This is a genomic window from Streptomyces roseus, assembly GCF_001044425.1.
Lineage (GTDB): Bacteria > Actinomycetota > Actinomycetes > Streptomycetales > Streptomycetaceae > Streptomyces > Streptomyces roseus.
In genome coordinates this window covers 1-54,908 of sequence record NZ_LFML01000051.1, presented here as the reverse complement: position 1 = coordinate 54,908, position 54,908 = coordinate 1, and the positions used below count along the sequence as shown (strand labels likewise).

Annotated in this window: 56 protein-coding genes (1 of these 56 running past the window's edge); 23 read left to right on the top strand and 33 right to left on the bottom strand. The window is 72.6% G+C overall.

The features are described from left to right. The 5 genes from mug to ACS04_RS13625 all read right to left on the bottom strand — a co-directional run. Nucleotides 1-64, bottom strand: the beginning of a protein-coding gene (gene mug, locus ACS04_RS13645; protein WP_048476847.1) for a G/U mismatch-specific DNA glycosylase. 485 nt of this gene lie to the left of the window's left edge; the window shows 64 of its 549 coding nt (coding positions 1-64); its start codon is at nucleotides 62-64; the stop codon falls past the left edge of the window. Beyond that, nucleotides 61-1,494 carry an adenylosuccinate lyase gene (purB, locus tag ACS04_RS13640; RefSeq protein WP_048476846.1) on the bottom strand — a complete coding sequence of 478 codons (1,434 nt, stop codon included), beginning with the start codon at nucleotides 1,492-1,494 and terminating at the stop codon, nucleotides 61-63. Before purB ends, mug begins: the two co-directional genes overlap by 4 nt. A 71-nt stretch (nucleotides 1,495-1,565) precedes the next feature. Beyond that, a complete protein-coding gene (locus ACS04_RS13635; RefSeq protein ID WP_048476845.1) occupies nucleotides 1,566-2,357 on the bottom strand; it encodes an SGNH/GDSL hydrolase family protein in 792 nt (263 codons plus the stop codon). 69 nt (nucleotides 2,358-2,426) lie between these two features. Next, the gene (locus ACS04_RS13630; protein ID WP_048476844.1) at nucleotides 2,427-3,452 is read right to left on the bottom strand and encodes a hemolysin family protein; all 1,026 of its coding nucleotides are present in this window, start codon (nucleotides 3,450-3,452) and stop codon (nucleotides 2,427-2,429) included. Beyond that, entirely contained in the window at nucleotides 3,449-4,798 is a 1,350-nt protein-coding gene (locus ACS04_RS13625) for a hemolysin family protein (protein ID WP_048476843.1), read from the bottom strand. The genes ACS04_RS13630 and ACS04_RS13625 overlap by 4 nt, the downstream gene beginning before the upstream one ends. A gap of 205 nt (nucleotides 4,799-5,003) precedes the next feature. On the opposite strand from ACS04_RS13625, the gene ACS04_RS13620 reads away from it, so the two are divergent. After that, complete coding sequence (locus ACS04_RS13620; RefSeq protein ID WP_048476842.1) at nucleotides 5,004-5,426, top strand: GNAT family N-acetyltransferase; 423 nt, start codon at nucleotides 5,004-5,006, stop codon at nucleotides 5,424-5,426. 44 nt (nucleotides 5,427-5,470) lie between these two features. On the opposite strand, the gene ACS04_RS13615 is transcribed toward ACS04_RS13620, so the two are convergent. Further along, nucleotides 5,471-6,136, bottom strand: coding sequence for a class I SAM-dependent methyltransferase (locus ACS04_RS13615; RefSeq protein WP_048476841.1), 666 nt, complete (start codon nucleotides 6,134-6,136; stop codon nucleotides 5,471-5,473). Nucleotides 6,137-6,346: 210 nt separating this feature from the next. Between ACS04_RS13615 and ACS04_RS13610 the strand changes: the two genes are divergently transcribed. Next, complete coding sequence (locus ACS04_RS13610; protein WP_048476840.1) at nucleotides 6,347-6,964, top strand: hypothetical protein; 618 nt, start codon at nucleotides 6,347-6,349, stop codon at nucleotides 6,962-6,964. A gap of 41 nt (nucleotides 6,965-7,005) precedes the next feature. Here the strand turns inward: ACS04_RS13610 and bioD are convergent, their stop codons facing one another. From bioD to bioB, 3 genes are read right to left on the bottom strand one after another with little or no spacing between them, the layout of a single operon-like run. Next, nucleotides 7,006-7,725 (bottom strand): dethiobiotin synthase, encoded by a 720-nt coding sequence (gene bioD, locus ACS04_RS13605; protein WP_048476839.1) that lies wholly within the window; start codon nucleotides 7,723-7,725, stop codon nucleotides 7,006-7,008. Nucleotide 7,726: 1 nt separating this feature from the next. Further along, on the bottom strand, nucleotides 7,727-9,040 hold the full coding sequence (locus ACS04_RS13600) for an adenosylmethionine--8-amino-7-oxononanoate transaminase (RefSeq protein WP_048476838.1): 1,314 nt from the start codon (nucleotides 9,038-9,040) through the stop codon (nucleotides 7,727-7,729). Continuing rightward, nucleotides 9,033-10,286, bottom strand: a complete 1,254-nt coding sequence (bioB, locus tag ACS04_RS13595) for a biotin synthase BioB (RefSeq protein ID WP_048476837.1) — start codon at nucleotides 10,284-10,286, stop codon at nucleotides 9,033-9,035. The genes ACS04_RS13600 and bioB overlap by 8 nt, the downstream gene beginning before the upstream one ends. A 156-nt stretch (nucleotides 10,287-10,442) precedes the next feature. On the opposite strand from bioB, the gene ACS04_RS13590 reads away from it, so the two are divergent. Beyond that, nucleotides 10,443-11,615 carry an 8-amino-7-oxononanoate synthase gene (locus tag ACS04_RS13590; RefSeq protein ID WP_048476836.1) on the top strand — a complete coding sequence of 391 codons (1,173 nt, stop codon included), beginning with the start codon at nucleotides 10,443-10,445 and terminating at the stop codon, nucleotides 11,613-11,615. Here the strand turns inward: ACS04_RS13590 and ACS04_RS13585 are convergent. Together ACS04_RS13585 and ACS04_RS13580 are read right to left on the bottom strand one after the other, a co-directional pair. Further along, complete coding sequence (locus tag ACS04_RS13585) at nucleotides 11,612-11,848, bottom strand: DUF397 domain-containing protein (protein ID WP_048476835.1); 237 nt, start codon at nucleotides 11,846-11,848, stop codon at nucleotides 11,612-11,614. The genes ACS04_RS13590 and ACS04_RS13585 overlap by 4 nt on opposite strands. Nucleotides 11,849-11,860: 12 nt before the next feature. Further along, nucleotides 11,861-12,748 (bottom strand): helix-turn-helix domain-containing protein, encoded by an 888-nt coding sequence (locus ACS04_RS13580; protein WP_048476834.1) that lies wholly within the window; start codon nucleotides 12,746-12,748, stop codon nucleotides 11,861-11,863. A gap of 196 nt (nucleotides 12,749-12,944) precedes the next feature. On the opposite strand from ACS04_RS13580, the gene ACS04_RS13575 reads away from it, so the two are divergent. The 8 genes from ACS04_RS13575 (at nucleotide 12,945) to ACS04_RS13540 (ending at nucleotide 20,206) form a co-directional block, all read left to right on the top strand. Then, nucleotides 12,945-13,394, top strand: a complete 450-nt coding sequence (locus ACS04_RS13575; protein ID WP_048476833.1) for an ATP-binding protein — start codon at nucleotides 12,945-12,947, stop codon at nucleotides 13,392-13,394. A gap of 320 nt (nucleotides 13,395-13,714) precedes the next feature. Then, nucleotides 13,715-14,017: an urease subunit gamma gene (locus tag ACS04_RS13570; RefSeq protein WP_048476832.1), complete on the top strand. Its 303-nt coding sequence runs from the start codon at nucleotides 13,715-13,717 to the stop codon at nucleotides 14,015-14,017. Nucleotides 14,018-14,031: 14 nt separating this feature from the next. Next, nucleotides 14,032-14,343 carry an urease subunit beta gene (locus ACS04_RS13565; RefSeq protein ID WP_048476831.1) on the top strand — a complete coding sequence of 104 codons (312 nt, stop codon included), beginning with the start codon at nucleotides 14,032-14,034 and terminating at the stop codon, nucleotides 14,341-14,343. After that, entirely contained in the window at nucleotides 14,336-16,057 is a 1,722-nt protein-coding gene (locus ACS04_RS13560) for an urease subunit alpha (protein ID WP_048476830.1), read from the top strand. Before ACS04_RS13565 ends, ACS04_RS13560 begins: the two co-directional genes overlap by 8 nt. A 30-nt stretch (nucleotides 16,058-16,087) precedes the next feature. Then, a complete protein-coding gene (locus tag ACS04_RS13555) occupies nucleotides 16,088-16,762 on the top strand; it encodes an urease accessory protein UreF (protein WP_048476829.1) in 675 nt (224 codons plus the stop codon). 49 nt (nucleotides 16,763-16,811) lie between these two features. Beyond that, on the top strand, nucleotides 16,812-17,498 hold the full coding sequence (gene ureG / locus ACS04_RS13550; RefSeq protein ID WP_048476828.1) for an urease accessory protein UreG: 687 nt from the start codon (nucleotides 16,812-16,814) through the stop codon (nucleotides 17,496-17,498). Nucleotides 17,499-17,530: 32 nt separating this feature from the next. Continuing rightward, a complete protein-coding gene (locus ACS04_RS13545; protein ID WP_078864741.1) occupies nucleotides 17,531-18,346 on the top strand; it encodes an urease accessory protein UreD in 816 nt (271 codons plus the stop codon). Nucleotides 18,347-18,541: 195 nt separating this feature from the next. Further along, nucleotides 18,542-20,206: an alpha/beta hydrolase gene (locus ACS04_RS13540; RefSeq protein ID WP_078864739.1), complete on the top strand. Its 1,665-nt coding sequence runs from the start codon at nucleotides 18,542-18,544 to the stop codon at nucleotides 20,204-20,206. 80 nt (nucleotides 20,207-20,286) lie between these two features. Here ACS04_RS13540 and ACS04_RS13535 read toward each other — a convergent pair whose 3' ends face one another. The 7 genes from ACS04_RS13535 to ACS04_RS13510 form a co-directional block, all read right to left on the bottom strand. Next, nucleotides 20,287-20,997 carry a lysophospholipid acyltransferase family protein gene (locus tag ACS04_RS13535; protein ID WP_048476827.1) on the bottom strand — a complete coding sequence of 237 codons (711 nt, stop codon included), beginning with the start codon at nucleotides 20,995-20,997 and terminating at the stop codon, nucleotides 20,287-20,289. A gap of 15 nt (nucleotides 20,998-21,012) precedes the next feature. Further along, entirely contained in the window at nucleotides 21,013-21,174 is a 162-nt protein-coding gene (locus tag ACS04_RS38150) for a hypothetical protein (protein WP_158977254.1), read from the bottom strand. 165 nt (nucleotides 21,175-21,339) lie between these two features. Next, nucleotides 21,340-21,498 (bottom strand): hypothetical protein, encoded by a 159-nt coding sequence (locus ACS04_RS38635; RefSeq protein ID WP_030158247.1) that lies wholly within the window; start codon nucleotides 21,496-21,498, stop codon nucleotides 21,340-21,342. Between the two features lie 32 nt (nucleotides 21,499-21,530). Next, nucleotides 21,531-22,487, bottom strand: a complete 957-nt coding sequence (locus ACS04_RS13525) for a cytochrome c oxidase assembly protein (protein ID WP_048476826.1) — start codon at nucleotides 22,485-22,487, stop codon at nucleotides 21,531-21,533. A 108-nt stretch (nucleotides 22,488-22,595) separates the two neighbouring features. Beyond that, entirely contained in the window at nucleotides 22,596-23,621 is a 1,026-nt protein-coding gene (locus ACS04_RS13520; RefSeq protein WP_048476825.1) for a 6-phosphofructokinase, read from the bottom strand. Between the two features lie 213 nt (nucleotides 23,622-23,834). Beyond that, the gene (locus ACS04_RS13515; RefSeq protein WP_030158241.1) at nucleotides 23,835-24,563 is read right to left on the bottom strand and encodes a type 1 glutamine amidotransferase; all 729 of its coding nucleotides are present in this window, start codon (nucleotides 24,561-24,563) and stop codon (nucleotides 23,835-23,837) included. A 21-nt stretch (nucleotides 24,564-24,584) separates the two neighbouring features. Further along, nucleotides 24,585-25,823: a MurT ligase domain-containing protein gene (locus ACS04_RS13510; RefSeq protein ID WP_048476824.1), complete on the bottom strand. Its 1,239-nt coding sequence runs from the start codon at nucleotides 25,821-25,823 to the stop codon at nucleotides 24,585-24,587. Between the two features lie 122 nt (nucleotides 25,824-25,945). Between ACS04_RS13510 and def the strand changes: the two genes are divergently transcribed. Beyond that, nucleotides 25,946-26,509 carry a peptide deformylase gene (def, locus tag ACS04_RS13505; RefSeq protein ID WP_048476823.1) on the top strand — a complete coding sequence of 188 codons (564 nt, stop codon included), beginning with the start codon at nucleotides 25,946-25,948 and terminating at the stop codon, nucleotides 26,507-26,509. 27 nt (nucleotides 26,510-26,536) lie between these two features. Here the strand turns inward: def and ACS04_RS13500 are convergent, their stop codons facing one another. Further along, entirely contained in the window at nucleotides 26,537-27,181 is a 645-nt protein-coding gene (locus ACS04_RS13500) for a TetR/AcrR family transcriptional regulator (protein ID WP_048476822.1), read from the bottom strand. A 192-nt stretch (nucleotides 27,182-27,373) separates the two neighbouring features. Between ACS04_RS13500 and ACS04_RS13495 the strand changes: the two genes are divergently transcribed. After that, the gene (locus tag ACS04_RS13495) at nucleotides 27,374-28,606 is read left to right on the top strand and encodes an acyl-CoA dehydrogenase family protein (RefSeq protein ID WP_048476821.1); all 1,233 of its coding nucleotides are present in this window, start codon (nucleotides 27,374-27,376) and stop codon (nucleotides 28,604-28,606) included. A 44-nt stretch (nucleotides 28,607-28,650) separates the two neighbouring features. On the opposite strand, the gene ACS04_RS13490 is transcribed toward ACS04_RS13495, so the two are convergent. Then, nucleotides 28,651-29,424 (bottom strand): hypothetical protein, encoded by a 774-nt coding sequence (locus tag ACS04_RS13490; RefSeq protein WP_048476869.1) that lies wholly within the window; start codon nucleotides 29,422-29,424, stop codon nucleotides 28,651-28,653. 68 nt (nucleotides 29,425-29,492) lie between these two features. Continuing rightward, nucleotides 29,493-29,930 carry an SRPBCC family protein gene (locus ACS04_RS13485; protein WP_048476868.1) on the bottom strand — a complete coding sequence of 146 codons (438 nt, stop codon included), beginning with the start codon at nucleotides 29,928-29,930 and terminating at the stop codon, nucleotides 29,493-29,495. A gap of 155 nt (nucleotides 29,931-30,085) precedes the next feature. On the opposite strand from ACS04_RS13485, the gene ACS04_RS13480 reads away from it, so the two are divergent. After that, nucleotides 30,086-30,271 carry a DUF5999 family protein gene (locus ACS04_RS13480; protein WP_030158228.1) on the top strand — a complete coding sequence of 62 codons (186 nt, stop codon included), beginning with the start codon at nucleotides 30,086-30,088 and terminating at the stop codon, nucleotides 30,269-30,271. Between the two features lie 143 nt (nucleotides 30,272-30,414). Here the strand turns inward: ACS04_RS13480 and ACS04_RS40030 are convergent, their stop codons facing one another. After that, nucleotides 30,415-32,517: an ATP-binding protein gene (locus tag ACS04_RS40030; RefSeq protein WP_078864737.1), complete on the bottom strand. Its 2,103-nt coding sequence runs from the start codon at nucleotides 32,515-32,517 to the stop codon at nucleotides 30,415-30,417. Nucleotides 32,518-32,600: 83 nt separating this feature from the next. After that, on the bottom strand, nucleotides 32,601-33,557 hold the full coding sequence (locus tag ACS04_RS13470; protein WP_053080764.1) for a fibronectin type III domain-containing protein: 957 nt from the start codon (nucleotides 33,555-33,557) through the stop codon (nucleotides 32,601-32,603). A gap of 261 nt (nucleotides 33,558-33,818) precedes the next feature. Here ACS04_RS13470 and ACS04_RS13465 point away from each other — a divergent pair, with 261 nt between their 5' ends. Both ACS04_RS13465 and ACS04_RS13460 read left to right on the top strand, forming a co-directional pair. Further along, a complete protein-coding gene (locus ACS04_RS13465; protein ID WP_048476820.1) occupies nucleotides 33,819-34,013 on the top strand; it encodes a hypothetical protein in 195 nt (64 codons plus the stop codon). A 178-nt stretch (nucleotides 34,014-34,191) separates the two neighbouring features. Further along, a complete protein-coding gene (locus ACS04_RS13460) occupies nucleotides 34,192-35,760 on the top strand; it encodes a hypothetical protein (protein WP_398023616.1) in 1,569 nt (522 codons plus the stop codon). 48 nt (nucleotides 35,761-35,808) lie between these two features. On the opposite strand, the gene ACS04_RS13455 is transcribed toward ACS04_RS13460, so the two are convergent. Further along, a complete protein-coding gene (locus tag ACS04_RS13455; RefSeq protein WP_078864736.1) occupies nucleotides 35,809-36,474 on the bottom strand; it encodes a cytochrome b/b6 domain-containing protein in 666 nt (221 codons plus the stop codon). After that, on the bottom strand, nucleotides 36,458-37,237 hold the full coding sequence (locus ACS04_RS13450) for a molybdopterin-dependent oxidoreductase (RefSeq protein WP_063839260.1): 780 nt from the start codon (nucleotides 37,235-37,237) through the stop codon (nucleotides 36,458-36,460). The genes ACS04_RS13455 and ACS04_RS13450 overlap by 17 nt, the downstream gene beginning before the upstream one ends. A 170-nt stretch (nucleotides 37,238-37,407) precedes the next feature. Between ACS04_RS13450 and ACS04_RS13445 the strand changes: the two genes are divergently transcribed. After that, entirely contained in the window at nucleotides 37,408-38,622 is a 1,215-nt protein-coding gene (locus ACS04_RS13445) for an acyltransferase family protein (protein WP_048476817.1), read from the top strand. A 23-nt stretch (nucleotides 38,623-38,645) separates the two neighbouring features. Here the strand turns inward: ACS04_RS13445 and ACS04_RS13440 are convergent, their stop codons facing one another. Continuing rightward, nucleotides 38,646-39,314, bottom strand: a complete 669-nt coding sequence (locus ACS04_RS13440; protein ID WP_048476816.1) for a DUF6445 family protein — start codon at nucleotides 39,312-39,314, stop codon at nucleotides 38,646-38,648. A gap of 143 nt (nucleotides 39,315-39,457) precedes the next feature. Here ACS04_RS13440 and ACS04_RS13435 point away from each other — a divergent pair, with 143 nt between their 5' ends. After that, on the top strand, nucleotides 39,458-40,117 hold the full coding sequence (locus tag ACS04_RS13435) for a DUF2278 family protein (protein WP_048476815.1): 660 nt from the start codon (nucleotides 39,458-39,460) through the stop codon (nucleotides 40,115-40,117). A 28-nt stretch (nucleotides 40,118-40,145) separates the two neighbouring features. Here ACS04_RS13435 and ACS04_RS13430 read toward each other — a convergent pair whose 3' ends face one another. Next, nucleotides 40,146-40,562: an LPXTG cell wall anchor domain-containing protein gene (locus ACS04_RS13430; protein WP_053080763.1), complete on the bottom strand. Its 417-nt coding sequence runs from the start codon at nucleotides 40,560-40,562 to the stop codon at nucleotides 40,146-40,148. Nucleotides 40,563-40,740: 178 nt separating this feature from the next. On the opposite strand from ACS04_RS13430, the gene ACS04_RS13425 reads away from it, so the two are divergent. From ACS04_RS13425 to ACS04_RS13415, 3 genes are read left to right on the top strand one after another with little or no spacing between them, the layout of a single operon-like run. Next, nucleotides 40,741-41,976 carry a sensor histidine kinase gene (locus ACS04_RS13425; RefSeq protein WP_048476814.1) on the top strand — a complete coding sequence of 412 codons (1,236 nt, stop codon included), beginning with the start codon at nucleotides 40,741-40,743 and terminating at the stop codon, nucleotides 41,974-41,976. Beyond that, complete coding sequence (locus ACS04_RS13420; protein WP_048476813.1) at nucleotides 41,964-42,614, top strand: response regulator; 651 nt, start codon at nucleotides 41,964-41,966, stop codon at nucleotides 42,612-42,614. The genes ACS04_RS13425 and ACS04_RS13420 overlap by 13 nt, the downstream gene beginning before the upstream one ends. After that, a complete protein-coding gene (locus ACS04_RS13415; RefSeq protein WP_048476812.1) occupies nucleotides 42,611-43,444 on the top strand; it encodes a DUF4097 family beta strand repeat-containing protein in 834 nt (277 codons plus the stop codon). Before ACS04_RS13420 ends, ACS04_RS13415 begins: the two co-directional genes overlap by 4 nt. Nucleotides 43,445-43,511: 67 nt before the next feature. Here the strand turns inward: ACS04_RS13415 and ACS04_RS13410 are convergent, their stop codons facing one another. Continuing rightward, nucleotides 43,512-44,342, bottom strand: a complete 831-nt coding sequence (locus ACS04_RS13410; RefSeq protein ID WP_048476811.1) for a hypothetical protein — start codon at nucleotides 44,340-44,342, stop codon at nucleotides 43,512-43,514. Continuing rightward, entirely contained in the window at nucleotides 44,342-45,622 is a 1,281-nt protein-coding gene (locus ACS04_RS13405; protein WP_048476810.1) for a VWA domain-containing protein, read from the bottom strand. Before ACS04_RS13405 ends, ACS04_RS13410 begins: the two co-directional genes overlap by 1 nt. 121 nt (nucleotides 45,623-45,743) lie before the next feature. On the opposite strand from ACS04_RS13405, the gene ACS04_RS13400 reads away from it, so the two are divergent. Next, complete coding sequence (locus tag ACS04_RS13400) at nucleotides 45,744-46,022, top strand: hypothetical protein (RefSeq protein ID WP_048476809.1); 279 nt, start codon at nucleotides 45,744-45,746, stop codon at nucleotides 46,020-46,022. 20 nt (nucleotides 46,023-46,042) lie between these two features. On the opposite strand, the gene ACS04_RS13395 is transcribed toward ACS04_RS13400, so the two are convergent. Then, nucleotides 46,043-49,543, bottom strand: coding sequence for a M28 family peptidase (locus ACS04_RS13395; RefSeq protein WP_107438600.1), 3,501 nt, complete (start codon nucleotides 49,541-49,543; stop codon nucleotides 46,043-46,045). A 161-nt stretch (nucleotides 49,544-49,704) separates the two neighbouring features. Here ACS04_RS13395 and ACS04_RS13390 point away from each other — a divergent pair, with 161 nt between their 5' ends. After that, nucleotides 49,705-50,664, top strand: coding sequence for a LysR family transcriptional regulator (locus ACS04_RS13390; RefSeq protein ID WP_048476808.1), 960 nt, complete (start codon nucleotides 49,705-49,707; stop codon nucleotides 50,662-50,664). A gap of 9 nt (nucleotides 50,665-50,673) precedes the next feature. Here the strand turns inward: ACS04_RS13390 and ACS04_RS13385 are convergent, their stop codons facing one another. The 3 genes from ACS04_RS13385 to ACS04_RS13375 all read right to left on the bottom strand — a co-directional run. Then, nucleotides 50,674-51,318, bottom strand: coding sequence for a TetR/AcrR family transcriptional regulator (locus ACS04_RS13385; protein WP_048476807.1), 645 nt, complete (start codon nucleotides 51,316-51,318; stop codon nucleotides 50,674-50,676). 108 nt (nucleotides 51,319-51,426) lie between these two features. Then, nucleotides 51,427-53,496, bottom strand: coding sequence for a galactose-binding domain-containing protein (locus ACS04_RS13380; RefSeq protein ID WP_398023622.1), 2,070 nt, complete (start codon nucleotides 53,494-53,496; stop codon nucleotides 51,427-51,429). Between the two features lie 232 nt (nucleotides 53,497-53,728). After that, the coding region (locus ACS04_RS13375) for an amino acid aminotransferase (protein ID WP_063839259.1) at nucleotides 53,729-54,908 on the bottom strand (1,180 nt) is incomplete at its 5' end.

Genomic DNA, 54,908 nt, shown 5'->3' with positions numbered 1-54,908 from the left:
GACCGCCCGCGACCACGTCCGGGAGGACGCGGTCACGGGCGGCGCTCAGCTCCTCGGGGGTCAGAGGATCGACCCCGGCGCGTACCCGGCGGCCTCCGGGTGCTGCTTGGCGATCGCCTCGATACGGGAGATCACCGTGGCGACCTGGTCACCGGCCGCGCCCGTGAAGGACAGCTTGTCGGCCATCAGGGCGTCGAGCTGCGCCCGGTCCAGCGGCATCCGCTCGTCGGCGGCCAGCTTGTCCAGCAGCTCGTTGCGTTCGGCGCCCTGCTCGCGCATGGCGAGCGCGGAGGCCACCGCGTGCTCCTTGATGACCTCGTGGGCGGCCTCGCGGCCGACGCCCGCCCGCACCGCGCCCATCAGGACCTTGGTGGTCGCGAGGAACGGCAGGTAGCGGTCCAGCTCGCGGGCCACGACGGCCGGGAAGGCGCCGAACTCGTCGAGGACCGTCAGGAAGGTCTCCAGCAGTCCGTCGAACGCGAAGAACGCGTCGGGCAGGGCCACCCGGCGGACCACGGAACAGGACACGTCGCCCTCGTTCCACTGGTCGCCGGCCAGCTCGCCGGTCATCGAGGCGTAGCCGCGCAGGATGACCATCAGGCCGTTGACGCGCTCGCAGGAGCGGGTGTTCATCTTGTGCGGCATCGCGGAGGAGCCGACCTGGCCGGGCTTGAAGCCCTCGGTGACCAGCTCGTGGCCGGCCATCAGGCGGATGGTCTTCGCGATCGACGAGGGGGCGGCCGCCAGCTGCACCAGGGCGGTGACCACGTCGTAGTCGAGCGAGCGGGGGTAGACCTGGCCGACGGAGGTGAAGGCCTGGGCGAAGCCGAGGTGGGCGGCGATCCGCTGCTCCAGGTCGGCCAGCTTCGAGGCGTCCCCGCCCAGCAGGTCGAGCATGTCCTGGGCGGTGCCGACCGGGCCCTTGATCCCGCGCAGCGGGTAGCGGCCGAGCAGGTCCTCCAGGCGGGCGTAGGCGACCAGCAGCTCGTCGGCCGCCGTCGCGAACCGCTTGCCCAGGGTGGTCGCCTGCGCGGCGACGTTGTGGGAGCGGCCTGCCATGACCAGCTCGGCGTGCTCGCCGGCCAGCTTGCCGAGGCGGGCGAGGACGGCGACCGTGCGGTCGCGGGCCAGCTCCAGCGAGAGCCGGATCTGGAGCTGCTCGACGTTCTCGGTGAGGTCGCGCGAGGTCATGCCCTTGTGGACGTGCTCGTGACCGGCGAGGGCGTTGAACTCCTCGATGCGGGCCTTCACGTCGTGCCGGGTGACCTTCTCGCGCTCGGCGATGGAGGCGAGGTCGACCGTCTCCAGGACGCGCTCGTAGTCGGCGAGGGCGGCGTCCGGGACCTCGATGCCGAGGTCCTTCTGGGCGCGGAGCACGGCGAGCCACAGCCGCCGCTCCAGCGTCACCTTGTACTCGGGGGACCACAGGACGGCGAGCTCCGCGGAGGCGTAGCGGCCGGCCAGGACATTGGGGATGCGGGGCTTGGCTGTCACGTGTAGGGATTCTACTTGGGCCGCGGCTGTGTGTTTACGCAGGTAGGGACCCTGCCCCGGATTGTGCCTTGCTACGAGAGCGGCTCGGCCGCCGTGGCCTCGTACGGCAGCAGCTCCGGGCGCTTGGCCGGGCGGCCGTCCCCGGAGGAACGGCCCGTCAGCCGGCGGCCCACCCACGGCAGCAGGTGCCGCCGGGCGAAGCTCAGGTCCTGCGAGCGGCGCGCGGCCCAGCCCGGCGGCGCGGTGGCCGGGAGGTCCGTGCGCCAGTCCTGCTCGGGCGGCAGGCCCAGCGTCTGCCAGACGGCCTCCGCGACCCGGCGGTGGCCCTCGGCCGTCAGGTGCAGCCGGTCCACGTCCCACATGCGGGGGTCGGCGAGCGCCGCGGCCCCGTACAGGTCGACCACCAGGGCCCCGTGGCGGGCGGCGAGCTCCTCGATGATGACGAAGAGCTCCTCCATGCGCGGCCGGAACCGGTCCATCACCGGCCCGTTGCGCCCCGGCGAGCGCATCAGCACCAGCGTCTTGCACGAGGGGGCCAGCAGGCCCACGGCTTCCTCCAGGTGCCCGCGCACCCTGCCCATGTCCACCTTCGGCCGCAGCGCGTCGTTCAGACCGCCGACCAGCGTCACGACGTCCGCGCCCATCGCCGCCGCGACCGGGGCCTGGTCCTCGGCGATCTGCCCGATCAGCTTCCCGCGCACCGCGAGGTTCGCGTAGCGGAACCCGGGCTCGCGCGCCGCGAGGCGGGCGGCCAGCAGGTCGGCCCAGCCGCGGTAGGAGCCGTCGGGCATCAGGTCGGACATGCCCTCCGTGAAGGAGTCGCCGACCGCGACGAAACTGGTGTAAGAGGCATTCATCTCCATGGCGCTGCGATGCTACCGCGCGGTACCCCGGCCGTGCAGGGCCGGGGCACCGCCGCGGTCGCGGCCGCCTCAGGCGGAGGCCGACCTGCCGAACAGCTCGCGCAGCACGTCCTCCATGGTGACCAGGCCCGTCATCGTCCCGCCCGAGCCCATGACCGCCGCGAGGTGGGTCCGACTGCGCCGCATCGCGGTGAGCACGTCGTCCAGCGGGGTCTCCGCCCGCACCTGGGCGATCGGGCGCAGCGCGGACGCCGGGAAGGGCTCGTCCCGCTCGGGCCCGTCCGCGTCCAGCGCGTCCTTGACGTGCAGGTATCCGAGGATCCCGCCCTGCGCGTCGAGGACCGGGAAACGGGAGTACCCGGACTCCGCCGCCAGGCGCTGCAGGGCCGCCGGCGTGACGCCCTCCCGGGCCACGACGACCCGGTCCAGCGGCAGCACCACATCGGTGACCGGCCGCCGGCCCAGCTCCAGGGCGTCGTGCAGCCGCTCGCGCGCACGGTCGTCGATCAGCCCCGCGTTGCTGGAGTCCTTCACGATCCGGGCCAGCTCGTCGTCCGAGAACGTCGCCGCGACCTCGTCCTTCACCTCCACCCGCAGCAGCCGCAGCAGGAGGTTGGCGAAGGCGTTGATCGCGAAGATCACCGGCCTGAGGGCCCGGGTCAGGGTCACCAGCGGCGGCCCGAGCAGGAGCGCGGTGCGTACCGGCTCGGCCAGGGCCACGTTCTTCGGCACCATCTCGCCGAAGAGCATGTGCAGGTACGTCGCCAGGGCCAGCGCCACCACGAAGGAGATGGCGTGGGTGAGCCCGGAAGGCACCCCGACGAGGTCGAACAGCGGGGTCAGCAGGTGCGCGATGGCCGGCTCGGCCACCACGCCCAGCACCAGGGTGCACAGGGTGATGCCCAGCTGGGCCGCCGCCATCAGGGCGGACACGTGCTCCAGCGCCCACAGCACGGCGCGGGCCCGCCGGTCGCCCTGCTCGGCGTACGGTTCGATCTGGCTGCGCCGCACCGAGATCAGCGCGAACTCCGCGCCGACGAAGAAGGCGTTGACGACCAGGGTCGCCAGGCCGATCAGCAGTTGGATGACCGTCATCGGGCCCCCTCCCCGCCCTGGTCCGACGAGTCCTGTGAAGGGTCGGCCGGGGCGCGCAGCAGCACCCGCGCGGCCCGCCGGCCGCTCGCGTCCTGTACGTCGAGCTGCCAGCCGGCCAGCTCCATGCTGTCGCCGACGGCCGGGATCCGGCCCAGCTCCGTCGCCATCAGCCCGGCGAGGGTCTCGTACGGGCCGTCCGGGACGCGCAGTCCGATCCGCTCCAGCTGGTCGGTGCGCACGGAGCCGTCGGCGGAGTACAGGCGGCGCCCGGAGGCGTCCGTACCGGCCGGGGCCAGATCGGAGGTCTCGTGCGGGTCGTGTTCGTCGCGCACCTCGCCGACGACCTCCTCGACGATGTCCTCCAGGGTGACCACGCCGGCCGTGCCGCCGTACTCGTCGATCACCACGGCCATCGTCTGGCGGCCGGACAGCAGGTCCAGCAGCCGGTCCACGGTCAGCGACTCGGGTACCAGCAGCGGATCGCGCAGCAGCCGGGAGACGGGGTGGCGGCGGCGCTCCTCGGCGGGCAGCGCGAGCACGTCCTTGATGTGGACGGTCCCGACGACGGTGTCGAGGCTGCCCCGGTAGACGGGGAAGCGGGACAGGCCGGTCGCGAGCGTCGCGTTCGCCACGTCCTCGGCGGTGGCCTGCACATCGAGGGCCGTGACCTGGACCCGCGGGGTCATGACGTTCTCGGCGGTCAGGTCGGCCAGGTTCAGGGTCCGTACGAACAGCTCGGCGGTGTCCTTCTCCAGCGCGCCCGCCTTCGCGGAGTGCCGGGCCAGCGCCACCAGCTCCTGCGGGCTGCGGGCGGAGGCCAGCTCCTCGGCCGGCTCCATGCCGAGCCGGCGGACCATGTGGTTCGCCGTGGAGTTCAGGTGGCTGATGAACGGCCGGAACGCGCGGGTGAAGACACGCTGCGTGGTGGCCACGCGTTTGGCGATGGCCAGCGGGGAGGAGATCGCCCAGTTCTTGGGCACCAGCTCGCCGACGACCATCAGGACGACGGTCGACAGCACGGTGCCGAGGATCAGGGCGGTGGAGGAGGCGGCGCCGGCCGACAGTCCGATGGCCTCGAAGGGGCCCTGGAGCAGGGCGGCGATCGAGGGCTTGGAGATCATGCCGATGACCAGGCCGGTCACGGTGATGCCGAGCTGGGCTCCGGAGAGCTGGAACGTCAGGCTCCGGACGGCCATGAGGGCGCTCTCGGCCCCGCGCTCACCCCGTTCGGCGGCCTGTTCGAGCTCACTGCGCTCGACGGTGGTCAGCGAGAACTCGGCCGCGACGAAAGCGCCGCAGGCAAGGCAGAGCAGCAGCGCCACGAGGAGCAGGAGCACTTCGGTCATCGGTCGGTCACCTCCGTCCCATGATCAGCCAGGAGGAGGGGTGTCGCGCGATATCGGGTACTGGGGGGCTCGCCCATGGGCGGACGCTCACACCTTTCGTTCGGATCGGCTCGGGGTGGGCCGACTGCCGGTCACCATAGTAAAGGAAAGGCAAAGAAGCTGGATGATTTTTTTGGCGGGTGCCACCGGATGATGGGATCCCGCCATGAGTGATCTTCACATCGGTCCCGCGTCCGTCGCCGACCTCACCACCGTGCTCGACTTCTGGAAGACGGCCGCAGAGGGAACGAGTATCAGTGACGACCTCGCCGGGGTCGAGCGCCTCCACGCCCGCGATCCGCACGCCCTGCTGCTCGCCCGGCGCGAGGGTGAACTGGTCGGCACCGTGATCGCGGGCTTCGACGGCTGGCGCTGCCACCTCTACCGGCTGGCGGTGCACCCGGACCACCGCCGCCGGGGCATCGGATCCGCGCTGCTGGCCGCCGCGGAGGAGCGATTCCGCGAGCTCGGCGGACGGCGCGCGGACGCGATGGTGCTGGACCGCAACGAGCGGGCGCAGGTGGCGTGGGCCGCGGGCGGCTACCACCCCGAGGACCACTGGACGCGCTGGGTCAAGCCGCTGGTCTGAGGACCGGCCCGGAGATCGCGCGCGGATCCTGCGAGGGCCGAGGGCTACGCGGGACCGCGGCGCGCCGTACCGATCACGCAGTACGAGATCGGGAGGGCCGGCCCGTGCTCCGGCAGGCGGAAGGTACGGGACGAGGTGATCCGGAACCCGGCGTCCTCGATCGCGGCGGCAGGGTCCCGGGCGGTGTGGCACCCGCCGAAGAGGCGGGGCCACAGGGTCCGGTCCAGCGTCCGCTGGACGGCGGCCATGCCGGCGCCGGGCGCGCGGCCGTGTTCGAGGAAGCGCAGCTTCGCGTCCGGGCGCAGCACCCGGTGGAGTTCCGAGAGCGCGCGCGGCAGGTCCCGTACGGTGCACAGCACCAGGGAGGCCACGGCGACGTCGAAGGCCTCGCTCTTGACCGGCAGGGCCTCGGCGACCCCCGGCACGAGATCGACCGGGAGTTCGGCGCGCAGGGCGGCGTCGGCGGCGAGCCGGCGAAGGCGGCGCTCCGGCTCGACGGCGACGACCTCGGAGACGGCGCGCGGGTAGTGGGCGAAGTTCAGGCCGTTGCCCGCCCCGACCTCGATGACGCGGCCCGACGCTCCGTGCAGGAGTTCACGACGGAGATCGCGTACGCCGCCGCGGGTGTCGGCGGCGGTGCTGAACCGGGCGTAGAACCGGGCGAAGAGCGGATGGCCGACGGAGTCCGGGTCGCGGCGCGGTGAGGGCATGGCGGACCTCCGGGTGAAGGGCGACGGGCAGGGCGGGGGACGGGGCGATGGGCGGATGGGCCTGCCCGGCGTGTTCCCCGCCGGGACGCCCGTAACCGGTCCCCGCGGGTGACCGGCGCGCGGCCCGCCCTCTGAGTACGCGTACTCATGTGCCCGGCGCGGCGCGGTGACGACAATCGGCTGATCGCAGGATTCGAGAGCGGAGACCCCGTGACGTCCCGTACGACCCCCGCGGGTGCGGTGCTGCTCGCCGCAGGACTGCTGGTCCTGGCCGCCTGCGGCACCAAGGTGCCGGGGAGCGCCGCGGCCCCGTCCCCGCTCCCGTCCCGCAGCCCGGCCCCGGACTACGCCGCCGAGGCGGCGGCCGCGGTGGCCCGCCACGACGCGCTCTTCCCCCAGGTGGCCGCGGCGTGCGCGGGGAAGGCGACCGTCCTCCCGAGCCGGTCGGCCGTGCCGGAGGGCCTGCCCACGGACCCCGAGGCGCGCAAGTACGCGGAGAACCACGGGTACAAGCAGCAGGGCACTCTCACGCCCGCGGCCCGGTGCCGGGGCGATGCGCACGCCGCCCGGATCAGGGCGGCGCTGGACGGCTCCGAGGGCAAGGGCGCACCGCGGACGGCGCAGGAGCTCAGCGCGCTGCTGGCCGGGATGGGTTACGCGCCGCAGGCCGGGGACGTGTACGGGTCGAGCGCGGGCGACGTCTCGTTCGTGCTGTCGATCCCGGAGAGCGGGCCGTGCGTGACGGGGCATCTGACCCCGCCGCTGAGCGTGCAGGCGCACGCCGTCTACGTGGAGGGCGGATGCCGCGAGCCCCGCGGTGGCCACTGACCCACGGGTCAGTGGCCACCGCGGGGCCGTCGACCCACCGCTCAGGGCTGCCAGGCCGTCAGGAAGGACTCCGGCGACCACGAGCCCGAGAGGTCGGGACCGAGCCACGTCGGGGCCGCCGCGCGGAAGTCCTCCGGGGACAGGGATCCCGAGGACTCGGGCACGACGCCCAGCAGCGGGAGCCCCGAGGACGACGGGAGGTCCGCCAGGTTGCAGCGGCAGGCCAGGTCCGGCTCCGCCGGCCAGCTGCCGATGACCACGCCGGGCGACGCCAGGCCGCGCGCCCGGAGGGCTTCCGCCGTCAGCGTCGTGGAGTTGAGGGTGCCGAGGGCCGGCGGGGTGACCACCAGGACGGGGGCGTCGAGCAGGCGGGCGGCGTCGGCCAGGGTGTGGCCGGCCTCGTCGAAGCGGACCAGCAGCCCGCCCGCCCCCTCCACCAGGACCAGGTCGTGGGAGCGCGACAGCTCGCGCGCCGCGTCCGCGATCTCGCGGGGGGAGAGCGTCGGCAGCCCGGCCCGGCGGGCCGCCGTGTCCGGGGCCAACGGTTCCGGATACCGCGCCAGTTCCCTCGCCGTGACCGAGGGGCCCGCGAGGCGGACCACCTCCGCCGCGTCGCCCGGAGCACCCGGTTCCATACCCGTCTGAGCCGGTTTCAGGACCGCCACCGAGCGGCCCGCCGCCACCGCGGAAGCCGCGACCGCCGCCGTGACCACCGTCTTGCCGATCTCCGTGCCCGTGCCCGAGACCATCAATACCGTCATGTCAGCCCTCCTGCGCGGCCGCGCACACCGCGCGGCAGATGCGGGCCACGTCGGCGTCGCCCGTGACGAACGGCGGCATCACGTAGATCAGGTCCCGGAAGGGGCGTATCCACACGCCCTCGCGGACCGCGGCCCGGGTCGCCGCGGCCACGTCGACCTCGTGCGTCAGCTGGACCACGCCGATCGCGCCCAGCACCCGTACGTCCCGCACGCCGGGCAGCTCCCGGGCCGGGGCCAGGCCCTGCGACAGACCCGCCTCGATGCGCTTGACCTCGCGCTGCCAGTCCTGTCCGAGGAGCAGGTCGATCGAGGCCAGAGCCACGGCCGTGGCGAGCGGGTTGCCCATGAAGGTCGGACCGTGGGCCAGGATCGGGACGGCGCCGCGGGAGATCCCGTTCGCCACCCGCTCCGTGCACAAGGTGGCGGCCAGCGTGAGGTAGCCGCCGGTCAGGGACTTGCCGAGGCACATCACGTCCGGAGTGATCCCGGCATGGTCCGCCGCGAACAGGGCGCCGGTGCGGCCGAAGCCCGTCGCGATCTCGTCCAGGACGAGCAGCACGTCGTACTCGTCGCACAGTTCGCGCAGCACCCGCAGGTATCCGGGGTGGTGGAAGCGCATGCCGCCCGCGCCCTGCACCACCGGTTCCACGATCACCGCGGCCAGCTCGTCCGCGTGCGCGGCGAGCAGGGAGCGCAGGTGGTCGGCGTACGCGGGGTCCACGGGCGCGTCGAACCCGCTCGGCGGGACGTCCGCGAAGAGCTGCTGCGGGAGGATCCCCGACCAGAGCTCGTGCATGCCGCCCTCGGGGTCGCAGACGCCCATCGGCGTCCAGGTGTCCCCGTGGTAGCCGCCGCGCCAGGTCAGCAGCCTGGTCTTGCCGGACCGGCCGGTGGAACGCCAGTACTGCAGGCACATCTTCACCGCGACCTCGACCGACACCGATCCCGAGTCGGCGAGGAAGACGTGCTCCAGACCGGGCGGGGTGATCTCGACCAGCCGGGTGGCGAGGCGGACGGCGGGCTCGTGGGTGAGCCCGCCGAACATCACGTGTGACATCCGGCCGAGTTGGTCGGTCACGGCCTCGTTCAGTGCCGGGTGGTTGTACCCGTGGATGGCCGACCACCAGGAGGACATGCCGTCGACCAGCTCGTCCTGCCCCTGCGAGGGCTCGGCCAGCCGCAGCCGGACGCCCGAGGCGGAGGAGATCACCAAGGGCTCCTGCCGCCCGGGCATCGGACCGTACGGGTGCCAGACGTGCTGCCGGTCCAGCGCGAGCAGCTCCGCGGCCGGCAGCGGGTGGTGCTGATCAGGCATTGGGGGCGAGGTCCGTTCCCGCGCCCCGGCGGCGGACCGCCACCAGGTCCGAGCGGACCTCGCCGGCCGGGGCCTGGGCCGGCTGGGGAACCGCGGCCGGCTCGGGTGCCGATGCCTGCGCCGCAACGGCCTCGTGCCCGTGCCCCGAGCAGCCGCCGCACGCCGAACCGCAGCCCGCCTCGGCCGCCGAGGAGCCGCACGGGCCCTGGGCCGCCGCGGACCGGGCCGCGGCGAGCGCGTCCGCGCGGTGCGCCGGCAGGGTCGTCGTACCGGCGCCCTCCACCTCGAAACCGGCGTCCGCGATCATGTCGAGGTCGGCCTGGCCGGCCTGGCCCTCACTGGTGAGGTAGTCGCCGAGGAAGATGGAGTTGGCGATGTTCAGCGCGAGCGGCTGCATCGAGCGCAGGTGCACCTCGCGGCCGCCGGCGATCCGGACCTCCACGTCGGGGCAGACGAACCGGACCATCGCCAGGATCCGCAGGCAGCGCTGCGGGGTGAGGTTCCACTCCTTGGCCAGCGGGGTGCCCTCGAAGGGGATGAGGAAGTTGACCGGCACCGAGTCCGAGTCCAGCTCGCGCAGCGAGTAGACGACGTCGACCAGGTCCTCGTCGCTCTCGCCCATGCCCGCGATCAGACCGGAGCAGGCCGACAGGCCCGCCGCGTGCGCCTTTTGCACCGTGTCGACACGGTCTGCGTAGGTGTGGGTCTTGGTGATCTGGCCGTATGTGGCCTCGGAGGTGTTGAGGTTGTGGTTGTAGGCATCGGCACCCGCGTCCTTCAGACGCTCGGCCTGGCCGTCCGACAGCAGACCGAGGCAGGCGCAGACCTCGACGCCCTCGTTCTGCTCCTTGATCGCCTCGATCGTCTTGCCGACGCGTTCCACGTCGCGGTCGGTCGGACCGCGCCCGCTCGCCACCAGGCACACGCGCTTGGCGCCGCCCGCGACACCGGCCGCGGCGGCCTGCGAGGCCTCGTCCGGTTTCAGCCACGTGTACTTGAGGATCTCCGCCTTCGATCCCAGGCGCTGGGAGCAGTAGGAGCAGTCCTCGGGGCAGAGGCCCGATTTCAGGTTGACCAGGTAGTTCAGCTTGACCCGACGCCCGAACCACTGGCGGCGCACCTTGCCGGCCGCGGCCACCACGTCGAGCAGTTCGTCGTCAGAGGTCGCCAGTACGGCGAGTGCCTCTTCGCGGGTCGGCAGCTCGCGCCGCAGCCCCTTGTCCACCAGGGTGTTCAGCAGGTCCATGACGCCGATCCTGGACTACACGAGCACTCCCGGCCAAGGAGAGATCGCACAACATGGCCGGAACGGAGTGTGTGGATCGCCACACCTGGCACTCAAGTGGCGGCCGTTAGGGTCAGGCAGGTCTGTGGACTGCCGACAAAAAACGAGGACCCGCCGATGAGCCAGCACAGCCCCGAACCCGATGACGTGTTCGCCTGGATCGACGACGCGGAGCGGGCCCGTGAGCAGGCCGGACTCGTCCGGACGCTGCGCCCCCGCCCGGCCTCCTCGCCGCTGCTGGACCTGGCGAGCAACGACTACCTCGGCCTGTCCCGCCACCCGGAGACCGTACGCGGCGCGCGCGAGGCGGCCGAGCGGTGGGGGGCGGGGGCCACTGGATCACGTCTGGTGACCGGTACGACCGAGCTTCATGCGGAGCTCGAGCGCGAGCTCGCGCGGTTCTGCGGATTCGAGGCCGCGCTCGTCCTGTCCTCCGGCTACGCCGCCAACCTGGCGGCCGTCACCGCGCTCAGCGACCGCGGCACCCTCGTCGTCTCCGACGCCGGCAACCACGCCTCGATCGTGGACGGCTGCCGGCTCTCGCGGGCCGCGGTCGAAGTGGTCCCGCACTCCGATCCGGAGGCCGCGCGCAAGACGCTCGCCACGCACGGGGGCCGGGCGCTGCTGGTCAGCGACTCGGTGTTCTCCGTGGACGGGGACGCCGCCCCGCTCGCCGCGTACGCCGCCGCCTGCCGGGAGCGGGGCGCGGCCCTGGTCGTGGACGACGCGCACGGGCTGGGCGTCCTGGGCGAGGGCGGCCGAGGGGCCCTGCACGCCGCCGGGCTCGCGGGCGCGCCCGGGGTGGTCGCCACCCTCACGCTCTCGAAGTCCCTCGGCAGCCAGGGCGGGGCCGTGCTCGGGCCGGCCAAGGTGATCCGGCACCTGGTCAACACGGCCCGGACCTTCATCTTCGACACGGGGCTGGCGCCGGCCGCCGCGGGTGCGGCGCTGGCGAGCCTGCGTCTGCTCCGGCGGGAGCCGCAGCGCGCCGCCCGGGCCCGCGAGGTGGCCGAGCGGCTGTACGGGCGGCTCACCGCGTCCGGCCTGACCGCGGCCCGGCCGGACGCGGCCGTGGTGTCGGTACGGGCCCCGTCGGCTTCGGCGGCACTGCGCTGGGCCGCCGACTGCCGCGGGGCGGGACTGTCCGTGGGGTGCTTCCGTCCGCCGTCGGTGCCGGACGGCATCTCCCGGCTGCGGCTGACCGCGCGGGCCGATCTCACGGGGGACGAGATCGACCGTGCCGTCGAGACGATCCTGAAGACCGCTCCCGCCGGTGCCACGGACCGCTAAGGGGCGTCCGCGAAGTCCGCGTCGGCCCGTACGGCTGCGAGGAAGCCGTCCCAGGCCGGCCCGGTGAAGAGCACGGCCGGGCCGTCCGTCCGCTTCGAGTCGCGGACGGCCAGCAGGCCGCCGCCACCGAGCGCGGCGGTTTCCACGCAGTTGTTCATTCCGGTGCTGCGGCTGCTCCGCCGCCACCGCGCGCTGATCAGAAGTCCGCTGGTGGAAAGGGGGGTTGCGGACACGGGGGTGCCTCCTTACGCGTCGTCAGCGAGTGAGCTGATGAGATCCGACGAGTCCTGGGGCGGTAGGGCGTGCGCCTGGATGGTGCGGAATGCGGCGCTGTACGCCTCTAGGTCTTCCTTCCGCTCCAGGTAGAGGCTACTCGTCAAATGGTCGAGTACCACCACATCCAGATCGGCGATGTTCGGAAATGAGAAAATTACGAACGGTCCTGTGAGGCCGAGATGACCCCCCACGCTGAACGGCAGTACCTGCAAGCGCACTTGAGGCAATCGGGCCACCTGCACCAGATGCCGCAGTTGCGCCGCCATCACCCCGGGTCCGCCGATCTGCCGCCGCAGCACCGCCTCGTCCAGTACCGCGCTCAGCTCCAGCGGCGGAGTCGCCCGCAGCACCGACTGCCGGGCCAGCCGCACGTCCACCAGCGCGTCCACCTTGGGTTCCGGCAGCCCGCCCAGTGCGGCCCGGGTCACCGCCCGCGCGTACTCCGGGGTCTGCAACAGGCCCGGCACCACCGAGAGTTCGACCGTACGGGCCGCCCGGGCGCTCGCCTCCAGGCTGATGAAGTCCCGGTACTCCTGGGGCAGGAGACCCCGGTAGTCGTGCCACCACTGGCGGCCGCGCCCGGCCTCGCCGCCGCCCGGCCCGGGTCCCGCCGCCGAGGCCGACAGGGCCTCCAGCAGGGCCCTCTGCTCGGGGCTGACCACCTTCGCGTACACGTCCAGGAGGAGGCGGATGTCCTCCGGTTTCACGCCACTGCGCCCGGTTTCGATGCGGCTGATTTTCGACTGGTGCCATCCCGCGATCCGGGCGGCCTCACCACTGGTGAGTCCGGTCCGGTCGCGCAGGGCGCGCAGTTCCTCGCCGAGCTTGCGCCGGCGCACCGCGGGACCGTGCTGCATACCCGCCTCCTTCCACCGGCACAGCTCGCACCAGTCTGCCGTCCAAATACGCTCTTCCGTAGCAGAGTTCACCGCATTGAGCGACAGATATATGCATATCTTGGGGGAACGGCCCCGCCGACGGGACGATGGGTGGCACTCTGGCGTCCAGCACAGATCCGGGGCGGTTCGCCCCGGTGGGAAAGGGACCGTCGCCATGGCAGACCACCAGGAAGCATCCGTCACTCTGCCGAGCGATCCCGCCTCGGTCGCCACCGCCCGTCGCTTCGTCGCGGAGGTGCTCGGCGAATGGGGACTGCCCGACGGGGCCGACACCGCCGACAGCGTACGGCTGATCGTCTCGGAGCTCGCCACCAACGCCGTCCAGCACACCTTCGGCCAGTCGCCCGTCTTCACCGTCGACGTCCGCCTGGAGCGCGGGGAGTGGCTGCGCGTCGGGGTGACCGACAGCCACCCGCGCTGGCCCCGGCGCCTGCCGGCCGCCGTCCAGCAGGACAACGGCCGGGGGATGGTCATCATCCGCTGGCTCACCGCCGAAGCGGGCGGCCGGCTCTCGGTCAACCCCACCGAGGCCGGCGGCAAGACCGTCTGGATCGCCCTCCCCTGGCCCGTCGGAGCACCGGCGAAGAGCGTCTCGGGCTGCTGAGCGACGGCGTCCGCGAGCACGCATCACCTCAGGTGTCCGTATACGGATCCGTGCCTGGGCGGCGTGGGAGTTGAACCGGGTGCTTCCCCGAAACGTGGGTTAACGCGGCGGAAAAGCGCGGCACCTAGCGTGGCGGGCATGACGTTCCGTCAAAGATCACCCATCCTTCGGCAAAGTGAGGGTGGTCGGGACGGAAAGCCTTCCCCTGCATTGGGACAAGAGACGCTTGGCTCGGATATCCGCAGGTCAACAAAGTGTTGAAGGCGGTTATGGTCGGCCCGGCGCGACGCTGATCTGGTCCCGGAAACTTGGTGATACGAGTGCAACTGACACCGCATGAGCAGGAACGACTGCTCATCCACGTGGCCGCGGACGTGGCCGAGAAGCGCAAGGCGCGCGGCGTCCTCCTCAACCACCCGGAGGCGGTCGCCCTGATCACCTCGCACATCCTCGAAGGGGCCCGCGACGGGCGGACCGTGGCCGAGCTCATGGCCTCGGGACGCACCGTGCTCGGGCGCGCCGACGTGATGGAGGGGATCCCCGAGATGATCCACGACGTCCAGGTCGAGGCGACCTTCCCGGACGGGACCAAGCTCGTCACCGTCCACGACCCGATCGTCTGAAGGGGAGAACCCGCATGATCCCCGGCGAAATCGTCCACGGGAACGACCCGGTACGCCTCAACGAGGGCCGGCCCGTCACCCGCCTCACCGTGCTCAACGCCGCCGACCGGCCCGTCCAGGTCGGCTCCCACTACCACTTCGCCGAGGCCAACCCCGGCCTCGACTTCGACCGCGGGGCCGCCCGCGGGCTGCGGCTCAACATCGCCGCCGGCACCGCCGTGCGCTTCGAGCCGGGCATCCCGGTCGCGGTGGAACTCGTACCGATCGGCGGGCTGCGCACCGTACCGGGCCTGCGCGGGGAGACCGGGGGGCCGCTCGATGGCTGAGCTCGACCGGCGCGCGTACGCCGACCTCTTCGGGCCGACCGCGGGCGACCGCGTCCGGCTCGCCGACACCGACCTCTTCGTCGAGATCGAGCAGGACCTCAGCGGCGGACCCGGACGCTCCGGCGACGAGGCCGTGTTCGGCGGCGGGAAGGTGATCCGCGAGTCGATGGGCCAGGCCCGCACCACGCGCGCCGAGGGCGCCCCCGACACCGTGATCACCGGGGTCGTCGTCCTCGACCACTGGGGCATCGTCAAGGCCGACGTCGGCATCCGCGACGGCCGCATCTGCGGCATCGGCAAGGCCGGCAACCCCGACACCATGGACGGGGTGGATCCCGCGCTCGTGATCGGCCCCGAGACCGAGATCATCTCGGGCAACGGGAAGATCGTCACGGCGGGTGCCATCGACGCCCACGTCCACTTCATCTCGCCGACCGTCATCGACGAGGCCCTCGCCTCCGGCATCACCACCCTCGTCGGCGGCGGCACCGGCCCCGCCGAGGGCAGCAAGGCCACCACCGTCACCCCCGGACCCTGGCACCTCGCCCGGATGTTCGCGGCCCTGGAGGCCTACCCCGTCAACATCGGTCTGCTGGGCAAGGGCAACACCATGTCCCGCGAGGCCATGCACTCGCAGCTGCGCGGCGGCGCCCTCGGGTTCAAGATCCACGAGGACTGGGGGGCCACCCCCGCCGTCATCGACGCCTGCCTCGGCGTCTGCGACGAGACCGGCGCCCAGGTGGCCATCCACACCGACACCCTCAACGAGGCCGGATTCGTCGGCGACACCCTCGCCGCCATCGCCGGGCGGACGATCCACTCGTACCACACCGAGGGCGCGGGCGGCGGGCACGCGCCCGACATCATCACCGTGGTCTCCGAGCCGAACATCCTGCCCAGTTCCACCAACCCGACCCGGCCGCACACCGTCAACACCATCGAGGAACACCTCGACATGCTGATGGTCTGCCACCACCTCAACCCGGCCGTCCCCGAGGACCTGGCCTTCGCCGAGTCCCGGATCCGGCCCTCGACCATCGCCGCCGAGGACGTCCTGCACGACCTCGGCGCGATCTCCATCATCTCCTCCGACTCCCAGGCCATGGGCCGTGTCGGCGAGGTCGTGATGCGCACCTGGCAGACCGCCCACGTGATGAAGAAGCGGCGCGGCTTCCTGCCCGGCGACGGACCGGCCGACAACCACCGCGCCCGCCGCTACGTCGCCAAGTACACGATCAACCCCGCCGTGGCCCAGGGACTCGCGCGGGAGATCGGCTCCGTGGAGACCGGCAAGCTCGCCGACCTCGTGCTCTGGACGCCCGCCTTCTTCGGGGTCAAGCCCGAACTGGTCATCAAGGGCGGCCAGATCGCCTACGCGCAGATGGGCGACGCCAACGCCTCCATCCCGACCCCGCAGCCGGTACTGCCCCGCCCGATGTTCGGCAGCCACGGCCGGGCCCCCGGGCTGAACTCGCTCAACTTCACCGCGCAGGCCGCCCTCGACGACGCGCTGCCCGAACGGCTCGGACTCGGGAAGCAGTTCGTCGCCATCGAGAGCACCCGCAAGGTGGCCAAGACGGACATGCGCAACAACGAGGCGATGCCGCGGGTCGAGGTCGACGCCGACACCTTCACCGTCACCATCGACGGCGAGGTGGTGGAGCCCGCGCCGGCCGCGGAACTGCCCATGGCTCAGAGATACTTCCTCTTCTGACATGGGACCGCAACCGACGGGCGCCGCCCCATGAGCCTCGCCGCCCTGCTCGTCCTCGCCGACGGACGGTTCCCCGCCGGGGGACACGCCCACTCCGGCGGGGCCGAGGCCGCCTGCAAGGCCGGCCGCATCCACGACGCCGCCACCCTGGAGGAGTTCTGCCGCGGCCGGCTCCACACCGCCGGCCTCACCGCCGCGGCACTCGCCGCCGCCGCAGCCCTCGGCCTCGACCCGGCGGTCCTCGACGCCGCGGCCGACGCCCGTACGCCCTCGCCGGCGCTGCGCACCGCGGCCCGGCGGCTGGGCCGCCAGCTGCTGCGCGCCGCCCGGGCCACCTGGCCCACCGCCGAACTCGACGCGCTCGCCGCGGCCTTTCCGCGGGGCGCCCACCAGCCGGTGGTGCTCGGGCTGACCGCCCGGGCGGCCGGGCTCGGGCCCCTGGACGCCGCGCACGTCGCGGCGTACGAGAGCGTGAGCGGACCGGCGACGGCGACGGTACGCCTCCTCGGCCTGGACCCCTTCCAGGCGAGCGGGGTCCTGGCCCGCCTCGCCCCCGAACTCGACTCCGTCTCCGCGCGGGCCGCGCGGGCCGCGGACCGGGCCCGCCGGGAAGGCCCGGACGCCCTGCCCGCGGCCTCCTCACCGCTGCTCGACATCGCGGCGCAGGCCCATGCCGACTGGCCGGTACGGCTGTTCGCCTCCTGACCGGTCCTTCCCCCACCCTTTACGACCACCTCCACGACCGGAGACCCCCATGCACCTCGACCACGGCGTGACCTATCCCCAGCGCCACACCCACAGCGCCGAGCCGGTACGGGCGGACGGCTCCCGCCGCGCCCTGCGCATCGGGCTCGGCGGACCCGTCGGCTCCGGCAAGACCGCCACCGTCGCCGCGCTCTGCCGCGCCCTGCGCGCCGAGCTGTCCATGGCCGTCGTCACCAACGACATCTACACCCGCGAGGACGCCGAGTTCCTGCTCCGCGAGGCGGTCCTGCCGCCCGAGCGGATCAGCGCGGTGGAGACCGGCGCCTGCCCGCACACCGCCATCCGCGACGACATCTCCGCGAACCTGGAGGCGGTGGAGGAGCTGGAGGAGACCGTCGGTCCGCTCGACCTGATCCTCGTCGAGTCCGGCGGCGACAACCTCACCGCCACCTTCTCCCGCGGGCTCGTCGACGCCCAGATCTTCGTCATCGACGTGGCGGGCGGCGACGACATCCCGCGCAAGGGCGGCCCCGGGGTCACCACCGCCGACCTGCTCGTCGTCAACAAGACCGACCTCGCCCCTTACGTGGGCTCCGACCTCGACCGGATGGCCCGCGACGCGGCCGCGCAGCGCGGCGAACTCCCGGTCGCCTTCCAGTCGCTGCGCGGCGAGCAGGGCGTGGCCCCGGTGGCCGCGTGGGTGCGCGAGCGGATCGCCGCCTGGGCCGCACGGTGAGCCTTACGGTGGCCGGCGCGCCTCCCGTCGCCCTGCGGACCCCGGCTCCGCCCGGCCCGGTCCCGCCGGCCCCGCCCGAGCCCGCCACGACGCCGGCCGGGGTCCGGGCCACCGCCCGGATCGCCGCGGTCGCCGACGGCCGCGGCGCAACCGCCCTGCCCCTGCTGGCCGGGGAAGGACCGCTCGCGCTGCGCCGCACCCGGGGCACGGGTGCCGAGGCCGGGGTCATGCTGGTCGGCGCGATGAGCGCCCCGCTCGGCGGGGACCACCTCACGGTGGAGGCCTCCGCCGGGCCCGGGGCCCGGCTCGCCCTGGCCTCCGCGGCCGCCACCCTCGCGCTGCCCGGCCGCGGTGGCGAGCCCGCGCGGTACGACGTACGGCTGACCCTGGCCGAGGACTCGGCGGTGCGGTGGATGCCGGAGCCGCTGGTCTCGGTGCGCGGCAGTGACCTGCGGGTGCGCACCCGCGCCGAACTCGCCCCGACGGCCCGGCTGCTGCTGCGCGAGGAGCAGGTGCTGGGCCGGTCGGGGGAGGAGCCGGGCCTGCTGCGCAGCCGGCTCACCGTGACCCGGGGCGGGATCCCGCTGCTGGACCAAGAGCTGGCCTGCGGGCCGGGGGCGCCCGGCGGCTGGGACGGCCCGGCGGGGCTGGCGGGTCACCGGACGCTCGGTCAGCTCCTGGTCGTGGACCCGGCGTTCACCGCGTCGCCGCCGACCGCCGCCGTGCTCGGGGAGTTCGCGGCCGTCACTCCGCTGGCGGGTCCCGCGGTCCTCGTGACGGCGCTGGCACCGGACGCCTTGCGGCTGCGCGAGGTACTCGACGCGGCGTGTCGCACGTATGGCTGGTAACAGCTGAGCGAACCTGGGAGGAATGGGACTCCGCTCAGCGGTACACGCCTTTCCGGTTATCGGGTTGGCAAAGAACATGACCGCGCTCTGTTGTCAGGTGTAGGTCAGGCGCAAGGATCCCCCTGTTCGACCCACCCACCCGACCGACCCGACCCGGCCTCTTCCGGCCGGGTCTGACGCAGGGGGAACAACCACGTGATACGCAATGCAGCGCTGGGGAGCGCTGCCACTCTGATCACCGGAGCACTGGCCGCGGGCCTGCTGCTGGCCACACCGGCAGCCGCCGCCCCGGCCGGCCAGGACAGCAGGTTGCCGGAGGCGCTGGGCGTCCAGCTCGCCGCGGCCCGCGCCGCGGCCACCGGTATCGAGTGGAAGGACTGCCCCGCCGACTGGGGCTTCGCGGCCCCGATCCAGTGCGGCTGGGTCAAGGTCCCGCTCGACTACTCCAAGCCGTTCGGCAAGACGATCGACCTTGCGGTCGACCGTGCCGTGAGCACCGGCACCAAGGAGGAGCGCCAGGGCGCGCTCGTCTACAACCCCGGCGGCCCCGGCGGCTCCGGCATGCGCTTCCCGCGCCGGATCACCACCAAGAGCCCGCTGTGGGTCAACACCGCCAAGGCGTACGACTTCGTGGGCTTCGACCCGCGCGGTGTCGGCCACTCCGCCCCGATCTCCTGCATCGACCCGCAGGAGTTCGTCAAGGCTCCCAAGGCCGACCCGGTCCCGTCGAGCGAGGCGGACAAGCGCGCCCAGCGCAAGCTGGCCGCCGAGTACGCGGACGGCTGCAAGGAGCGCAGCGGCGAGATGCTGCCGCACATGACCACGCCGAACACCGCGCGCGACCTGGACGTCATCCGGGCCGCTCTCGGCGAGAAGAAGCTGAACTACCTCGGCGTCTCCTACGGCACCTACCTCGGCGGCGTCTACGCGACGCTGTTCCCGACCCACGTGCGCCGCATGATCGTCGACAGCGTGGTCAACCCGGACACGGACAACATCTGGTACGAGGCCAACCTCGGCCAGGACGTGGCCTTCCAGATGCGCTGGAACGACTGGCAGGACTGGGTCGCCAAGAACGACGGCGTCTTCCACCTCGGCGACACCCGCGCCAAGGTCGAGGCCAAGTGGCAGGAGCTGCGCGCCAAGGCCAAGGCCAACCCGCTGGGCGGGGTCGTCGGCCCGAACGAGCTCATCGGCTTCTTCCAGGGCGCCCCGTACTACGACTCCTCGTGGGTCCCGGTCGCGCAGGCGTTCAGCGCCTGGGCCGCCGGTGACGAGAAGCCGCTGATCGAGGCGATCGCCCCGGACATGTCGGACACCAAGGGCAACGCCGCGTCCGAGAACAGCAACGCCGTCTACACCGCGGTCGAGTGCGCCGACGCCAAGTGGCCGACCAGCTGGGCCAAGTGGGATCGGGACAACACCAAGCTGAACGAGAAGTACCCGTTCCTGACCTGGTCCAACGCGTGGATGAACCTGCCCTGCGCGACCTGGAAGTCCAAGCAGAGCAACCCGATCGAGGTCGGCGCCAAGCGCGGCCTGCCGCCGGTCCTGATCGTCCAGTCCGAGCGTGACGCCGCCACGCCCTACGAGGGTGGCGTCGAGATGCACCGCCGGCTGGCCGGTTCGCGTCTGATCACCGAGCAGAACGCCGGCTCGCACGGTGTCACCAGCCTGGTGAACCCCTGCATCAACACCCGGGTGGACGACTACCTGCTGACCGGCAAGGTCGACGCCAAGGACGTGAAGTGCGGTCCGCACGCCACTCCGGTCGCCCCCGCTCCGGCCGCCGCCCGCTCCCTGGAGAAGGCCCCGGCCTCGGCGCTTCCGGCGCTGGAGGAGCTGCCCGCCGTCCGCTAGGACGGTGGGACGGCAGGCATCAGGCATCAGGCATCAGCACGGCACGGCCCGGGATCTGCCGGGACAGTGCGGGAGAAGGCTCAGCGCGTCCTGCGCCGGGCCTTCTTCCGCGCTTCCTCCTCCTCGGCCTTGACCTCGGCGGCGTACCGGTCGACGTACTCCTGCCCGGACAGGCCGAGGATCGCGTACATGATCTCGTCGGTCACGGCCCGCAGGACGGCCCGCTCGCCCTCCATCCCGTCGTACCGGGAGAATTCCAGCGGCTTGCCGAAGCGGATGGTCACGCGCCGGATGTTCGGGATCTTCTGCCCGGGTGGCTGGATCTCGAAGGTCCCGACCATCGCGCACGGTACGACGGGCACCCCGGCCCCGAGCGCCATCGCGGCCACGCCCACCTTGCCCTTGTAGAGCCGCCCGTCGTGGGAGCGGGTGCCCTCCGGGTAGATCCCGAGCAGCTCGCCCTTGGCCAGTACTCCGAGCCCCTCGCGCAGCGCCGCCTTTCCGGCGTCCTTGCCGGATCGGTCCACCGGGATCTGCCCGGCGCTGCGGAAGAAGAACGCGGTCAGCTTCCCCTTCACCCCGGGTCCGGTGAAGTACTCGGCCTTCGCGAGGAAGGTGATCCGGCGCTTGAGGATGGCGGGCATCAGGAAGTGGTCGGAGAACGACAGGTGGTTGCCCGCGATGATCGCGGCCCCCTCCTCGGGGATGTTCTCCAGTCCCTCGATGCGCGGCCGGAACAGCAGCCGGAGCAGCGGACCGAGCAGCACGTGCTTGAGCAAGTGGTAGAACACCGGGGCATTTTCCCTTCACCTGGGGGTCAGGTCAGTGTGCCGGACACGGTGCCGGATGGGCGTGGCGAACCAGAATCCGACCAGCCGGCACAGCATGGCCGCGGCGAGCGGCCCGGCCTGGGACGGACAAAGGGCCAGGCTGAGCACCAGCAGCACGGCCGCCGACATCGCGAGCATCAGCGCGGAACTTCCTTGCCTGACTTCCGTTGCCCGGTAGAACGGACGGCGACACCGGGGATTCATGTGGGGACCGGTCGGAACCGGCCGAAGGAGCCGGGCGTGGGAAGGGGCTCCTGCGGCGGGAGGGGTGGCGGGAAACGAACGGGGCGCGCGGGCGCCGTCTCAGGTTTTGCCGGACGCTGCCATGCCGGCGGTCAGCAGGCCGAGAACGACCCAGCCGAACCACAGCCAGCCGTTGCTGCCGAGGGCCACGGAGTACGTGGCGACGGCCACCAGAGCGGCGAAGGTCATGACGGCCATCGCCTTAACGGATCCGGTCATGCCCCATGGTCGCGCGCGAAGGTGCCGGCGCGCTACTGGCCACGCGCTTGGAGTGAGGCGAGATAGGAGTTGTACGCCTCCAGCTCCTGGTCGCCGTCGCGGTCCGCGGCCCGGTCCGCGCGGGTCGCCGCCCGCTGCTCGGAGTGGTACCACTGGTAGACCAGCGCGATCAGGACCAGGACGGACGGGATCTCGCTGAAGGCCCAGGCGATGCCGCCGCCCCACTGCTGGTCGAGCAGCGGGTCGATGCCGAGGGAGGCCGGCGGGTTCGCGTACGTCTTGATCATCGGCTCGCTCGCCATCATCAGCGCGATGCCGAAGAAGGCGTGGAAGGGCATGCCGGCGAAGAGCTCCAGCATCCGCATCACGTAGCCGGGGCGGTGCGGACCCGGGTCCACGCCCATGATCGGCCAGAAGAAGACCAGGCCGACGGCGAGGAAGTGAACCATCATGCCGATGTGCCCGGCCTTGCTCTCCATGAGGAAATCGAAGATCGGGGTGAAGTAGAGGGCGTAGAGGCTGGCGATGAACAGGGGGATCGTGAACACCGGGTGGGTGATCACCTTCATGTACCGGCTGTGCAGCAGCATCAGCAGCAGCTCACGCGGCCCTTTGTGGCCGCGGGCGGCGGGCGAAAGGGCGCGCAGCGCCAGCGTCACCGGTGCGCCCAGCAGGAGCAGGATCGGGGAGAGCATGCTGATGACCATGTGCTGGATCATGTGCACGCTGAACATGACCATGCCGTAGTCGTTCAGCTTGGTGCACATCACCAGGGCGACGCTCAGCACGCCGGCCGTGAAGGCGATCGTCCGGCCCAGCGGCCAGGCGTCCCCGCGCCGGCGCAGCCGCACCACGCCCCACAGGTACAGGCCGAGGCCCACCAGCGAGCCGATCAGGAAGAACGCGTCGAAGGAGAACTCCAGCCCGCGCCCGAGAGTGAACGGCGGCAGGTCCATGTTCATGTCCATGCCGTGCCCGCTGTGATCCATCTGTCCACTCCCTTGACCTGTGGTGCCCCACCACAGTAGTGCCGCCCCCGTGCGCGATCGCGTCCGGGGGCGGCAACTACGGGATATCGGACCAGAAGGGGGGAAATGTCACAGAACGTTCTGCGCCTCGGAGTACCGCTCCGCCGGGACCGTCTTCAGGGCCTGCACCGCGTCGGCGAGCGGGACCATCTCGATGTCCGTGCCGCGCAGCGCGGTCAGCATCCCGAACTCGCCGCGGTGCGCCGCCTCGACCGCGTGCCAGCCGAAGCGGGTGGCCAGGACCCTGTCGTACGCGGTCGGCGTGCCGCCGCGCTGGACGTGGCCCAGGATGACCGGACGGGCCTCCTTGCCCAGGCGCCGCTCCAGCTCGACCGCGAGCAGGTTGCCGATGCCGGCGAAGCGCTCGTGCCCGTACTGGTCGGTGCCGCCCTCCTGGAAGTCCATGGAGCCGGCGCGCGGCTTGGCGCCCTCGGCGACCACGACGATCGCGAACCGCTTGCCCGCGGAGAACCGCTCGCCGACGATCGCCGTCAGCTCGTCGATGTCGAAGGGACGCTCCGGGACGACGATGGCGTGCGCGCCGGCCGCCATGCCCGAGTGCAGGGCGATCCAGCCGGTGTGTCGGCCCATGACCTCCACCACCATCACGCGCTGGTGGGACTCGGCGGTGGTCTTCAGCCGGTCCAGCGCCTCGGTGGCGACCCCGACGGCGGTGTCGAAGCCGAACGTGACGTCCGTCGAGGCGATGTCGTTGTCGATGGTCTTCGGTACGCCCACGATCGGCAGACCGGCCTGCGCGAGCAGGTTCGCGGCCTTCAGGGTGCCCTCGCCGCCGATCGGGATGATGGCGTCCAGGCCGAGGTCGGCGACGTGCCCGCGGGCCCGCTCCACGCCGTCGCGCAGGTGCGCGGGCTGCACCCGGGAGGAGCCGAGGATGGTGCCGCCGCGGGCCAGGATGCCGGCCACGGCGTCGAGGTCCAGCTTGCGGTAGTCACACTCCAGCAGGCCGCGCCAGCCGTCGTGGAAGCCGATGACCTCGTCGCCGTGGTCGACGACGGCGCGGTGGACGACGGAGCGGATGACCGCATTGAGGCCGGGGCAGTCGCCGCCGGAGGTGAGCACACCAATGCGCATGGCAGGAAGACCTTTGCAACGTGGGCCGACGACCGGACCACGTCGTCCGGTTGGAACTACGGCCACCCTACAAGCGGTGGAGAGGTGGACTGAACCATCCTCCACATGCTGGTCACGGTCGTCGTACGAAACCACGTCGGCCCGGTTCCCCCTAGGGAAAACCGGGCCGAACACATGATGGCGGGGCCGCCCCGATGAGCGGTCCGCGCGGTGTTACGCGGGCTGCGTGGCCGCCGCGATGCGCTCCGCGCGCAGCGCCTCGTACCAGCGGTCGTCGATGGGCGGCAGCGCGTTCACGTCGAGGGCCAGCTTCAGCAGCAGGTCCGCGATCTGCGGGTTGCGGGCCATCACGGGACCGTGCATGTAGGTGCCGAAGACGGTGTCGTTGTAAGCGCCCTCCGTGCCGTCGCCCGTGCCGTTGCCGCGGCCCAGCCGGGTGCGGGCGAAGGGCCGCGCGGTCGGGCCGAGGTGGGTGACGCCCTGGTGGTTCTCGAAGCCCGTCAGCTGGGGCAGGTTCAGGCGCGGGTCGATGTCCGCGAGAACGTCGCCGACGCACCGCTCGCCCTCGCCGCGCACGGTGACCACGTCCAGCAGGCCGAGGCCCTCCTGGCGTTCGCCCATGTCGTTGACGAACTCGTTGCCGAGGATCTGGTAGCCGGCGCAGACGGAGAAGACGATCGCCCCGTTCGAGACGGCCCGCTCCAGACCGCCGTCGCGCAGCAGGCGCTCCGCGGCGAGCCGCTGCGGGCGGTCCTCACCGCCGCCGATCAGGTAGATGTCCCCCGAGGTGGGGATGGGCTGGTCGCTGCGCACGTCCACGCGCTGCACGTCCAGGCCGCGCTGGCGCGCGCGGCGCTCCACCACGAGGGCGTTGCCCTGGTCTCCGTACGTGCTCAGCAGGTCGGGGTAGACCCACACCAGACGCAGGCTGTTGTCGCTCATGCTCTTGTCCTCTATGGGTGACTAGTTGCCGACGCGGCGGCGCACGTCCTGGAAGGCGGTGTAGTTGGCGATCAGCTCGATCTGACCGGGCGGCGCCAGCTGCACGGCCTCGTCGAGGGTCTCGCACACGCGGAAGTCCAGGCCCGCGACTTCGAGCCGGACCGCCAGGTCCAGCTTGCGGTCGCCGATCACGAAGATCGGATGGCCGGCCAGGCGCGGGTAGTCCACGTCCCACAGCCAGGAGGTGTCCGTGCCGTCGGCGCCGCGTGCGTTCACCGAGAGGATCACGGGGGTCGGCGGCGGGTCGATCAGCGAAAACGTTTCGAGCCAGCCCGCCGGGTTCTTCGCGAGCAGCAGGCGCAGCTCACGGCCCTGGAAGGTGATGACGTCGTAGCGGCCGGCGACGGCCTGCACCTGGTACATCCGCTCCAGCGCGACCTGCGGCGGGACGCCGAAGACGGCGGCCACGGCGGCCGAGCTGGCGGCGTTCGCCTTGTTGGCGCGGCCGGGCAGCTGGAGGTGGATCGGCCAGGCCGAGCCGTGCGGGTCGAGGACGTGGTCCCCGGAGAGCACCCAGCTCGGGGTGGGGCGCCGGAAGCCGCACTCGCCGCAGAACCAGTCGTCGCCGGGGCGCTGCATGACACCGCCGCAGGAGGGGCACGACCAGGCGTCGTCCTTCCACTCCTGGCCCGCGGCGACCCACACCACGTTCTGCGAGGAGGAGGCCGACCACACGATGAGCGGGTCGTCGCAGTTGGCGACGATGACGGCCTTGGAGCCCTGGAGGCCCTCGCGCCACTTTTCCGCGAGCATGCGGGTCTCGGCGGCGCGGTCCAGCTGGTCGCGGGAGAGGTTCAGCAGGGCGATCACCTTGGGGGTGACGTCCCGGGCCACTCCCGCGAGGTACTTCTCGTCCACCTCGATGACGCCGTACTTGGCGTCCGAGCCGCCCGCGAGGGCGGAGGTGATGCCGGCCGGCATGTTCGCGCCGAGGGCGTTGGAGACGACGGGACCGCTGGCCCGCAGGGCCTCGGCGATCAGCCGGGTCGTCGTGGTCTTGCCGTTCGTCGCGGAGACGAGGACGACGTCGAGATGCTGCGCGAGCGCTCCGAGCAGATCGGGGTCGAGTCTGAGTGCGACCTTCCCGCCGATCACCGATCCGCTTCCGCGTCCCGCGGCCCGCGACACCGCCGCCGCGGCCTTGCCCGCCGTCACGGCCAGCTTGGCCCGCGGCGAAAGCGGCTCTGTGTTGCCTGCCATCGTCCCTTGTCCTCCTTGCGTCGGTCGGCCCCAGCCTATCCAGTACCGGCCACGGCCTTGACCGCGGCGCCCCAGGGCGCCGCAGATCTCCTCATATATTCGCCCGTCGTACCCTTACGGCCATGCGACAGCGCCCCATCCCCGGCACCACCGGCATCGTCCGCACCATGAGCCTCCTGGGCGATCCGGTGCTCCACTCGCCGTGCGAGGAGGTCACCGCGTTCGGTCCGGCCCTCGACCGGCTCGTCGAGGACATGTTCGCGACGATGTACGCCGCCGAGGGCGTCGGCCTCGCCGCGAACCAGATCGGCGTCGGACAGCGGGTGTTCGTGTACGACTGCCCCGACGACGAGGACGTGCGCCACGTCGGGCACATCGTCAACCCGCGCCTGGTGGCGGCCGACGGGGACGCGTTCCGCGGCCCCGAGGGCTGCTTGTCGCTGCCCGGCCTGGAGGCGGGCACGGTCCGCTTCGACCGCGCGGTCGTCGAGGGGGTCACCTCGGACGGCACGCCCGTACGGATCGAGGGCACCGGGTTCTTCGCGCGCTGTCTCCAGCACGAGTGCGACCACCTCGACGGCACGGTCTACGCGGACCGGGTCACGGGCCTGCGCGCCAGGCGGCTGCGGCGGGCGATCCGCAGGACGCCGTGGGGCGCACGGGCCGCGGCGCCCGCGCGGGACTGAGCGCGGCCCCTCGGGGACGGCGGGGCCTCAGAATCCCGGGCCGTCCGCGCGGTTGCCGGCCGTGGCCAGCCGGCCCCACAGGAGGTCGGTGAGTCCGCTGACCAACTCCGCGCGTTCACAGGGACGCTCGCCGAGCCACCAGTCGCCGGCGGCGTGCATCATGCCGACGATCCCGTGGCCCCAGACCCGGGCCAGGCGCTCGCCGCCGGGGCCGAGGTCCACGCGCTCGCCGATGACGTCGGCGAGCTCCTCGCCGAGGCGGCGCAGCAGCGGGGCCGAGTGCACGCCCACGTCGAAACCCTTCTCGGCGGCCTGCGAGTCCTCGGCGGGGTGCATGAGGAAGCGGTAGACCTGAGGGCGGGCCTCGATGGCCGCGAGGTAGGTGTCGAGGGTGGACTCCACGCGGCTGCGGCGTTCGGCAGGGGCGTCGAGCGCGGCCCGCAGCGAGTCGAGCAGGGCGTCGGTGTGCCGGACGGCCAGGGCCTGGTAGAGCCCGGCCTTGTCGCCGAAGTGCCGGTAGAGGATCGGCTTGGTGATGCCGGCCTCCGCCGCGATGGCGTTCATGGACGCCTTGGGCCCGTCCCGGAGGACGACCCGGTCGGCCGCTTCGAGCAGCTCCCGCCTGCGGCGCTCGGCCGTTCCCGGTTCGCCGGCCTGCTGAGTGGTCTCCATGACGTGTTTCTCTCCCCGCCCTTGCGATGGTGCGTGACGCCCACGCAACGTAACACCCCGCACACCCACGCGATCGATCGGCTGCACCGCGGGCGGCCCTGCTTGACAGTGGCTACTCGCCGGTAACAGACTGTGGCCACCGTATGGGTTACCGCTAGTAACACGCTGGTGGACGCACAGCTGGAGGGGAACATGGCGGAGTTCACCATGGAGCTCAATGACGACCAGAAGCAGGTACGCGACTGGATCCACGGCTTCGCGGCCGAGGTGATCCGCCCCGCGGCCGCGGAATGGGACGAGCGCGAAGAGACTCCGTGGCCCGTCATCCAGGAGGCCGCGAAGGTCGGCATCTACTCGCTCGACTTCTACGCCCAGCAGTTCTTCGACCCTACCGGTCTCGGCATCCCGGTGGCCATGGAAGAGCTGTTCTGGGGTGACGCGGGCATCGCCCTGTCGATCGTCGGCACCGGGCTCGCCGCCATCGGCGTCGTCGCCAACGGCACCGAGGAGCAGATCGGCACCTGGATCCCGCAGATGTACGGCACCCCCGACGACGTGAAGGTCGCCGCCTTCTGCTCCTCCGAGCCGGACGCCGGATCCGACGTCGGCTCGATGCGCACCCGCGCCGTCTACGACCAGGCCAAGGACGAGTGGGTGCTCAACGGCACCAAGACCTGGGCGACCAACGGCGGCATCGCCAACGTCCACATCGTCGTCGCGGTCGTCGACCCCGAGCTCGGCACCAAGGGCCACGCCTCCTTCATCGTGCCGCCCAACACCCCGGGCCTGTCCCAGGGCCAGAAGTTCAAGAAGCACGGCATCCGCGCCTCGCACACCGCCGAGGTGGTCCTGGAGGACGTCCGCGTGCCCGGCTCCTGCCTGCTCGGCGGCAAGGAGAAGCTGGACGAGCGGCTCGCGCGGGCCCACGAGCGGGCCAGGGCCGGCGGCGGTGGCGAGCGCGTGAAGAACGCGGCCATGGCCACCTTCGAGGCCTCCCGCCCGGCCGTCGGCGCCATGGCCGTCGGCACCGCGCGCGCCGCGTACGAGGTGGCCCTCGACTACGCCAAGACCCGTACGCAGTTCGGCCGTCCGATCATCGACAACCAGGGCGTGGCCTTCCAGCTCGCCGACATGCGGACCTCCATCGACGCGGCCCGGCTGCTGGTGTGGCGGGCCTCCTGGATGGCCGTGGCGGGCAAGCCCTTCACCTCCGCCGAGGGGTCCATGTCGAAGCTGTTCGCGAGCGAGGTCGCCAAGAAGGTCACCGCCCAGGCGGTCCAGATCCTCGGCGGCAACGGCTTCACCCGCGAGTACCCGGTGGAGCGCATGCACCGCGACAGCGCCATCTACACCATCTTCGAGGGCACGAGTGAGATCCAGCGGCTGGTGATCGCCCGCGCGATCTCGGACATGCCGATCCGCTAGATCCGCGCAGGGGCGCCGGCCGCCCTGTCCCGCGCGCGAGTGCGTCAGTGGGGCACGGGCGTGAGGCACAGGGAGTGCGCGCCCTCGGACCACTTCTCGGGGACGCTGATCAGGTCGCCGTCGGCGCAGTCCGCGCCGCCGGTGCCCCGCTCCTTGGTGACCAGGTACGCGGCGAGCGGGGAACCGCAGGGTTCCGGCACCAGCTTTTCGTTGCGCAGCCGGGCCGCGTCGCGCACGCAGGTCCCGATGGCCGGGCCGGCGGCCGACGACTCGTCGCCCCCGGCCGCCAGGCCCAACAGCACGAGGAGGGGCGGCGCGAGGGCGATCAGCACGATCGCCGCGAGGAAGACCAGCGCGGGCGGGCGGCGCCACAGCGGCCTGCCGGGGTCCAGCGAGGGCAGGATGCGCCCCGCCGGAGGAGCGAGCCGCAGGAAGCGGGAGCGCGCGCCGAGGTTCATGAGCACGGTCACCGGCGTGATGAACACGGACAGCGGCCCCCACCAGCCCTGCCACAGGGTGTCCGCGGACATCGTGCGGTAGGTGGCGAGCCCGCAGTCGCGGCAGAACGGCCCCTCCTGGCGCAGGAACCGCATCAGCACCAGCATGCCCTGGTGCCCGCGCACGGTGGCCCGCACCGCCGGCTGGGCCCCGCACACGCGACAGCCGTACGGCACCTGCGGCACCGGCTGGTGGCCGTGGCCGTGCCCGTACGGGGCGGCCTGCGGCGGGACCCCGTACGGCGAGTGGGGTCCGCCCTGCTGCGGGCCGTACGGGTGGTTGTACGGGCCGGCGCCGTGCTGCGGTGGCGGAGTGGCCACGGATCTCTCCTCGGGTCTCGCGGTGATCACCGGGCGGTCGGTGATCACCGGCACCCTAGCCCGCGCCGTCACCCCCGCAGCAGCCGGGCGAGGGCCCGCGAGAAGAGCACCCGGCCGGCCGCCGAGACCAACGGGTCGAAGCGGCGCCCCAGCCCGCGCACGCGCAGTTCCTCGCGCCACTCGACCAGCGATCCGCCGCCGGGACCGGGGCGGACCTCGATCTCCGCCCAGCCCGTGACCGCGCGACCGCGCTTCTCCAGCCGGACCAGTCCCGCCGAGTCCTCGGCGGGGGGCCGCCAGAGCACCACTTCCATGGGGTCGTCGAACGTCATCCTCCCCACGCCCGTACGCGCCGTGAACCGCGTGCCGGCGCCCGTGGGCGGCGCCGTCGCGATGATCGTCCGCGTGAGCGGGACCTGTGCGCCGTGGCGTTCCCAGTCCGTGACCCGCGACCAGGCCGCGGTGGGTGGGAGGGGGGTTCGGTGAACGATCCGGATACCGGGCATGAGCGCATGGTAAGCGGGCATACACACCCTGAACTGGACCCCGAATATGGGTTCCGTCCGGGGGCGGCGATCAGCAATACTCACCGCCACCGTGGATCGCGGATTCGACCGGGTGACCACCGGCCCTCCCGCCCCACACAGCGAGGAGGTGCGCCATGTGCTCCCACCAGCCCCCCTGCCCGTCCGCCGACAGCGCCGACCACGACGCCGCCCGCACCGTGGCCTTCCGCCCCGAACAGGGCTGGAGCCTGCTCTGCAACGGCCTGGTGGTCTTCGACGACACCGGTGAGCTGCTTCCCGACGGCCGCGCGGTGGAACCCCGCCGCCCGGCCCTCGTCTGAGCTAGGAGGCCGCATGCGCCAGCAGCTGATCCGCAAGCCCGTCCCCAAGCCCGCACCACGAGACCTGGACCTGCGCACCCCGTCGGGCAGACCCCTCCCGTACTGACGGGAGCCCGACGCCACGCGGCCCCACCGGCTGGAGTTCAGCCGGTGGACGCCGTGGTTCCGCCCAGGAACGCGGCCTCGAAGGCCTCGTCCCCGATCGCCGCGCGGGCCTGGCGTTCGCCCCGGTCCCGCAGGGCCGTCAGCGAGGGTGAGCCCATCTGCGGCCGCCCGACCGTGCGCCACCAGGCGTGCCCGGTGCCGAGCAGCCGTGCCGCGAGCTCCCCGTCGCCCAGGGCCGCCACCGCCGCAGCGAGCACGTCCAGGCCGAGCGCGATGCCGAAGCGGTCGCCGAGCAGCCGCTTCCCGGAGAGCATCGCCCGTACGTGGCGCGCCGCCTCGCCGTGGCGGCCGAGCCCGAGCGCGGCGACCGCCAGGATGTAGTCCGCGTACGCCCGCAGCCAGCGCTCGCCCAGCTCCGCGCAGGCCTCGCGCAGCCCTCTGGCCTCCTCGGCGGCCTCCTCGAAGCGCTCCAGGTCGCACAGGGCGTAGCCGGTCGCCAGCCGGCACAGCAGCCAGCCCGGGCCGCTGGGGCGCCCGCCGTGGCCCGCCCGCGCCCGCGGCCCCGCCAGCTCCAGCGCCCGTACGGGATCGCCGGGCATCAGCAGCGACACCCCGTGCAAGTAGGCGGCGCGCAGCTCCGGTTCGGGGTCCGCCAGCCGGCCCGCCGCGCGGGTGCACTCCCCTCCCAGCTCCCGGGCCGCTTCCATGTCCCCCTGGAGGAGGGCGGTCAGACCGAGGGCCCACAGGGCCTGGGTGTAGGCGGCGCCCGTACCCGGGGCCGTGCGCAGGGCCCGCTCCAGGAAGCCCCGGCCCTCGTGGGCGTGCCCGCAGGAGAACCAGAAGAACCACAGGGACCCGGCCATCTCCAGCGCGGCCGCGGGATCCGCGCCGAGGAGGTGCTCCAGCGCCGTGCGCAGCTGCGCGTGCTCGGCCGTCATCCTGCGGTACCAGTCCACCTGCTCCGGGCTCATCCAGCCGCGGTCGGCCGCCTGGCAGAGCGCCGCGTACCAGTGGGCGTGCCGGTCGGCGACGGTCTGCACCTCGCCGAGCTCGGTCAGCCAGTCGTGGCCGTACTCGCGGATGGTGTCCAGCATCCGGTAGCGGGTACCCGACCCCCGCTCCCTGGTGCGCCGTACGACGGACTTCGCGACCAGGCCGGCCAGTACGCGCTCCACCCCGGAGGCGGGCAGCGGTCCGCCCGAGCACACGGCCCGGGCGGCGGCGATGTCGAAGTCCCCGGTGAAGACGGACAGCCGGGCCCACAAGAGCCGTTCCACCGGCTCGCACAGCTCGTGGCTCCAGCCGATCGCGGTCCGCATCGTCCGGTGCCGGGGCTGGAGGGCGTTCCCGCTGTCGGAGAGAACGGCGAAGCGGGCACCGAGGCGCTGCGCCACCTGCTCCAGGGTCCACAGCCGCAGCCGGGCGCCCGCGAGTTCGAGGGCCAGCGGGATCCCGTCGAGGCGGCGGCACACCTCGGCGGCCAGTCGCACCCGTTCGGGGTCGTCGAAGGCCGCGGCGGCCTCCGGTGTCGCGGCCACGGCCCGGGCGCGGAACAGGGCGACGGCGTCGCTGTCGAGCCCCTCGCAGGGCAGCGGGCAGACTTCGAGGACCTGTTCGCAGCGGCTGTCGAGGGGTTCCCGGGAGGTCGCCAGGACCGTCAGTCCCGGTGCGGACTGCAGGAGTTCGCCCACGAGGTGGCGGCATTCGGCCACCATGTGCTCGCAGGTGTCGAGGACGAGGAGCAGTTCCTTGTCGGCCATCCACGCGCACAGCTCTTCGTCGAGGGGGCGGGCGGAGTGCTCGGCCAGGCCCACGGCGTGGGCGACGGTCATGGTGAGCAGGCCGGGGTCGCGCAGCGGTGAGAGCTCCACCCACCAGGTCCCGTCGGGCCGGGTCTGTGCGGGATGGGTGACGGCCCGCAGGGCGAGGCGGGACTTGCCCACGCCGCCGACGCCCGTGAGGGTGGTCAGTCGGCGGGAGCGCAACAGGCAGTGGAGTTCCGCGAGTTCGCTCTCCCGGCCGACGAAGCCCGTGGGATCGGGCGGCAGGTTTCCCGGCGGGGCGCAGGGAGGCGGATCGGAATCACCGTCGGCGTCCCCGGAATCCGGCCGTTTTTTGTTGAACGCGTACTCACCGAACACGGGTGTATTGTGCGCGATCTTATGGCCCTGTCGCTCCGTTCCGTCCGGATCGCCGTCATGTCGGAGCGGGCACGCCGTGCGCCTCACACCACGAGTACGATGCTCCGCTCCGCCGAGAAGGCCCCCCAGTTGCCGTCGGGCAGCCGTGCGCGCAGCTTGAGCGTCCACCGCGTGCCGGCCGGCTCGGTCACGGTGAGCCGGTGCTCCACCCGGGCGGCACCGGAGGCGGGCACGGCCCCGGCCCCGAACTGGATGACGGTGACGGGCCTTCCGTTGACGTGGAGTTCGTACTCGGCGGTCGGGCGGCCGGTGTCCGGGGCGGTCCAGGTCAGCGTGACGGCGCCGGGGGAGGCGGTCGCGGTGAACTCGGTGGGCGCGGTGCCCGGGCCCTGTCCGGCGGAGGGCGGGGTGGTCACGTCCACCGGCGGACCGTCGGGGGAGGAGTTGTCCGCCCCGTCGCGGGCCCGGACGGTGAAGGTGTAGACGGTGTCGGGCTGGAGGCCGGTCAAGGTGGTGGCGGTCTCGCCGGGACCCGCCGTGTGGATCCGTACGCCGCCCTGGTAGACGTCGTACGCGGTCACGCCGGTGTCGTCGCTCGCCGCGGCCCAGGACAGCGTGGCGGACCGCGGCCCGTCCGCCCGGCCGGTGGTGCGGGCGGGGGAGGCCGGTGCCTGGTGGTCCTCGGCCTTGGCGGCGGGGGTGGTGGCTGCGGCGGAGGCGCTCGCGGCGGAGGTGTTCCCGGCGGCGTCGCGGGCCCGGACGGTGAAGGCGTAGGAGGTCTGCGGGGTGAGGCCGGTGACGTCCACCATCGTCTTGTCGGCCGGGAGTTCGCGCACCAGCCGGCCCGCCTGGAAGACCTGGTAGTTGGTCACCGCGTCGGCCGGGGCCGCCGCCTGCCACATGACGTGCACGGAGGTGGCGCTGCCGGCCTGGGCGGTGATCCCGGCGGGGGCCGCCGGGGGCGTGGTGTCGGCGGCGGTGCAGGCGGTGAGCCCGGTGCCGGCGAGGCAGAGGGCGAGCAGGGGGGCGGTGCGTCGCACGGGGGCCTTCCTCGGCTTCCGCTTCCTCGTAAAGGTCTAGACATATATGGCACGGCTGCGGGCGGTGCGGCAAGACCCGTGCGGCGCGGGGCCTCGATCCGGTCCTGCTCGCGCGCCGGCGCGACCGTACGACCCACCGGGACGAGATCGTCAAGCACTGATCTCCCGTCACGGACGGTCAACACCCGTACGGCGGACACGGGTTTCGCCCGAATCCACCCCCTCCTGCGCCAGTATGGGCGCCGCTCTCAGGAGGTAACGATGGTGATCTCGCTCTCCGTGGTCGTGCTGCTCCTCGTTCTCGCGTGGATCTTCATGCGCAGCGGCGGCCTCAAGTTCTCCCACGCCCTCGTCTGCGTGCTGCTCGGCTTCTACCTCGCGAGCAGCAGCATGGCGGCGACCATCCACGACGGCGTGACGGCCACGGCCGAGGTGGTCTCGGGCCTGCGCCCGTAGGCGGTGCCTTTCGGATCGTGGCGGGCAGGGCCGGTTCCGGCCGGATCGATCAACTGTTGCGCCTTCATGAATCATCCGGCTCCTCCATGGACTCCTCGGGCCGTGCGATCTAGCGTCTGGCGGCGGCGCGATGTCATACGCACTGTCAATAAAACTGAAGAGAACGGAGGAAGTCCGGATGTTCCGAAGAGCGCTGAACTGCGCCGCGGTCCCCGCCCTCATCGTGTGCACCGCGATGTACGGGACCTCCCCGGCACAGGCCGCGGAGATACCCCAGGCACCCGGCCACCGCCTGGTCAGCCACTACGAGGGCGCCCCAGCGGCCGCCGCCCCGCTGCCCGGCGAGGCCCCGCCCCAGCACCCCTTCCTCGCGCCCAACGGCCGCAGCGGAATGCACTCCGACGCCGGGGGCAGCGCCACCTCCCCCTGGTCCGGGCCACTCGGCAAGAGCCCGCAGGTCAGCAGCGAGAAGATCGCGGCCCTCGGCGGCGAATGCGCCACCGCCACCTTCGACGCGGGCGGCCGACTGGTCACGGTGTGCGGCACCTTCACGGGCTTCAAGGTCAAGCTCCTCGATCCCCGTACGCTGGCCACGCTCGCGGAACACCAACTCGCGCAGCGCTCCTCGACGGTCGAGGCGATCACCACGCTCGACTTCTCCAAGATCTTCAAGGACACCTCGGGCGGCGCCTACTTCTACCTCGACGACCAGGACCGGGCCGTGCTGGCCGACTCCCGCCAGCACATCCTGCGCCTCTCGCACTCCCGGCAGCCGGACGGCAGCTGGACGTTCGACGTCGACGACGACTGGGACCTCACCGGCCAGGTCCCGCACGACTGCGTCACCTGGACCAACCTGCGCCCCAGCGGTACCTGTGACCCCGTCACCTCCGTGATGCCCGACTGGAACGGCCGCATCTGGTGGGTCACGCGCCAGGGCCGCGTGGGCACCGTGGATCCGGGGACCGCGCAGATCCGCTCGGTCCGCCTGCCGGGCGAGGAGATCCAGAACTCCTTCTCGGTCGCCGAGGACGGGGTGTCGATCGTCACCGACCACGCCCTCTACAGCTTCCGCGCCGCCGCCGACGGCACCCCCGAGGTGCAGTGGCGCCAGACGTACGACCGCGGTACGGGAACCAAACCCGGATCCGTGAACCAGGGTTCGGGCACCACCCCGGACCTCTTCGGAGACGGCTACGTCGCCATCACCGACAACGCCGACGACCGGATGAACGTCCTGGTCTACCGGCGGGGGACGGACGTACCGGACGACCGGCGGCTGGTCTGCAAGGTCCCGGTCTTCGGCAGCGGCGCGTCCACCACCGACAACTCCCTGATCACCTGGGGCAACAGCATCGTCGTCGAGAACAACTACGGCTACGAGAACCTCACCAGCCTGCTGCTCGGCAAGTCGGTCGTCGGCGGGGCCAGCCGGATCGACGTCCGCGCCGACGGCAGCGGCTGCGACACGGTGTGGCAGAGCGCGGTCCGCTCCCCCTCCGTGGTCCCGAAACTGTCCACCGCGAACGGGCTGCTCTACTTCTACGAGAAGGAGCCCAACGCCTGGGGGATCGACGCCTGGTACCTGACGGCAGTGGACTTCCGCACCGGCGAGCGCCGCTGGCGGCAACTGACCGGCACCGGGCCGCTGTACGACAACAACTGGGCGCCGATCACGCTCGGACCCGACGGCACCGCGTACGTCGGTGTCTTCAACGGCATCGTCGCCGTGCGCGACGGCGGCTGACGGAGACCGGCCGGGCCGGCCGCGGCGGCATCCGCGGCGACCGGCCCGTCACTCCCCGGGGCGCCACAGCGGGTGTTCGCGCTCGGCCCAGGCGCGGCCGACGGAGCCGGTCCGCAGTCCCCGGCGCGCCTCGGGGTCGCCCAGGGCCTTGCCGATGTGCGCGGCGAGCACGACGGCGACGGTGAGGGCCAGCCAGTCGTGGACGAAGGTGGCCGCCGTGCGCTGGACCAGCGGGACCAGTCCGGTCCACCACATCAGCATGCCGGTGCCCGCCATCACCAGCACCGCCCCGGCCAGCCAGCCCGCGTACACCTTCTGCCCCGCGTTGAACTTCCCGGCGGGCCGCCGGGTCACCCGGTCGCGCCGCAGGGCGGCCCGCAGCCAGACCCGGTCGTGCGGCCCGAACCGGCCCAGGCGCCGCAGATCGGCGCGGAACGCCCGCGAGGCGAGCCCCAGCAGGAACGGCACGACGAGCAGCAGGCCGGACCAGACGTGGACGGTGACGACGAGGTGGCGGCGGCCGACGAGTTCCGCGAGAGCGGGCAGGTACAGACAGGCGGCGGTGGCGACGCACAAGCCCATCAGCGCGGCCGTGGACCGGTGGATCCACCGCTCGCCGCGGCTGAACCGGCGGATCCTCCCGGCAGGCCCGCCGGGCCCCGCGTGCTCGGTGTGCTCGGTGTGCCGCGGCACCGGATCAGACGGTCGGGGCATCGTCGCGTCCGTTCGAACGGCCGACCCAGGCGTCGACGTCGTACCCGAGGTTTTCCCAGTAACCGGGCTCCACGTCACGGGTGAGGGTGATGCCGGAGAGCCACTTCGCGGACTTGTAGAAGTACATCGGGGCGACGTACAGGCGGACCGGCCCGCCGTGTGAGTGGCCGAGCGGCTTGTCCTGCATGCGCAGCGCCACCATGACGTCGTCCCGCCGGGCCTGCGGAAGGGTCAGGGACTCGGTGTACGTGCCGTCGAAGCAGGTGAACCGGATGGCCCGCGCCTCGGGACGCACACCGGCGGCATCGAGCAGCCGCGTCAGCGGGACCCCCTCGAAGGGCGTGCCCGGTACCCGCCAGCCGGTGACGCACTGGACGTCCCGTACGACCCGGGTCTGCGGAAGGGCCCGGAGCGCGTCGAGGGTGTACGTCGCGGGGCGCTCGACCAGGCCGTCGACGGTGAGCCGGTAGTCCTCGGGGCCGCGCTCGGGGACGGAGGAGGCCACCGAGTAGTAGCGGAACCCGCCGCCGTTCGGCAGCAGGCCGGTGAGACCGGTGGGGTCCTTGGTGGAGGCGGCGCCGAGGACGGCTTCGAAACCGCTCTGGAGGTAGGGGGCTGCGACCAGTCCGGCGGCGCCGAGCCCGACCATGCCGAGGACCAGGCGGCGCCCGACCGGCGCGCCCCGGCCGTCGGGATCGGGATCGGGATCGGGGCCGGGGTCCGGTGGCGGCGGCGCGGGTACGGCATCGGGTGCTGGGCTCACATCCCGATTCGACCACCGCCGCCGCCCCCGCACCAGGCCCGGCGGCCCTCCGTCAGACTTCCGTCACACCTTGCCGGGCGGACACGGGTGGCTGCCGGAGGTGCCCGGTAGGGTGCCGGTTGATCAAATCTGTTCATCGGACCATCATCCAGGGAAGCGGCAGCCACGGTATGAGCGCGTCGAGAGCCACCGGACACCCCGGGCAGGGGGGCGTGCCGGGCGGCGACGCCCGCCTGGCCGCCCTGGACGGCGTCCGGATCCTCGCCGCGCTGGGCGTCCTGTGCTACCACTACCTGGCCCTCGACAGCGGCTGGGGAGAACCGGCCACCTCCGTCTTCCCCGTCGCGAGCGCCTGGGCGGCCTACGGCTGGCTGGGCGTCGAGATCTTCTTCGTCGTCAGCGGGTTCGTCATCTGCATGAGCGCCTGGGACCGAGGTGTGGGCGAGTTCGCCGCCTCCCGCATCTCCCGCCTCTTCCCCGCCTATTGGGCGGCGGTCCTGTTCACGGCCGGGATCCTGTTCACCTGGCCGGAGGTACGCGGGGTCAAGGCGTTCAGCGACGTCGTGGTGAACCTCTCGATGCTCCAGGGCGGCATGAAGGTGCCCCACATCGACGACGCGTACTGGACCCTCTTCGTCGAGCTGAAGTTCTACGCCCTGTTCGCGCTGGTCGTCGTGCGCGGCCTCACCTACCGCAACTGCGTGGTCTTCTGCACGGTCTGGACCGTGGCCGGGGTGGTGGCGCCCACCGCGGACAGCGGAGTGCTGTCCTTCTTCGCGATCCCGACCTTCTCGCCGTACTTCATCGCGGGGATCGCCTTCCACCTCATGCGCCGCTTCGGCCCCAATGCCGTCCTGTGGGGCATCGCCGGCCTCCAGTTCGTCCTCGCGCAGGGCCACGTCCAGGGGCGCATGATCAGCAACCTGGGGCGCGGCCTCGCCGCGCACACGCCGGTCTGGCCCGCGCACGCCGTCATAGCCTGCGGGTTCCTCGTCATGGCGGGGATCGCCCTCGGGGCCTTCGACCGCGTCCGGTGGCGCTGGCTGGGCCACGCCGGAGCGCTCACCTACCCGCTCTACCTGATCCACATGATGGCCGGGCTGACGTTCATCCACCACTTCCGCCACCAAGTGCGGCCCGTCCCCCTCGTCCTCGGCGTGACCGCGTTCATGGTGATGCTCGCCTGGCTCGTGCACCGGCTGATCGAGCGTCCCCTGGGCCGCCGGCTGCGCACCGCCCTGCGGCGCGCCGTGCACGACATCCGCCGGATGTCCGCGCGCCCGCCGGCGGTCCCCGCGGTCCCCGCCGCGCTCCCCGCCGTCCCCGGGGTGCCGGCCCAGGCGCCGGCGCCCGAGGCGGAGCGGGTCCGTACGAGCGGGCGCTGAACCGCCCGCCCCGGTGCTCGGGACTACGCCTTCCAGAAGAAGACGGCCGTCATCCGCTTCTCCTCCAGGGTCTGCCCCCAGTAGCCGGTGGCGCTGTGGATCAGGTTCGCGGAGTAGAGCAGCAGGCGGTTGGCGCGGTGGGGGACCCGTACGTCCTCGGTGAAGGAGTCCGGGGCCACGAAACGGGTGCCCAGCGCGTCGACCAGGTTGTTGTGCGGCGCGATCACCTGGTTGCCGCCCAGGGCCCCACCGGGAAGGCTCTGCCGGTAGAAGCTTGTCCCGCAGTCCTTCGGGACCTTCGGGTTGAGGTAGAGCACGGCGGCGTAGCGGCACAGGCTCCGTGAGTCGGTGTGCGGGCGGGGCTCGGACTCGCCCTCGCCGACGACCTGGACGCAGTTGTGGTTGAAGGTCCCGCCGCCCCCGGGCCGTTCGGCCCAGATCTTCGGCGCGCCGGTCGACTTGCGCACCAGCCGCTCCACCAGGGCCAGTTCAGCGGGCTCCAGGCCCGGCATCGCGCGCAGCCCCGGCCAGCTCTCGGGCTTGTGGGGGTAGCCCTCGGTCCAGTCGTCCTTGGCCAGGCAGCGCTCGCGCACGGCGTCCGGATCCGGCAGTACGTCGTCCAGTACCCAGTAGTCGCGCCCGCGGGTCGGCTTGCGGTACGGGAGGACCGGGAGGGGAGGAGGTAGGGGCATGGCAGGGACGGTAGCCACCGGGCCCGGCCGGGCTCGCTCCGGAAGCAGTCAACGTTGCGTCAAGTGTTGACCATGGCAGGGGGATCGCCGGGACACGCCCCCGGGCGCCCACCGCCGGGCGGCCCGGGTGGTTCACTGGCGGGATGCCGCTCGAAAACTACGGAGTGCTGTCCGGAACCCTGCACCGCCACTTCCGCGACCGCCCCGATGACCAGGGCCGCTGGTTCCACGTCCACCTGGAGGTCGACGCGCCCGCCGGACGCTACGAGTGCGCCGTCGACGTGGACAGCAAGCACTCCGCGATCGGGGTGCAGTGGAAGGTCTTCACCCTGCACGCCTCGGTGCTCGACCCCGTCGCCTCGCCCGCGCCCGGCTACCACGACCTCGCCCGGACCTCCGGATCCGGCGCGCTCGACTACCTGCGGCACCCGGCGCTCGCGGACCGCCCAGGCTGTCTCCTCGGCGGTCATCCGCCGCGCTGGTTCCAGCGGATCCTGGACCGGCTGAATCCGCCCCGCCCCTGGGTCTCGGGCTCGTACCTGGAGGCCTCGGCGGCGCTGGAGCCGATCCTCGTCACGGGCCGGCCGGTCCTGGTCTTCGGCGAACCCTTCGACGAGGGGCTCGGCATGCACAACGTCCACCAGAACCAGGGTGATCCGTACGGCAGCCAGTGGTGGCCGGACAACGGCATCTGGCAGGACGGGGCCACGCTGACCCGCCGCCCGGACGGCCTCTTCGACGTGTTCGTCTCCCGGTTCTCCAGCCAGAAGGAACCGACCGACGACGACGGCCACCCGCTCTGACCCGCGGCGGGCGTCCCGGGGAGCATCGTCACCGTGCCGTCGGCGGCCCGGCAGGGCGAGCCGCCACCGCCGCGCAGGCCGCCGCCAGGGGCAGTTCCGCGCAGAGCGCCAGGGCCAGCGCCGCCGCCCGGGCGCTGCCCGGAGCAGCGGTGATCACGTCGAACCAGGCGTCCATCAGCAGCAGCGCGGCCGTCGCCGCGGCCAGGGGCGCGGCCCGCGGATCGTGGCGCCCCAGCAGCAGGCCCGTACCGCTCAGCCCCACGGCCAGCACGGCGTCCAGCCCGACCCAGGCCGTCGACCAGTTGGAGACCTCCGCGGTCTGCGGCAGCGTCTTCGCCAGCACCACCATCCACGGGAGCAGCGCCACCCCGGCGCCGGTGAGCAGCGTGGCGAGGCGGGGCCGGGTGGTGCGGCGGGTACCGAAGCGCGGGGCGACGAGGGTCATGGCGGAGGAGCTCCTTCCGGCCCCGGCGGTCCGTCCTCCGGGTACGAAGATCACTCTGGTCGCCCGGGGGAGCGCAATCACTGGCGGCACCGTCCGAACCGGGGGTGGCACTGGCTACACCCCCGGCCGGGCACCAGGATGATGGAGCGGCCCTGACCAGTGCGATTACCGTACGGCCATGGGAATTTCCGGAGCGCTGCGGCGTACCACGCGCTGGAGCGCCGCTCATGCGCCGTGGTCGGCCTGGGCCTGGCGCACCACCGCGTTCACGGCCGCCGCGATCCCGATGGCCCTGCCGGCCGCGGCCGCACTCGTGTTCTTCAAGGCCGCCCCGCTCGTCCTGCTCGTGGCGCTGTTCCTGACCCCGCTCCTCACCCGGCTCCAGCGCAGCCGCTTCCGCGAGCTGCTGGAGCGGGAGATCCCGGCCGTCGCGCACGGGGACCGGCCGCTGCGCCCGCGGGCGTTGCTCGCACGGCTGCGCTCGGAGTCGACCTGGCGGCAGTACGGCTACCACCTGCTGGTCAGCCCGCTCGCCGCGATCGGCGGGGCGGCGATCGTCCTGGCCTGGGCGTGCGGGTTCGCCGCGGCCGCCGTCTACGGCTGGTCGTGGCTACTGCCCCTCGAGCACGGCGGCCCCGGCTGGACGAGGAGCTACGACGCCGTCACCGCGCTCGGCGCCCTGCTCCTGCTCGCCACGCCCTGGCTCGCCGCGGCCCTGGCCCGGCTCGACTCCCTCGCCGCGGCAGCGCTCCTCGGACCCAACCGGTCCAAGGAGTTGGAACGCCGCGTCGAGGACCTGGCCGAGAGCCGGGCCGGCGTCCTGGACGCCGCCGACCTCGAACGCCGCCGGATCGAACGCGACTTGCACGACGGCGCCCAGCAGCGGCTGGTGGCCCTCGCCATGAACCTCGGCATCGCCCGCGCCACGCTCACCGACCTGCCGCCCGAGGCCAAGGCCGTGATCGACGAGGCCCACCGCGAGGCCAAGGAGGCCATCGAGGAGCTCGGCAACCTCGTGCGCGGCCTGCATCCGGCGGTCCTGGAGGACCGCGGGCTCGACGCGGCGCTCTCGGGGATCGCGGCCCGGGCGCCCCTGCCCGTCGAACTGACCGTGGAACTGGCCCGGCGTCCCGGCCCCACCGTCGAGGCCGTCGCCTATTTCGTCGTCTCCGAGGCCCTCGCCAACGTCGCCAAGCACGCCCGGGCCGGCCGCTGCCGGGTGGAGGTCCGGCGCGCCGGCGACCTGCTGCGCATCACCGTCACCGACGACGGGGTGGGCGGCGCGGACGCGGCCCGCGGCACGGGACTGGTGGGCCTGCGCAAACGCGTAGGGTCGGTCGACGGAACCATCCTGATCAACAGCCCCCTCGGGGGCCCGACCGTCGTGACTGTGGAGCTGCCGTGCGGGCTGTGATCGCCGAGGACTCGGTGCTGCTGCGAATAGGGCTGGTCAAGGTCCTCGAAATGGCCGGATTCGAGGTGATGGCGGAGACCGGGGACGCCGAAGCCCTCCTCGCCGCCGTCGCCGAGCACGAACCCGACCTCGCCCTGGTCGACGTCCGCATGCCGCCCGGATTCACCGACGAGGGCGTGCGGGCCGCCCTGATGATCCGCAGGCAGTGGCCCGCCACCTCGGTCTTGCTGCTCTCGCAGTACGTGGAGGAGCGGTACGCCGCCGATCTGCTGACCGCTCGGGCCGGGGGCATCGGGTACCTGCTCAAGCAGCGGGTCGCCGACGTCGAGGAGTTCATCGACGCCGTCCGGCGGGTCGCCGCCGGCGGAACCGCCCTCGACCCGCAGGTCGTCGCGCAGCTGCTGCTGCGCCGGGGCGGCGCCGACCCGCTGGAGCGCCTCACACCGCGCGAGCGGGAGGTGCTCGCGCTGATGGCCGAGGGCCGTTCGAACGCGGGGATCGCGGCGCAACTCGTCGTCGGTGAGAGCGCCGTCGCCAAGCACATCAACAACATCCTCGCCAAGCTGGACCTGCCGCCGGCCGACGCCGACCACCGCCGGGTGCTCGCCGTCCTGCGCTTCCTGGACGGCAGCTCGTGAGTGGCGGAGGCGGCGGGAGCGGGGGCGGCAGCGGGAGCGCGGGCGGCGCCCGGCGCCCCCGGCGTACGACCTGGATCGCGGTCGCCGCCCTGAGCGGCGTGCTCGTCGTCGCCACCGCCGCCTGGCAGGTCTGGTCGTACGCCTCCACCGAGAGCGGGACGCTGAGCGGCGGCAGCGGCGAACGGCCGGTGACCGCCGTGGAGATCGACGCCGGCGGCGCCGAGGTGCGCGTCACCCCCCGCCCCGACGGCCGGGTGGCCTACGAGGCCCGGGTGCGCTGGTCGACGGGGGCTCCGAAGATCGAGGAGAGCTGGCTCGGCGACACCTTGAAGCTGACCCCGCGCTGCCCGGCGGTCGCGGAGTTCGTGGCGTCCGGGATCGGCTGCTCGGTCGACCTGGGCGTCACCGTGCCCGCCGGGATCCCCGTGAAGGTGACGGCGGGCTCCGGGACGGTGGTGATCAGCGGGCTCGGCGGCGCCGTCGACGCCGAGGTGGGTGCCGGGACGCTGCGGCTGAGCGCGCTGCGCGGGCCGCTGCGGGCGGCCATCGGCTCGGGCTCGCTCGAAGCCTCGGGGCTCAGCTCGCCGCAGGCGGAGATCCGCGCCGGGGCCGGGTCGGCCACCGTCGGCTTCGCCGCGCCGCCGCAGCGGGTCACCGCCCGGGCGGGCGCCGGGGCGCTCCGGCTCACCGTGCCCGGGGCCACCCGGTTCCGGGTCACGGCCCGTACCGGGTCGGGACGCCTGGACGTCGCGCCGGGGATGGACGACCCCTCCGCTCCGGGCCGCCTGGACATCTCGGCGGACACGGGCCGTGCGGAGGCGGGCTACTGAGGGGTGCGACAGCGCCCCGCCGGCGGCCACGGCGCGATGCCGTGGCCGCCGGTGCGGCCGGCCGCGGTCAGCCGCGGGGCGGGACCCCGGAGGGGCGGCCCCGGCCGCGGGTGAGGGAGTAGCCGAAGATGCCCGCCAGGGCCCCGAGGATCCCGCCCGCCGCCGTCCAGATCCAGCGGTCGGACCACCGGCCTCCGGACCAGCCGTCGGCCGGCTCGCCCGCCGCCGCCTGCTGCGCCGGAGTCCCGGGCCCCGCCTGGGCGGTCTTGCCGATGCCGGGTACGAGCGGCTTCGCGAGGGCGCCGTCCACCGCGAAGGCGCCTCCCGTGTCCCGGGTGGAGGCCTCGACCTCGGCCCGTACGGGAAGACCGAGGTCCTCCTGCGCCACGCCGACCACCGTCAGGCGGACGTAGTAGCTGCCGGGCAGCGGGTCGTTGGCCCACGGCTCCGCACCCGGGCGCACGGTGCGCAGCGTGCAGGAGAGCTCGACCGAGGCGGCCTCCTTGGCCGCCGCTGCCTGCTGCGTGCCGTACGTACAGGCCTGGCGGCGGCGCAGTCCGTCGTAGACGTCCAGCTGCCAGGCCGAGGCGCCGTGCCGGTTCGCCGCCGGCGGCAGCTTCACCGTGGCCTTGACCGTGGCCCGCTGCCCCGAGTCCAGCGGGAGCACCCAGTACAGGTAGTCGCCCGTGGAGGCATCGGCCGTGGCCCGCCGGCCCGGCTGGATCGCCGTGGCGGTCCGGAAGCCCGTGCCCGCCTCGGTCGGCCCGGAGTCCTTGCCGCCGGGGCTCGCGCTCGTACTCGCGCCCGCCGACGGAGTGTCCGCCAGGGCTGCGCCCGCCGTGCCGAGCAGCCCCGCGGCGGCGAGGGCGGCGGCGGTCAGTATGCGTACGGTACGCATCAGTTGGTCCTCCAGACCGAGATACGCCAGCGGGAGATCCAGCCCCACAGGACACCGGCGACGAGACCGGCGAGGACCAGCACGCCGATCAGCCACCAGCCGCGGCCGAGACCGAACGAGGCCGCGTCCGAGGCGTCGTCGGGTCCGTCCACCACGTCGATGGTGAGCTCGACGGGCAGGCCCGGCGTGGTCTTCACCGAGGCGGGAGCCGAGAAGGAGTTGCTGACCTGGAGGCAGACGGTCTCCACCGCCGCCTTCGCGTCGCCGTCCTTGTCGGAGCCGTCGGCTTCGGCCTTCGGATAGCGCAGACCGGTCGAGATCATGTCGGTGCGCCCGTCGCCCGCCTCCGAGCCCCGGACGATTTCCCGGCCGTGGACGGTCGTCGCCCGCAGCATGACCCCGTAGTCGTTGTTGACGGCCCGGTCGGCCGCGACGCTGACCGAAGCGCGCAGCTCCTGGCCGGGCTTGACGTCGACCCGGTACCAGCGGTGCTCGCCGAAGGCCTCGCGGTCCGTGTAGAGGCCCGCGCCGAGCTGCGGGGCTCCGGCGCACTGCTTGGCGCCCTCGGTCGCCACCGGGGTGACGACCGGGGTCGCCGCCCGGTCCACCAACTGCTTGACCCGGCCCGAGAGTTCGGCGGTGTGCTGCACCGAGGTGTAGGTGCCGCCGGTGGCCTCGGCGATGCAGATCAGCTGGTTGCGCGTCTTGGCGTCGGGGACGAGCCCGAGCGTGTCGATGACGAGGTGGATGCCCTGCGCCGCGATGTCACGGGCCACCTCGCAGGGGTCGAGCGGGGCGCAGGTGTCCTCGCCGTCGGTGATGAGCACGATCCGCCGGGTGGCGTCGCCGCCCTTGAGGTCGTCGGCCGCGCCCAGCAGGGCCGGCCCGATCGGCGTCCAGCCGGTGGGGGCCAGGGTGGCCACCGCCGTCTTCGCCTCGGTCCGGTCCAGCTTGCCGACCGGGTAGAGCTGCTTGGTGTCCTTGCAGCCGAGCTGCCGGTCGTCACCGGGATAGGTGGCCCCGAGGGTCCGTATCCCGAGCCGCACCTCGTCCGGCGTGGCGTCCAGCACCTCGTTGAACGCCTGCTTCGCCGCGGCCATCCGCGACTTGCCGTCGATGTCGGTCGCCCGCATCGAGCCGCTGACGTCGAGGACCAGCTCGACCTTGGGGGACTCCTTCGCCACCGGTTCGCCGGCGGCGGCATTCGCCGGGAAGAGCCCGACCGCCAAAGTGGCCAACAGGCCGCAGGCCCCGGCCGCCACCCATTTTCTTGTGATCATCGCCGGATCGTATTGAGGATCCGCCCCCGGGACCAAAACGCTCCCGACCTGCCGCCCCCGGCGGGCGCGGCTACGCTGGGGACGGGGGGATGGTCAGGAGTGCCCCGACGGAGGCGATCCCATGAGACGACGCCATCACTTCCACATCGATCACGCGGGGCACTCCGTCAGCGCGACCGTCGAGACCGGCCGCCGCGTCGAGGTGGAGATCCTGGTCGACGGCAAGGAGACGGGCCACGGCACCACGCACCACGACCGGCCCGTCACCGTGCAGGTGGAACTCCCGACCGATCCGCCGACGGCCGTGTCCGTACGGGCGACCCCCGGCCCCGGCGTCCCGCGCTGCCTCCTGGAGGCCCCGGACGCCGTGCCGCAGGTGATGTCCCCGCGCCGTTACTGACGCGGGGACACCGGGCGGGGTCAGCTCGCCTGGAGGGTGACGTCGTCCACGACGAAGGAGGTCTGGAGGGACTGGTCCTCCACGCCCTGGAACTGCAGGGTGACGGTCTGGCCGGCGAACCGGGACACGTCGTAGCTCTTGAGCACGTAGCCCGGGGCCGCGTCCAGGTTGGACAGGGTCTCCAGGGTCTGGCCGCCGACCGAGACGGTGAACCGGTCGTAGACCACGCTCTCGTTCTCGTCGGTGTCGATGTGGAGGTAGAAGGCGAGCCTGGCCGTGGCGCAGCCGGCCGGGAGCGACAGAGACTGCGAGGCGCTGTCGGTGTGGGAGGCGCCGTACCCGTTCAGCCACGCCATGTACGCGCCGCTGTGCGAGATCTGGCCGGACTGGTTGGTGACGACCCCGGTGGTGGCGGTCCACGGGCTGCTGCCGTTCTCGAAGCCGCCGTTGACCACGACCTGCTTCGGGGTGCAGGTGCCCCCGCCGCCGCCGACTGTGAGGGTGTAGGTGGTGCTGTGGGCGACCGTGCCGGTGCCGGTGACGGTCAGGGTGTAGGTGCCGGCCGCGGTGGCCGCGCCGACCTGCACGGTGAGCGTCGAGGAACCACCGGATTGCACGGAGGCGGGGCTGAGCGTCGCGGTCACCCCGGACGGGGCGCCGGACACCGACAGGGCGAGCGTCTGCGGGCTGCCGCTCACGGTGGTGGTGTTCACCGCGGAGGTGACGCTGGTGCCCGGGGTGGCGGAGCCGGCGGTCGGGGAGGTGGCGATGGAGAAGTCCTGCGCCGGGGTGTCGCCGCCCACGGCCTGCTTCCAGATCGCGTAGGCGACGCCGTCGGCGCTGCGGTCCAGCACCGTCGCGTTGATGTTGTTCGCCGTGTCGCAGGAGCTGTGGTAGCAGGAGTCGTACGCCGCGTTCGCGGTCCCGCCCCACTTGGTGGCCTGCGCCGAGGTCTTGCGGGCGCTGGCGCCGGCCGCGTAGCCGGACGTCGGGATGCCGCCCTGCTGGAACGAGTAGTCGTCACTGCGGCCCTGGCCCTCGGTGTTCTCCTCGGGGGCGAGGTTCAGCGAGGCCCAGTACGCCTTCAGCGGCGCGGCCGTGGCCGAGTTGAGGTTGTTGATGAAGTAGCCGCCGTTGGGCGAGCCGACCATGTCGAAGTTGTAGTAGCCCTTGATCGCGGCCTTCTCGGCGCTGCTGAGCCGGCTCACGTAGAACGCCGAGCCGTTCAGGCCCTGCTCCTCGTCGGTCCACCAGGCGAAGCGCACGTGCTTGGTCAGGGTGGGGTTCTTCTGCGCGAGGACGAGCGCGTTCTCCAGCAGGGTCGCGGAGCCCGAGCCGTTGTCGTTGATGCCCGGTCCCGCCGAGACGCTGTCGAGGTGGGCGCCGAACATGACCGTCTGGTCGGCCGGGCCGCCGGGCCAGTCCGCGATCAGGTTGTTGGACGGGTAGGTGCAGGAGGTGCAGCTCTGCTCGGTGACGGTGAAGCCGGCCGCCTGCAGCTTGCCCTTGATGTACGCCACGGACTGGGTGTGACCGGCGCTGCCCGCACGGCGGTTGCCGCCGTTCTGCGAGGCGATCGTGTTCAGCTGGGCCAGGTGCGCCTGCACGTTGGCGACGTTGATGTTCGGCGGGTCGTTCCCGGGCTGGGTGCCGCCGACGTTCAGCGCGTAGTCGACGGTGTGCGCGACGCCCGGTCCCTGGCCCTTGACCGTGATCGTGGAGGCCCCGGGCGCAGCGTTGGCCGTGGCGGACAGGGTCAGCGTCGAGGACTGGCCGGACTGCACGGTGGCCGGGTTGAAGGAGGCGCTCACCCCGGACGGCAGGCCGGTGGCCGTGAGGGTCACCTGCTGGGCCTGGCCGGAGGTGGTGCCGGTGGTCACGGTGGTGGTGACCGAGGCGCCCTGCTGGACGGTGCCCGAGGCGGGGTTCAGCGCCATCGAGAAGTCGTCGTTCTGCCCGCTCGGGGTGCAGGTCGGGTCGCCGGACTGGGCGGGCACGCTGATCGCGTCCCAGGCGGCCTTGGTCTTGGTGAAGAGGTTGCAGGTGGCCGGGTCGAGGGACTTGGCGGCGCTGAGGGTGGCCGTCCGGTACTTCTTGTAGGACATGCTGCTGGTCTTCAGCAGCATGCCGCCGTAGAAGATCTTGCCGGCGGTCTGCACGCCCACGCCGGTGACCGTGGACTGGTTGCAGGTGGGGCTGGCGGGCTTGCCGCCGCCCGGGTTGCTGCCCTCGGCCAGCAGGTAGAACCAGTGGTTCAGGGGACCCGCGGCCGCGTGCACCTCGGTGCCGGGTATCGCGGAGCTGTAGCAGTTCGGGTCGTTGTTGACGGCCGACGGGTTGTACATGTTCCGGATCGGACCGTTGCCCGTCAGGTTGATCATCTCGCCGACGGTGTAGTCGGGGGTGTCGTACGGGGCCGGCTCGTTGGCGTAGACCTCGGTCAGCGCGCCGAAGATGTCGCCGGTGCCCTCGCCGAGCCCGGCCTCCTGGCCGCTGGTGCCGCCGGGGGTGTTGGAGTCGATGGCGTGCCCGTACTCGTGGCCCACCACGTCGATCCCGGCGATCCACTCGTTGGCGTTGTTGTGCCCGATGGTGACCGAGCTGCCGTCCCAGTAGGCGTTCAGGTCGCCCAGGCCCACCTTGCCGGGGAAGCTGCGGCCGTTGCCGCTGACGCCGTTGCGGCCCAGCCACTGGCCCAGCATGTCCCACTGCTTCTGAGCGGCGAACATCAGGTCCGTGCAGCCGGTTTCCTTGGACGTCGCGTTGCCCGTGCCCCAGGAGTCCGAGGACTTCGTGAACACGCTTCCGGTGCCGTAGTCGGCGCAGCTCAGGCCGGGCCGGTTCGGGTCGCGCAGCGAGTAGGAGCCGCCCGAGGCGGTGGTGTCGATGGTGAGCGGGTTCGGGCCGTTCCACTTGCTGGTGCCGCTGCCCGCCACGACCTCGTCGTGGCGGTCGACGACCTTGCCGGTGCGGGCGTCCACGAAGACGTGCAGTTTGCTGGGCGCCGTCCTGGTGCTGCCGGAGAGGACGGTCTCCCAGGCGAGCACCTGCCTGTCGTCCTTGATCTTGACCACGAGCCGGCTGTCGAGCACCTTGTCGACCTTGGCCAGCTCCGCGCGCGAGGTGGCCTCGGCCGCTTTCGCGCCGACGGAGGGGGTGGTGGCCACGTCGATCGCCGTGGCGGAGGCCGACTGGACGGCCCGTACGCGGCCTTCGCCGTCGGCGAGGACGACCGCGTCCCCGCCGACGACCGGCAGACCGCGGTAGCTGCGCTCGTAGGAGACGGAGTACAGGTCCTGCACCCACGGGGTGACCAGGCGCCGGTCGTACTGCTGCTGGGCCGAGTTGACCAGGGTGTCGAGGCCGCTGCGGACCGCCGCGTCGGCGGCCGCGACCGCGCGCTCGGCGGGCGTGGCCCGAGGGGAGGGCGCGGGGGGCTGGGCCTGTGCCGTGGCGGACGCGGCGGTGGCCAGCGTGCCGGCGAGGCCGGCCGTCAGCGCCAGGGCCGCCACGGAGGCCATCCATCTGGTGGGCTGCAAGAGTCCACTCCGATCGTGTGTGGGGGGATTGCGGGTGGGTGTTGGCGCCGAGTATGGGCGTGGACATGGCGAGATTGGGACATCCCTGCGCCCATAAGGTCCGCGTTATGGTGCCGTGGGGTCACGCTGCGTAAGCTGCCGGAATGCAGCTGGAGTTGAGGCATCTGCAAGCCGTGTGCCAGATAGCGGAGTCCGGCAGTCTGGGGGGTGCGGCCCGGCGGCTGGGAGTTTCCCAGCCCGCGCTCTCGGCCCAGCTGCGCAGGATCGAGCGGGTCACGGGCGGTGAGCTCTTCGTCCGCGGTCGCAGCGGCGTCGAGCCCACCCCGCTGGGCCAGTTCGTGCTCGCCAAGGCGCGCCGCGTGCTGACCGAGATGGAGAGCCTGGGCGCCGAGAGCCGCGCGATGGCGACCGACACGCCCCTGCGGCTCGGCTGCATCCTGCTCGTCCTCATCGACGGTCTGCTGGCACGGACGGACCTCGTCCTGTCCGGGCGGGAGATGACCGTGGACGTGGAGCACTCCGTGACCGCGCTCGTACGGATGCTCGGCGCCGGACAGTACGACGTCATCGTCTACGGCGAGGTCAACGACCACGAGGTCGCGCTGCCCCAGGGGGCCCTGGCCCGGACCCTGGTGCCCAAGGAGCCCTTCTGCATCCGCATGTCCACGCGGCACCCACTGGCGGGACGGGAGGTCCTCGACCTCGCCGAACTGGCCGGCGAGCAGTGGATGACCCTGGTCGAGGACGACGACGGCGGCCCCGAGGCACTGGTCGAGGCCTGCGCGAAGGCCGGCTTCGCCCCCTCCCTGCGTCACCGGATCACCGACCGCAAGATGCGCCACGACCTGGTGGCGGCGGGCCGCGCCATCTCCCTGACCCAGCCCACGGCCCCCGCGGTGGAGGGCACGGTGATGCGCCCGCTGCTCGGCACCCCGATCACGGGCCGCATCCGGCTCGCCTGGAACCGCTCGGCGGTCTCCGCCGGACAGGCCGACTCCCTCTACCGCGCCGCGGCCGGCGCGTACCTGGCCAACGTCGACAACAACCCCTTCCACCGCGCATGGTGGAACGCCCACCCGGAGGCCCACCCGGTCCTCGGCTGAGCACGTGCCTCAGGGGAGCGCGGGCCCCAGGAGCGGCGGGCCGGGGGAGGACGGCAGCGGCACTTCCTGGACGAGACCGGCCACGTGGTCGGAGACCATGTCGAGGATCGCCGCCGCCGCGGCCGTGTCGCCGAGGACGAGGAAGTTCAGGGTCAGGCCGTCCGTCATGGCCGCCAGATAGCGGGCCAGCACGGGGACGGGAACGCGCAGTCCGGTCTCCATGCGGAGGCAGACCTGTTCGAGCAGCTCCGCGTAGGTGGCGCAGTACAGCTCGTGCTGGCGCCGCGCCAGGTGCTCGAACCCGGGCTCGCGCAGGGCGTACTGGGTGAGTTCGTACGTGAGCATGTGCTCGGCCGGGTGGGTCCGGACGTGGTCCCAGTAGGCCTGGAAGCCGGCCCGCACGGTCTCGCGGAGGGTGGTGCGCGGCCGGATCGCCTCCTTGACCACGGTCAGATAGTGCTCGGTGATCGTCTCTATGACCGCTTCGAGCAGCGCCTGCTTCGAGTCGAAGCAGTAGTGGAAGACGCTCAGCGAGACGCCCGCCTCGGCGGCGATCGACCGGGTCGTCGTCCGGGGGACGCCGTCGCGGGCCATCGCGCGGATCGCCGCCTCGGTGAGCTGCCTGCGCCGCTGCGCCAACGGCATCCGTGCCATGCGGAATCGGTTCCCTTCGTACGGGCGGACAGACGGCCGAGGCCGGGACCGGAGGGATCGGACGAGCCGATCCTCCCGGCCCCGGCCTGCGGGAGCCGCTGCGGGCCGTCAGCTGCCGTAGACGCCGACCTCGTGCAGGGAGTAGCCCCACTGCGTGCCGCGGCCCACGCCGTGGACGCGTACGTAGCGGGCGGGCACCCCGGCGAACTGCGCCGTGTCCAGCCCGCCGTCACCGGTGGTCGTGGACCAGACGGTCTGCCAGTTCACGTCGTCGGAGGAAACCTCGATCCGGTACGACCTCCCGTACGCGCGCTCCCAGTCGAGGGTGACGCGCCTGACGGTCGCGGGGGAGCCGAGGTCGATCCGCAGCCACTGGTCGTCGCTCCAGTCGCTCGCCCAGCGGGATCCCTTGTCACCGTCGACGGCCTTGCCGGGCGCGTAGCTGACGAAGGGGTTCCACTCGGCGGAGCTGGCCGAGGCGGGAGCGCCCGCGGCGAGGTTGACGCCCGCCTTGTGCTGCTCGGACGCCCCCCAGGTGTGCAGGTAGGACTCGGCGCCCTTGAAGAGGTCGTCCACCACGCCCTGTCCGCCGACGAGCCGGATGTCCTCGATCCAGTCGGGGACCAGGCCGTAGTGGGCGGCGCCGTCGGTGTTGAGGTCCCAGGTGCGCTGCCCCGTGGTCTGCCGGTCGATGACGGAGCCGCCGTCGGCGCTGCGGAACGGGTACTTCACCGGGTTCGGGGTGTCGGCGCCGCGCGGACCCGGCCAGCCGCCGACCCCGTTCATGTCGGTGCCGTACCCGTAGCCGACCTGGTACTTCTCGCGCAGCGCCTTCGTACGGGCGGCCTCGCCGCTGAAGCCCTCGGCCCCGTTCATGTACTGGGCGGCGAACCCGCCCAGCTTGTAGAGGCGCTCGGTCCAGCCCAGGTCCATCCAGCTGTGCGAGGAGATCACGCCCGGGTAGGACTCGGATTCGAGGATGTCGAAGGCCCGGCCGGCCGCCTTGACGCTCATGTGGTCGACCTCGAGCATCATCTTGCGTTTCATCATGCCGCGCACGGCGTACTCGCCGAGGTCGGTGAGACCGCGGGAGTTGCACTGCGCGTCGGCCGCGTACGAGGGGACCGCCACCCCGGCCGGCAGCTCCTTCTGCGCCCCCGGCGCGGGCGCCAGGCCGATCGGGTTGTCGTGCTGCGGGCCGCTGCACTTCTCGGTCTTCCAGAAGGTGCCGGTGGACAGGAACTGTCCGACGTTGATCGCCGTGCCGAGCGCGCCCTCGTCGAAGCGGACCCCGCACAGGGCGTTGTCGAACTTGTGGCAGAGGAACATGCTGCGCACGCCGAGTCGGTACAGCTCGTCGAGGCCGCGGTCGACGTCCTCCTTGCTGCACTGGGAGACGTCCAGGATCTGCTTGCAGCCGAAGGGCTCGGAGGTCTCGACCCCGAGCACCACGGCCAGCTTGCCCTGCCGGATGACGTCGCGCGCCTGCGCGGAGTCGGTGACGATCCGGAACCATCCCTTGCCCGGGCCGCCGTACATCTTGTCGATGAACGCCTGCATGTCGTACGTCTTCTGCGCCTCCAGGCGGATGGCGGTCATCTCGTCGCAGCCGCGGTCCTTGAAGAAGTAGACCGAGCAGATCACCCCGTTGGTGACGAGGTCGTTGACGAGGACGCGCTGGCCGCCGCGCCAGGCGCGCTCGATCCAGGCGTAGTAGTTCTGCTGGTGGGTCAGGGAGTCGTGGGCGGGCCAGTCCTTGAACGTCGGCCAGCCGTTGGGGTCGTGCTTGCCGTCCCCGCCCTTGGTGATGAAGTCGAAGATCGCGAGGGAGCCGTCGGGGTAGTGCTCGGGGCAGTCCTTGAGGGCGTCGGCCACGCCCTGGTCGGAGAAGGCCTTGCCGCAGATGAGCCGGCCGCCGAAGCCCTCGTTGGACATGATGTGGTCGTGGGCGTCGACGAAGCCCCGGACCTGTCCCTTGGCGTCGGTGCCCTTGAACGGCTCGCCCGTGACGTTGATCTGGGAGTCGGGCGCGGGCCGCGCGGTGGGGTTCCACCAGCCGGCATCGGCCTCGGCGGCCGCGCCGGGCGCGGGGCCGAGGGCCATGGCCACCATGGCGAGGAGGAGGGCGAGCAGCGCGAGGGGCCTGCGCCTTCGGTGCGGGACTCGGGTCATGGTCATCACTCACGTCATCGGTCGGCGGATGGCGCGGTCGAGGACGCAGACCGTCTGAGGGAGCCGGCTGATTGTCATGTCCCGCGCAGGCAGTGTGACGAGAATGGCTACCGGCGGTAACAGAGTCAAGGGTCCGGGACGGATGACCTGATGGAAGGTCAGGTGCTGGGCCGGGGTGGTCCGGGGGAGCGGCGCGGTCCGGAGGAGGGCCGCGATCCGGGGGAGGGCCCCGGCCCGGTTACCCGGTCCCCTCGCCGAGCACCGCCGCGACGCCCTGGGCGAGGCAGGGGATCCGGTGCGCGGGGATCCCCGCGATGTTGATGCGCCCGGCCGTCGTCCCGTAGATGGCGAAGCGGCTGCGCAGCCGCAGCATCTGGCGCGGGGTGAGCGGCAGCATCGAGAACATCCCCTTCTGCCGCGCCAGTACGTCGGCCTGTTCTCCCCGGCCGAGCGCGGTCAGCTCCGCGGTCAGCCCGCGCCGGTTGTCCTCGATCCGGGCCCGCATCCCGTCCAGCTCGGCGCGCCACAGGTCCCGCAGCCCGTCGTCCTCGAGGATCGCCGTCACCACCGCGGCCCCGTGCTCGGGCGGCATCGAGTAGAGGGTGCGCGCCGCGTTCTGCAGCGCCGTCTCCACGTGCCGCAGCGACTGACGCGAGGCCCCGAGGACGACGGCGCAGCCGGTCCGGTCGCTGTACAGCCCGAAGTTCTTCGAGCAGCTGACGGCGACGAGCATCTCGGGCACCCGCTCCGCGAACAGGCGCGTGGCCGCCAGATCGGCCTCCAGGCCGTCGCCGAGCCCGTGGTACGCGAGGTCCACGAAGGGCACCCAGCCGTGCTCCGAAGCGAGTTCGGCCACCGCCTCCCAGGCCTGCGCGGTCGGGTCGACGCCGGTCGGGTTGTGGCAGCAGCCCTGGAGCAGGACGACGTCGTCGCGCCGCGCCCGCCCGAGGTCGCGCAGCATGCCCTCCGTGTCGAAGCGGCCCTCGGCGTCCAGCCAGCCGTAGGTGCGCACCGTCAGCCCGGCGGCCTCCAGGATGGGCCGGTGGTTGACGTACGCCGGGTCGCTGATCCACACCGTGGTGCCCGGCCGGGTCCGGCAGATCAGATCGGCCAGGAGCCGCAGCGCGCCGCTGCCCGCGACGGTCTGGACGGCGACGGCCCGCTCGGCGGCGCCGCCGGAGCCCAGGACCATGGACAGCATCGCCCGGTTGAAGGCCGTGTTGCCGGAGAGCCCCCGGTACTCCTTGGAGGCGGAGCGCTCCGCCAGCCGTATCTCGGCCTCGCGCACCGCCGCCATGACCGGGGTGCCGCCGGTCTGGTCCCGGTAGACGCCCAGCACCAGGTTCAGGCGCTCGGGCCGGGCGTCGGCGCCGTACGCCTCGGTGAGGTCCCACAACGGGTCGACGGGCGGCGGGAGG

Bases quoted from the DNA above. Each gene is read 5' to 3' on its own strand.
- ACS04_RS13635 (WP_048476845.1), bottom strand. From the start codon at position 2,357: ATGGAGATGAATGCCTCTTACACCAGTTTCGTCGCGGTCGGCGACTCC.
- ACS04_RS13630 (WP_048476844.1), bottom strand. From the start codon at position 3,452: ATGACGGTCATCCAACTGCTGATCGGCCTGGCGACCCTGGTCGTCAAC.
- ACS04_RS13625 (WP_048476843.1), bottom strand. From the start codon at position 4,798: ATGACCGAAGTGCTCCTGCTCCTCGTGGCGCTGCTGCTCTGCCTTGCC.
- ACS04_RS13620 (WP_048476842.1), top strand. From the start codon at position 5,004: ATGAGTGATCTTCACATCGGTCCCGCGTCCGTCGCCGACCTCACCACC.
- ACS04_RS13615 (WP_048476841.1), bottom strand. From the start codon at position 6,136: ATGCCCTCACCGCGCCGCGACCCGGACTCCGTCGGCCATCCGCTCTTC.
- bioD (WP_048476839.1), bottom strand. From the start codon at position 7,725: ATGACGGTATTGATGGTCTCGGGCACGGGCACGGAGATCGGCAAGACG.
- ACS04_RS13600 (WP_048476838.1), bottom strand. From the start codon at position 9,040: ATGCCTGATCAGCACCACCCGCTGCCGGCCGCGGAGCTGCTCGCGCTG.
- bioB (WP_048476837.1), bottom strand. From the start codon at position 10,286: ATGGACCTGCTGAACACCCTGGTGGACAAGGGGCTGCGGCGCGAGCTG.
- ACS04_RS13590 (WP_048476836.1), top strand. From the start codon at position 10,443: ATGAGCCAGCACAGCCCCGAACCCGATGACGTGTTCGCCTGGATCGAC.
- ACS04_RS13580 (WP_048476834.1), bottom strand. From the start codon at position 12,748: ATGCAGCACGGTCCCGCGGTGCGCCGGCGCAAGCTCGGCGAGGAACTG.
- ACS04_RS13575 (WP_048476833.1), top strand. From the start codon at position 12,945: ATGGCAGACCACCAGGAAGCATCCGTCACTCTGCCGAGCGATCCCGCC.
- ACS04_RS13565 (WP_048476831.1), top strand. From the start codon at position 14,032: ATGATCCCCGGCGAAATCGTCCACGGGAACGACCCGGTACGCCTCAAC.
- ACS04_RS13560 (WP_048476830.1), top strand. From the start codon at position 14,336: ATGGCTGAGCTCGACCGGCGCGCGTACGCCGACCTCTTCGGGCCGACC.
- ACS04_RS13555 (WP_048476829.1), top strand. From the start codon at position 16,088: ATGAGCCTCGCCGCCCTGCTCGTCCTCGCCGACGGACGGTTCCCCGCC.
- ureG (WP_048476828.1), top strand. From the start codon at position 16,812: ATGCACCTCGACCACGGCGTGACCTATCCCCAGCGCCACACCCACAGC.
- ACS04_RS38150 (WP_158977254.1), bottom strand. From the start codon at position 21,174: ATGCTCGCGATGTCGGCGGCCGTGCTGCTGGTGCTCAGCCTGGCCCTT.
- ACS04_RS38635 (WP_030158247.1), bottom strand. From the start codon at position 21,498: ATGACCGGATCCGTTAAGGCGATGGCCGTCATGACCTTCGCCGCTCTG.
- ACS04_RS13525 (WP_048476826.1), bottom strand. From the start codon at position 22,487: ATGGATCACAGCGGGCACGGCATGGACATGAACATGGACCTGCCGCCG.
- ACS04_RS13520 (WP_048476825.1), bottom strand. From the start codon at position 23,621: ATGCGCATTGGTGTGCTCACCTCCGGCGGCGACTGCCCCGGCCTCAAT.
- ACS04_RS13515 (WP_030158241.1), bottom strand. From the start codon at position 24,563: ATGAGCGACAACAGCCTGCGTCTGGTGTGGGTCTACCCCGACCTGCTG.
- ACS04_RS13510 (WP_048476824.1), bottom strand. From the start codon at position 25,823: ATGGCAGGCAACACAGAGCCGCTTTCGCCGCGGGCCAAGCTGGCCGTG.
- def (WP_048476823.1), top strand. From the start codon at position 25,946: ATGCGACAGCGCCCCATCCCCGGCACCACCGGCATCGTCCGCACCATG.
- ACS04_RS13500 (WP_048476822.1), bottom strand. From the start codon at position 27,181: ATGGAGACCACTCAGCAGGCCGGCGAACCGGGAACGGCCGAGCGCCGC.
- ACS04_RS13495 (WP_048476821.1), top strand. From the start codon at position 27,374: ATGGCGGAGTTCACCATGGAGCTCAATGACGACCAGAAGCAGGTACGC.
- ACS04_RS13485 (WP_048476868.1), bottom strand. From the start codon at position 29,930: ATGCCCGGTATCCGGATCGTTCACCGAACCCCCCTCCCACCCACCGCG.
- ACS04_RS13480 (WP_030158228.1), top strand. From the start codon at position 30,086: ATGTGCTCCCACCAGCCCCCCTGCCCGTCCGCCGACAGCGCCGACCAC.
- ACS04_RS13465 (WP_048476820.1), top strand. From the start codon at position 33,819: ATGGTGATCTCGCTCTCCGTGGTCGTGCTGCTCCTCGTTCTCGCGTGG.
- ACS04_RS13460 (WP_398023616.1), top strand. From the start codon at position 34,192: ATGTTCCGAAGAGCGCTGAACTGCGCCGCGGTCCCCGCCCTCATCGTG.
- ACS04_RS13455 (WP_078864736.1), bottom strand. From the start codon at position 36,474: ATGCCCCGACCGTCTGATCCGGTGCCGCGGCACACCGAGCACACCGAG.
- ACS04_RS13445 (WP_048476817.1), top strand. From the start codon at position 37,408: ATGAGCGCGTCGAGAGCCACCGGACACCCCGGGCAGGGGGGCGTGCCG.
- ACS04_RS13440 (WP_048476816.1), bottom strand. From the start codon at position 39,314: ATGCCCCTACCTCCTCCCCTCCCGGTCCTCCCGTACCGCAAGCCGACC.
- ACS04_RS13435 (WP_048476815.1), top strand. From the start codon at position 39,458: ATGCCGCTCGAAAACTACGGAGTGCTGTCCGGAACCCTGCACCGCCAC.
- ACS04_RS13430 (WP_053080763.1), bottom strand. From the start codon at position 40,562: ATGACCCTCGTCGCCCCGCGCTTCGGTACCCGCCGCACCACCCGGCCC.
- ACS04_RS13425 (WP_048476814.1), top strand. From the start codon at position 40,741: ATGGGAATTTCCGGAGCGCTGCGGCGTACCACGCGCTGGAGCGCCGCT.
- ACS04_RS13410 (WP_048476811.1), bottom strand. From the start codon at position 44,342: ATGCGTACCGTACGCATACTGACCGCCGCCGCCCTCGCCGCCGCGGGG.
- ACS04_RS13405 (WP_048476810.1), bottom strand. From the start codon at position 45,622: ATGATCACAAGAAAATGGGTGGCGGCCGGGGCCTGCGGCCTGTTGGCC.
- ACS04_RS13400 (WP_048476809.1), top strand. From the start codon at position 45,744: ATGAGACGACGCCATCACTTCCACATCGATCACGCGGGGCACTCCGTC.
- ACS04_RS13395 (WP_107438600.1), bottom strand. From the start codon at position 49,543: ATGGCCTCCGTGGCGGCCCTGGCGCTGACGGCCGGCCTCGCCGGCACG.
- ACS04_RS13390 (WP_048476808.1), top strand. From the start codon at position 49,705: ATGCAGCTGGAGTTGAGGCATCTGCAAGCCGTGTGCCAGATAGCGGAG.
- ACS04_RS13385 (WP_048476807.1), bottom strand. From the start codon at position 51,318: ATGGCACGGATGCCGTTGGCGCAGCGGCGCAGGCAGCTCACCGAGGCG.
- ACS04_RS13380 (WP_398023622.1), bottom strand. From the start codon at position 53,496: ATGACCATGACCCGAGTCCCGCACCGAAGGCGCAGGCCCCTCGCGCTG.